Origin of the sequence: Streptomyces sp. (assembly GCF_031181555.1) — a bacterium.
Lineage (GTDB): Bacteria > Actinomycetota > Actinomycetes > Streptomycetales > Streptomycetaceae > Streptomyces > Streptomyces fimbriatus.
In genome coordinates this window covers 1-51836 of record NZ_JAPSKQ010000027.1, presented here as the reverse complement: position 1 = coordinate 51836, position 51836 = coordinate 1, and the positions used below count along the sequence as shown (strand labels likewise).

At 73.6% G+C, this 51836-nt stretch carries 49 protein-coding genes and 1 riboswitch; of the genes, 21 read left to right on the top strand and 28 right to left on the bottom strand.

Annotated features, from left to right (window positions below; genetic code table 11):
• Positions 1-446, bottom strand: a 446-nt coding sequence (locus tag RIM90_RS08710) for a 16S rRNA (cytosine(1402)-N(4))-methyltransferase (RefSeq protein ID WP_309060013.1), incomplete at its 3' end; no start/stop codon positions are given.
• 421 nt (positions 447-867) lie between these two features.
• Between RIM90_RS08710 and RIM90_RS08705 the strand changes: the two genes are divergently transcribed.
• From RIM90_RS08705 to RIM90_RS08690, 4 genes are all read left to right on the top strand, one after another.
• Positions 868-1416, top strand: coding sequence for a carbonic anhydrase (locus RIM90_RS08705; RefSeq protein ID WP_309060012.1), 549 nt, complete (start codon positions 868-870; stop codon positions 1414-1416).
• Between the two features lie 260 nt (positions 1417-1676).
• On the top strand, positions 1677-2714 hold the full coding sequence (locus tag RIM90_RS08700; protein ID WP_309060011.1) for a MoxR family ATPase: 1038 nt from the start codon (positions 1677-1679) through the stop codon (positions 2712-2714).
• A complete protein-coding gene (locus RIM90_RS08695) occupies positions 2714-4075 on the top strand; it encodes a DUF58 domain-containing protein (RefSeq protein ID WP_309060010.1) in 1362 nt (453 codons plus the stop codon). Before RIM90_RS08700 ends, RIM90_RS08695 begins: the two co-directional genes overlap by 1 nt.
• A 47-nt stretch (positions 4076-4122) precedes the next feature.
• Positions 4123-6477, top strand: coding sequence for a transglutaminaseTgpA domain-containing protein (locus tag RIM90_RS08690; RefSeq protein WP_309060016.1), 2355 nt, complete (start codon positions 4123-4125; stop codon positions 6475-6477).
• A gap of 216 nt (positions 6478-6693) precedes the next feature.
• On the opposite strand, the gene RIM90_RS08685 is transcribed toward RIM90_RS08690, so the two are convergent.
• From RIM90_RS08685 to RIM90_RS08675, 3 genes are all read right to left on the bottom strand, one after another.
• Entirely contained in the window at positions 6694-7098 is a 405-nt protein-coding gene (locus tag RIM90_RS08685) for a DUF3040 domain-containing protein (protein WP_309060009.1), read from the bottom strand.
• Positions 7099-7388: 290 nt separating this feature from the next.
• Entirely contained in the window at positions 7389-8225 is an 837-nt protein-coding gene (locus RIM90_RS08680; RefSeq protein ID WP_309060008.1) for a methyltransferase, read from the bottom strand.
• A gap of 175 nt (positions 8226-8400) precedes the next feature.
• Complete coding sequence (locus tag RIM90_RS08675) at positions 8401-8988, bottom strand: SAV_6107 family HEPN domain-containing protein (RefSeq protein ID WP_309060007.1); 588 nt, start codon at positions 8986-8988, stop codon at positions 8401-8403.
• Between the two features lie 191 nt (positions 8989-9179).
• Here RIM90_RS08675 and RIM90_RS08670 point away from each other — a divergent pair, with 191 nt between their 5' ends.
• The 4 genes from RIM90_RS08670 (at position 9180) to RIM90_RS08655 (ending at position 14627) form a co-directional block, all read left to right on the top strand.
• Positions 9180-9944 (top strand): ATP-binding cassette domain-containing protein, encoded by a 765-nt coding sequence (locus RIM90_RS08670; RefSeq protein ID WP_309060006.1) that lies wholly within the window; start codon positions 9180-9182, stop codon positions 9942-9944.
• Positions 9916-12000 carry a YhgE/Pip domain-containing protein gene (locus RIM90_RS08665; RefSeq protein ID WP_309060005.1) on the top strand — a complete coding sequence of 695 codons (2085 nt, stop codon included), beginning with the start codon at positions 9916-9918 and terminating at the stop codon, positions 11998-12000. The genes RIM90_RS08670 and RIM90_RS08665 overlap by 29 nt, the downstream gene beginning before the upstream one ends.
• A gap of 35 nt (positions 12001-12035) precedes the next feature.
• Positions 12036-12665: a TetR/AcrR family transcriptional regulator gene (locus RIM90_RS08660; RefSeq protein WP_309060004.1), complete on the top strand. Its 630-nt coding sequence runs from the start codon at positions 12036-12038 to the stop codon at positions 12663-12665.
• A gap of 447 nt (positions 12666-13112) precedes the next feature.
• Entirely contained in the window at positions 13113-14627 is a 1515-nt protein-coding gene (locus RIM90_RS08655) for an NAD(P)/FAD-dependent oxidoreductase (RefSeq protein ID WP_309060003.1), read from the top strand.
• Between the two features lie 15 nt (positions 14628-14642).
• Here the strand turns inward: RIM90_RS08655 and RIM90_RS08650 are convergent, their stop codons facing one another.
• The 5 genes from RIM90_RS08650 to RIM90_RS08630 all read right to left on the bottom strand — a co-directional run bounded on the left by RIM90_RS08650 (position 14643) and on the right by RIM90_RS08630 (position 19447).
• Positions 14643-15587 (bottom strand): hypothetical protein, encoded by a 945-nt coding sequence (locus RIM90_RS08650; RefSeq protein ID WP_309060002.1) that lies wholly within the window; start codon positions 15585-15587, stop codon positions 14643-14645.
• A 56-nt stretch (positions 15588-15643) separates the two neighbouring features.
• A complete protein-coding gene (gene metF, locus RIM90_RS08645; RefSeq protein WP_309060001.1) occupies positions 15644-16567 on the bottom strand; it encodes a methylenetetrahydrofolate reductase [NAD(P)H] in 924 nt (307 codons plus the stop codon).
• 106 nt (positions 16568-16673) lie between these two features.
• Positions 16674-17348 carry a thiamine phosphate synthase gene (gene thiE / locus RIM90_RS08640; RefSeq protein WP_309060000.1) on the bottom strand — a complete coding sequence of 225 codons (675 nt, stop codon included), beginning with the start codon at positions 17346-17348 and terminating at the stop codon, positions 16674-16676.
• A 334-nt stretch (positions 17349-17682) separates the two neighbouring features.
• On the bottom strand, positions 17683-18048 hold the full coding sequence (locus tag RIM90_RS08635; protein WP_184817187.1) for a helix-turn-helix domain-containing protein: 366 nt from the start codon (positions 18046-18048) through the stop codon (positions 17683-17685).
• Between the two features lie 157 nt (positions 18049-18205).
• Positions 18206-19447 carry an FAD-dependent oxidoreductase gene (locus tag RIM90_RS08630; protein ID WP_309059999.1) on the bottom strand — a complete coding sequence of 414 codons (1242 nt, stop codon included), beginning with the start codon at positions 19445-19447 and terminating at the stop codon, positions 18206-18208.
• A gap of 162 nt (positions 19448-19609) precedes the next feature.
• A riboswitch (TPP riboswitch) is annotated at positions 19610-19721 on the top strand.
• Between RIM90_RS08630 and thiO the strand changes: the two genes are divergently transcribed.
• From thiO to RIM90_RS08605, 5 genes are all read left to right on the top strand, one after another.
• Positions 19719-20894: a glycine oxidase ThiO gene (thiO, locus tag RIM90_RS08625; RefSeq protein WP_309059998.1), complete on the top strand. Its 1176-nt coding sequence runs from the start codon at positions 19719-19721 to the stop codon at positions 20892-20894. Its footprint overlaps the riboswitch before it by 3 nt.
• Complete coding sequence (gene thiS, locus RIM90_RS08620) at positions 20891-21091, top strand: sulfur carrier protein ThiS (RefSeq protein ID WP_309059997.1); 201 nt, start codon at positions 20891-20893, stop codon at positions 21089-21091. The genes thiO and thiS overlap by 4 nt, the downstream gene beginning before the upstream one ends.
• A gap of 2 nt (positions 21092-21093) precedes the next feature.
• A complete protein-coding gene (locus RIM90_RS08615; protein WP_309059996.1) occupies positions 21094-21888 on the top strand; it encodes a thiazole synthase in 795 nt (264 codons plus the stop codon).
• Between the two features lie 225 nt (positions 21889-22113).
• Positions 22114-24063 (top strand): Stk1 family PASTA domain-containing Ser/Thr kinase, encoded by a 1950-nt coding sequence (pknB, locus tag RIM90_RS08610; RefSeq protein ID WP_309059995.1) that lies wholly within the window; start codon positions 22114-22116, stop codon positions 24061-24063.
• 82 nt (positions 24064-24145) lie between these two features.
• Positions 24146-25024: a deoxyribonuclease IV gene (locus RIM90_RS08605; RefSeq protein WP_309059994.1), complete on the top strand. Its 879-nt coding sequence runs from the start codon at positions 24146-24148 to the stop codon at positions 25022-25024.
• 32 nt (positions 25025-25056) lie between these two features.
• On the opposite strand, the gene RIM90_RS08600 is transcribed toward RIM90_RS08605, so the two are convergent.
• A complete protein-coding gene (locus RIM90_RS08600; protein ID WP_309059993.1) occupies positions 25057-25704 on the bottom strand; it encodes a sulfite oxidase-like oxidoreductase in 648 nt (215 codons plus the stop codon).
• Between the two features lie 182 nt (positions 25705-25886).
• On the opposite strand from RIM90_RS08600, the gene bfr reads away from it, so the two are divergent.
• Complete coding sequence (bfr, locus tag RIM90_RS08595; RefSeq protein WP_309059992.1) at positions 25887-26405, top strand: bacterioferritin; 519 nt, start codon at positions 25887-25889, stop codon at positions 26403-26405.
• Between the two features lie 35 nt (positions 26406-26440).
• Here the strand turns inward: bfr and RIM90_RS08590 are convergent, their stop codons facing one another.
• From RIM90_RS08590 to RIM90_RS08580, 3 genes are all read right to left on the bottom strand, one after another.
• Positions 26441-26695 carry a (2Fe-2S)-binding protein gene (locus RIM90_RS08590; protein WP_309059991.1) on the bottom strand — a complete coding sequence of 85 codons (255 nt, stop codon included), beginning with the start codon at positions 26693-26695 and terminating at the stop codon, positions 26441-26443.
• 150 nt (positions 26696-26845) lie between these two features.
• Positions 26846-28201, bottom strand: coding sequence for a class II 3-deoxy-7-phosphoheptulonate synthase (locus RIM90_RS08585; RefSeq protein WP_309059990.1), 1356 nt, complete (start codon positions 28199-28201; stop codon positions 26846-26848).
• Positions 28198-29295, bottom strand: a complete 1098-nt coding sequence (locus RIM90_RS08580; protein ID WP_309059989.1) for a DUF2867 domain-containing protein — start codon at positions 29293-29295, stop codon at positions 28198-28200. The genes RIM90_RS08585 and RIM90_RS08580 overlap by 4 nt, the downstream gene beginning before the upstream one ends.
• A gap of 55 nt (positions 29296-29350) precedes the next feature.
• Here RIM90_RS08580 and RIM90_RS08575 point away from each other — a divergent pair, with 55 nt between their 5' ends.
• The 3 genes from RIM90_RS08575 (at position 29351) to RIM90_RS08570 (ending at position 31999) form a co-directional block, all read left to right on the top strand.
• Complete coding sequence (locus RIM90_RS08575; RefSeq protein ID WP_309059988.1) at positions 29351-29956, top strand: TetR/AcrR family transcriptional regulator; 606 nt, start codon at positions 29351-29353, stop codon at positions 29954-29956.
• A gap of 9 nt (positions 29957-29965) precedes the next feature.
• Entirely contained in the window at positions 29966-30022 is a 57-nt protein-coding gene (locus RIM90_RS31535) for a trp operon leader peptide (RefSeq protein WP_351712869.1), read from the top strand.
• Between the two features lie 120 nt (positions 30023-30142).
• Positions 30143-31999, top strand: coding sequence for an anthranilate synthase family protein (locus RIM90_RS08570; protein ID WP_309059987.1), 1857 nt, complete (start codon positions 30143-30145; stop codon positions 31997-31999).
• Positions 32000-32122: 123 nt separating this feature from the next.
• Here RIM90_RS08570 and RIM90_RS08565 read toward each other — a convergent pair whose 3' ends face one another.
• The 4 genes from RIM90_RS08565 to RIM90_RS08550 all read right to left on the bottom strand — a co-directional run bounded on the left by RIM90_RS08565 (position 32123) and on the right by RIM90_RS08550 (position 36061).
• The gene (locus RIM90_RS08565) at positions 32123-33118 is read right to left on the bottom strand and encodes a 2-hydroxyacid dehydrogenase (protein ID WP_309059986.1); all 996 of its coding nucleotides are present in this window, start codon (positions 33116-33118) and stop codon (positions 32123-32125) included.
• A 144-nt stretch (positions 33119-33262) separates the two neighbouring features.
• The gene (locus tag RIM90_RS08560; RefSeq protein ID WP_309059985.1) at positions 33263-33964 is read right to left on the bottom strand and encodes a response regulator transcription factor; all 702 of its coding nucleotides are present in this window, start codon (positions 33962-33964) and stop codon (positions 33263-33265) included.
• A complete protein-coding gene (gene macS / locus RIM90_RS08555) occupies positions 33961-35217 on the bottom strand; it encodes a MacS family sensor histidine kinase (RefSeq protein WP_309059984.1) in 1257 nt (418 codons plus the stop codon). Before macS ends, RIM90_RS08560 begins: the two co-directional genes overlap by 4 nt.
• A gap of 28 nt (positions 35218-35245) precedes the next feature.
• Positions 35246-36061 carry a lysophospholipid acyltransferase family protein gene (locus RIM90_RS08550; protein ID WP_309059983.1) on the bottom strand — a complete coding sequence of 272 codons (816 nt, stop codon included), beginning with the start codon at positions 36059-36061 and terminating at the stop codon, positions 35246-35248.
• Between the two features lie 200 nt (positions 36062-36261).
• Between RIM90_RS08550 and RIM90_RS08545 the strand changes: the two genes are divergently transcribed.
• Together RIM90_RS08545 and RIM90_RS08540 are read left to right on the top strand one after the other, a co-directional pair.
• A complete protein-coding gene (locus tag RIM90_RS08545; RefSeq protein ID WP_309059982.1) occupies positions 36262-37059 on the top strand; it encodes an alpha/beta fold hydrolase in 798 nt (265 codons plus the stop codon).
• A complete protein-coding gene (locus tag RIM90_RS08540; RefSeq protein WP_309059981.1) occupies positions 37052-37645 on the top strand; it encodes a hypothetical protein in 594 nt (197 codons plus the stop codon). The genes RIM90_RS08545 and RIM90_RS08540 overlap by 8 nt, the downstream gene beginning before the upstream one ends.
• Positions 37646-37697: 52 nt before the next feature.
• On the opposite strand, the gene RIM90_RS08535 is transcribed toward RIM90_RS08540, so the two are convergent.
• The 7 genes from RIM90_RS08535 to RIM90_RS08505 all read right to left on the bottom strand — a co-directional run bounded on the left by RIM90_RS08535 (position 37698) and on the right by RIM90_RS08505 (position 43541).
• A complete protein-coding gene (locus RIM90_RS08535; RefSeq protein WP_309060015.1) occupies positions 37698-38372 on the bottom strand; it encodes an ankyrin repeat domain-containing protein in 675 nt (224 codons plus the stop codon).
• A gap of 5 nt (positions 38373-38377) precedes the next feature.
• On the bottom strand, positions 38378-39151 hold the full coding sequence (locus tag RIM90_RS08530; RefSeq protein ID WP_309059980.1) for an endonuclease/exonuclease/phosphatase family protein: 774 nt from the start codon (positions 39149-39151) through the stop codon (positions 38378-38380).
• A 133-nt stretch (positions 39152-39284) separates the two neighbouring features.
• Positions 39285-40238 (bottom strand): ROK family glucokinase, encoded by a 954-nt coding sequence (locus RIM90_RS08525; RefSeq protein WP_309059979.1) that lies wholly within the window; start codon positions 40236-40238, stop codon positions 39285-39287.
• A 124-nt stretch (positions 40239-40362) separates the two neighbouring features.
• Entirely contained in the window at positions 40363-40908 is a 546-nt protein-coding gene (locus RIM90_RS08520; RefSeq protein ID WP_309059978.1) for a DUF5304 domain-containing protein, read from the bottom strand.
• Between the two features lie 57 nt (positions 40909-40965).
• Entirely contained in the window at positions 40966-42135 is a 1170-nt protein-coding gene (locus tag RIM90_RS08515) for an ArsA-related P-loop ATPase (RefSeq protein WP_309059977.1), read from the bottom strand.
• A gap of 42 nt (positions 42136-42177) precedes the next feature.
• Complete coding sequence (locus tag RIM90_RS08510; protein ID WP_309059976.1) at positions 42178-42621, bottom strand: SRPBCC family protein; 444 nt, start codon at positions 42619-42621, stop codon at positions 42178-42180.
• Between the two features lie 122 nt (positions 42622-42743).
• Entirely contained in the window at positions 42744-43541 is a 798-nt protein-coding gene (locus tag RIM90_RS08505) for a metallophosphoesterase (protein ID WP_309059975.1), read from the bottom strand.
• 294 nt (positions 43542-43835) lie between these two features.
• On the opposite strand from RIM90_RS08505, the gene RIM90_RS08500 reads away from it, so the two are divergent.
• Positions 43836-45632, top strand: a complete 1797-nt coding sequence (locus RIM90_RS08500) for an AMP-dependent synthetase/ligase (protein WP_309059974.1) — start codon at positions 43836-43838, stop codon at positions 45630-45632.
• Positions 45633-45699: 67 nt separating this feature from the next.
• On the opposite strand, the gene RIM90_RS08495 is transcribed toward RIM90_RS08500, so the two are convergent.
• The gene (locus tag RIM90_RS08495; protein WP_309059973.1) at positions 45700-46842 is read right to left on the bottom strand and encodes a glycosyltransferase family 4 protein; all 1143 of its coding nucleotides are present in this window, start codon (positions 46840-46842) and stop codon (positions 45700-45702) included.
• Between the two features lie 121 nt (positions 46843-46963).
• Here RIM90_RS08495 and RIM90_RS08490 point away from each other — a divergent pair, with 121 nt between their 5' ends.
• Positions 46964-48199, top strand: a complete 1236-nt coding sequence (locus RIM90_RS08490) for a glycosyltransferase family 87 protein (protein WP_309059972.1) — start codon at positions 46964-46966, stop codon at positions 48197-48199.
• A gap of 118 nt (positions 48200-48317) precedes the next feature.
• Here RIM90_RS08490 and RIM90_RS08485 read toward each other — a convergent pair whose 3' ends face one another.
• The 3 genes from RIM90_RS08485 to RIM90_RS08475 all read right to left on the bottom strand — a co-directional run bounded on the left by RIM90_RS08485 (position 48318) and on the right by RIM90_RS08475 (position 51822).
• Positions 48318-49508, bottom strand: a complete 1191-nt coding sequence (locus RIM90_RS08485) for a hypothetical protein (protein WP_309059971.1) — start codon at positions 49506-49508, stop codon at positions 48318-48320.
• Between the two features lie 33 nt (positions 49509-49541).
• Entirely contained in the window at positions 49542-50558 is a 1017-nt protein-coding gene (locus RIM90_RS08480; protein WP_309059970.1) for an NlpC/P60 family protein, read from the bottom strand.
• Positions 50559-50781: 223 nt separating this feature from the next.
• Positions 50782-51822: an NlpC/P60 family protein gene (locus tag RIM90_RS08475; protein WP_309060014.1), complete on the bottom strand. Its 1041-nt coding sequence runs from the start codon at positions 51820-51822 to the stop codon at positions 50782-50784.
• Positions 51823-51836: the final 14 nt, after the last annotated feature.

Here is a 51836-nt window from a genome sequence, read left to right as displayed (position 1 = left end):
CCGGGCGGGTAGGTGTTGAGGACCTCGGCGGCGCTGACGCCGGTCGTCTGGTCCATGCGCATGTCGAGCGGGGCGTCCTGGGCGTAGGCGAAGCCGCGGTCGGCCTCGTCGAGCTGCATGGAGGACACCCCGAGGTCGAACAGGACGCCCTGGACGCGCGGGATGCCGAGCCGGGCGAGGACGTCGGGGAGCTCGTCGTAGACGGCGTGCACCGGGGTGGCCCGCTCGCCGAAGGGGGCGAGCCGCTCACCGGCCAGGCGCAGGGCCTCCTTGTCGCGGTCCAGGGCGACGAGCCGCGCCTCGGGGAACCGCCGCAGCAGGGCCTCGCTGTGTCCGCCGAGGCCGAGGGTGCAGTCGACGACCACCGCTCCCGGCCGCTCCAGGGCGGGTGCCAACAGGTCCAGGCACCGCTGGAGCATCACCGGGACGTGTCGACTGTGACTCAAGGGGCCCTCTCAGGTCCGGCGCGGCCGTGACGCACCGCCGGGTTCCCGCCCTCCCCCGGTGAAGGGGCGGTCGGCCGGCGCCGGAAGCGTCAGCCGGCCGGGAACGGGAGGAGGCCGAGCCGTACGTACGCGCCGCGTACGCGGGGAGACCTCCGGGTTCTCGCCGGGATCTCCGGAAAAACAGTGCAGCGGATGGTCTCGCCTCCCGCTTCGCGTCACTTTAGTCCACGGTGTCGCCCGGTCAATCAACCGGCCTGCGCGTCGCGGCCCGCCCTGCGGGTCAAGGCGCGCACCGGGTGAAATCACCCGTAGGAGGAGGCCCACACCACTCTTGTGGGTTACCTCACACCCAGGGTCGATGACGTCCTTTGTCCCCTCTCACAGCGGGCCCGATCCCCGGGTGACCAGTACCGTCATGAGTATGACGACTTCTGCATCGGTTCCCGCAGCCTCCGGAAGCACCACCGTCGGCCACGGCACGGTCACCGACCGCCTGGTCGAGGCCAACCAGCAATACGCCTCCGCGTTCACCGATCCCGGGATGGACGCCCGGCCGGTGCTGCGCGTCGCCGTGGTGGCCTGCATGGACGCCCGGCTCGACCTGCACGCCGCGCTCGGCCTCCAACTGGGCGACTGTCACACCATCCGCAACGCGGGCGGGGTGGTCACCGACGACGTGATCCGCTCGCTGACCATCAGCCAGCGGGCGCTCGGCACCCGCAGCGTGGTCCTCATCCACCACACCGGCTGCGGTCTGGAGTCGCTCACCGAGGAGTTCCGGCACGATCTGGAGATGGAGGTCGGCCAGCGTCCCGCCTGGGCCGTGGAGGCCTTCCGGGACGTCGACCAGGACGTACGCCAGTCGATGCAGCGCGTGCGCACCTCGCCGTTCCTGCTGCACACCGACGACGTGCGCGGCTTCGTCTTCGACGTGAAGACCGGCCTGCTGCGCGAGATCGACCCCGCCTGATCCGGCCGCCCACCCCGATGATCGCCCGGACTCCGGGTTCCGCGGAGGCCGCAGGAACCGGCATGTCACCGCCAGTTGTCCACAGGCGAGTGACACGAATCGGTAACGGCGGCAAGAATGCGGGAGTGGTGTCACGCGGAACTTTTCCCGCGTGGTGTCCGTGATTCGGGGTGGGCCGGGCCGCACAGCAAGGCGTCGGTCCGGAACATTTGGGGCCCCCGCTCCTTTCCGGGGCGTGGGGAAAGGCCGAGGAGGGCCGGGTGACGACCTATGACGATCGAGCGAGCCTCACTGATCTGACCGCCGTGGTCGAGCGCGTGCGGGGTTCGGTGGAAGGCGTGATCGAGGGCAAGCCCGAGGTCGTACGGCTCTCGCTGACCGTGCTGCTCGCCGAGGGGCATCTGCTCATCGAGGATGTCCCGGGAGTCGGCAAGACGATGCTGGCCAAGACACTGGCGCGGTCCATCGACTGCTCGGTGCGGCGGATCCAGTTCACGCCGGACCTGCTGCCCTCGGACATCACCGGTGTGTCCATCTGGGACCAGCAGCGCCGCGACTTCGAGTTCAAGCCGGGCGCCATCTTCGCGCAGGTGGTGATCGGCGACGAGATCAACCGCGCGTCGCCGAAGACGCAGTCCGCGCTCCTGGAGTCGATGGAGGAGCGCCAGGTCACCATCGACGGCAAGACCTACGAGCTGCCCAGCCCCTTCATGGTGGTGGCGACGCAGAACCCGGTCGAGATGGAGGGCACCTACCCGCTGCCGGAGGCCCAGCGCGACCGTTTCATGGCCCGCGTCTCGGTCGGCTATCCGAGCCCGGAGGCCGAGCTGCAGATGCTGGACGTGCACGGCGGTGTCTCCCCGCTGGAGGACCTCCAGCCGGTGGCGCACGCGCACGAGATCGTGAAGCTCATCGAGGCGGTGCGCGGCGTCCACGTGGCGGAGCCGGTGCGCCGGTACGCGGTGGAGCTGGTCGCCGCCACCCGCACGCACCCCGACCTCAGACTCGGTGCCTCCCCGCGCGCGACGCTGCATCTGCTGCGCGCGGCGAAGGCGTCCGCGGCCCTGAGCGGCCGGGAGTACGCGCTGCCGGACGACGTGCAGTCGCTCGCCGTGGCCGTGCTCGCCCACCGGCTGCTGCCCACCGCGCAGGCCCAGCTCAACCGCCGTACCGCGGAGCAGGTGGTCCAGGAGATCCTGCAGCGCACCCCGGTGCCCGCGGCGGCCCCGCAGCAGAGCGGCTTCGGCCTGGGCCGCGGCGGCCCGGGCTACGGCCAGCAGCCGCCCCGGAGGCTGTGATGACCGACGCGGGTGCCGTCCACGCGGAGGGCGACCGGGGCGGCAGGAGCGGTCTCAGGACGGCCCTGGCCGGACTGACCACCCGCGGCCGTTCCTTCCTGGCCGCCGGCGTGGCCGCCGCGATCTGCGCGTACGTGCTGGGGCAGAGCGATCTGCTGCGGGTCGGGCTGCTGCTGGCGGTGCTGCCGCTGGTGTGCGCGGCCGTGCTGTACCGCACCCGCTACCGGGTCGCCGGCAGCCGTCGCCTCTCCCCCGCGCGGGTGCCGGCCGGCTCCGAGGCGCGGGTGCATCTGCGGATGGACAACGTCTCGCGGCTGCCCACGGGCCTGCTGATGCTCCAGGACCGGGTGCCGTACGTGCTCGGTCCGCGTCCGCGGTTCGTGCTGGACCGGGTGGAGGCGGGCGGTCGCCGCGAGGTGTCCTACCGGGTCCGCTCCGACCTTCGCGGCCGCTATCCGCTGGGCCCGTTGCAGCTGCGCCTGTCCGACCCGTTCGGGATGTGCGAGCTGACCCGGTCCTTCTCCACGTACGACACGCTGACGGTGACACCGCGCGTGGAGCCGCTGCCGCCGGTGCGGCTGGGCGGGGAGGCGAAGGGGTACGGCGACGGGCGGCAGCGTTCGCTGGCGCTGGCCGGCGAGGACGACGTGATCCCGCGCGGATACCGCTACGGCGACGACCTGCGCCGCGTGCACTGGCGCTCCACCGCGCGCTACGGCGAGCTGATGGTGCGCCGCGAGGAGCAGCCGCAGCGCGCGCGGTGCACGGTGCTGCTGGACACCCGCGCCGTCGCCTACGAGGGGGCGGGCCCGGACTCGGCGTTCGAATGGGCGGTGTCGGGCGCGGCCTCCGTGCTGGTGCACATGCTGGAGCGCGGGTTCTCGGTGCGGCTGCTGACCGACACCGGCACCTCGGTGCCCGGTGAGGGGCCCGACGGGTTCGCGGGGATGAACCAGGAGTCGGCGGACGCGGCCGGGCTGATGATGGACACCCTCGCCGTGGTGGACCACTCCGACGAGGCGGGCCTGTCCCGCGCCTACGACGTGCTGCGCGGCGGGAACGAAGGGCTGCTGGTGGCCTTCCTCGGCGACCTCGACGAGGAGCAGGCCGCGGTCCTCGCCCGGATGCGGCAGCGCAGCGGGGGCGCCCTCGCCTTCCTGCTGGACAGCGGAACCTGGCTGCGGGAACCGGCCGGCGTGCCCGGTCCGTTGGACAGGGGCGGGGAGCGGCTGCGGATGCTGCGCGAGGCGGGCTGGACGGCCCTGGCGGTGCCGCGGGGCGCCTCGCTGGACGAGCTGTGGCGGCAGGCGGACCGGGAGCGCTCGGGCCTGGCCGCGGCGAGCGGTGGGGAGGGACCGTGATCAGCGGGCGGGCAAGGCTGGCGCTGGCCGCATGGGCGGCCACGCTGATGGCGGCGTGCGCACTGCTGCCGCTGGTCGATCCGCCCACGTGGATCCTCCAGGCGGCGCTCCTGCTGGCGGTGCAGTCGGGCGTGGGCGCGGCGGCCCGCCGGGTGCCGCTGGGGCGTGCGCTGACGGTGGCGGCGCAGGCGCTCGTCACCCTGGTGCTGCTGACTCTGGTGTTCGCGCGTGAGCACGCCTTCGCCGGGCTGATACCCGGCCCGGACGCCTTCCGGTTCTTCGCCGAACTGCTGGAGCAGGGCGGGAACGACGTCAGCCGGTACGCGATCCCGGCGCCGCTGTCCGACGGCATCCGGCTGATGCTGATCGGCGGTGTCCTGGTGATCGGGCTGCTGGTGGACACCCTCGCGGTGACCTTCCGCAGCGCGGCCCCGGCCGGTCTTCCGCTGCTCGCCCTGTACTCCGTGGCCGCGGGACTGTCCGACGGCGGCATCGACTGGCTGTGGTTCCTGCTGGCGGCGGCCGGTTATCTGATGCTGCTGCTCACCGAGGGGCGTGACCGGCTCTCCCAGTGGGGGCGGGTCTTCGCCGGGGCGGCGCGCGGCCCGGGCGGGGAGCCGGCCGGGCCCGTCGCACCGGTGCGCACCGGCCGGCGGATCGGTGCGGTCGCGCTGGGCATCGCCCTGGTGGTGCCGCTCGGCCTGCCCGCGATGAACGGCGGGCTGCTGGACGCCACCGGCACGGGCGTCGGCTCGGGCACCGGCGGGGGCGGCACCATCTCGGCGGTGAACCCGCTGGTGTCGCTGCGTGACTCGCTGAACGTGGAGGAGGACCGCCAGGTCATGTCGGTCCGCTCCGAGATGGCGGACGTCTCGGACCTGTATCTGCGGATCGTGTCCCTGGACGACTTCGACGGCACCACGTGGAAGCCGTCCAAGCGCTCCATCACCACCGTGCCCGACGGCGGGTTCCCGACTCCGGTGGGGCTCGGCCCCGACGTCGGGCGCACGGAGATCGGCACGACGATCTCGACCGCCGACTGGTACGGCCAGGACTGGCTGCCGATGCCGTACCCGCCGAGCGGGGTGAGCGTCAGGGGCGACTGGCGCTACGAACCGGTCGGCATGACGCTGGTCGGCGACCACGGCCAGAACACGCGCGGTCTGACGTACGAGGTGCGCAGCCTCGACGTGCAGCCCACGCCGGAACAGCTGGCCGACGCCCCGGAGCCGGTGCCCGCCCTGGAGCGCGAGTACACCGAGCTGCCCGAGTCGCTGCCGGCCGTGGTGTCCCGGACCGCTCGTGAGGTCACCGCGGGTGCGGACAACGCCTACGACCAGGCGGTCAGGCTCCAGGAGTACTTCACGCTGAACGGCGGCTTCGAGTACGACACCGAGGTGGACGTCGGCAGCGGTTCGCAGGCGATCGCCCGTTTCCTGCGGGACAAGCAGGGCTTCTGCGTGCACTTCTCCTTCGCGATGGCGTCGATGGCCCGCTCCCTGGGCATACCGGCACGGGTCGCGGTGGGCTTCGCGCCCGGCACCCCGCAGGCGGACGGCACGATCGCGGTCGGGCTGCGGGACGCGCACGCCTGGCCGGAACTGTACTTCGAGGGTGTGGGCTGGACCCGCTTCGAGCCGACCCCGACCCGCGGTTCGGTGCCGTCCTACACCGTGCCGGAGGCCGCGGACAGCACGCTGCCCGACCCGGCCCTGCCGTCCCGGGCCACGTCCCCGGAACCGTCCGCCGCTCCCTCGGAGAGCGAGAGCTGCTCGGCGGAGCGCAGGAGGCTGGGGGCGTGCGAGAGCGAGTCGCCGCAGGTGGCGCTGCCCACGGGGGACGACGGGCCGAAGTGGACCGCGCTGCTGGGGTGGGTGCTGGCCGGGCTCGTCGTCCTGGTGCTGCCGCTGGCGCCGATGCTGTGGCGGATGAGGACCCGGGCGGTGCGCCTGGGTGCGCACGGCCGCTCGGAGGCGGACGCGGCGCCGTACGTCCTGGCCGTCTGGGACGAGCTGAGCGACACGGCGTGGGACCACGGCATCTCGCCGGACGAGTCGCTGACCCCGCGCAAGGCGGCCGCCCGGATCGTGCGGCTCGGGCAGCTCGACCAGGCCGCGGCGGCCTCGGTGCACCGGGTGGCCGACGCGGTCGAGCAGGTCCTGTACGCGCCGCGACCGCGGCCGACGGCCGGTCTGACGGACGACGTGCACCGGGTGATCGCCGCTCTGCGGTCCGCGTCCGGCCGGGGCACGCGCCTGCGCGCGCTGTTCGCCCCGCGCTCCGCCGTGCGAGTGGTGTGGGCGGTGTCGGCCCGGTGGTCCGGCGTCCGGGAGCGGGTCCTCGCGATGCGGCCGGCGTGGCGGAAGCCGACGTGGCGCAGGCCGTCGCGGCAGCAGGGCTGAGCCCGGCCGGCGGGCAAGGGGACACGACAGGAGACACGGCAGGAGAAGGAGAACAGGGGCGGGACGGCTTCGGCCGGCCCGCCCCTGTCGCGTCCGCGTTGTGATCGCCTCCGCGCCCACGTCCTCGTCAGGACATGCGCCAGGGGGTGACCACGCCGGTGGTCACCCCCTGAGCCATGTCTTCAGCTGTCTCCTGCGGAGCGGCGCGGAGAGCTGCTAGTGGCCGCCCTGTTCGTCGCGGCGGCGCTGCCAGCGCTCCTCTATGCGGTCCATCATGGAGCGCCGCTGTCTGCCCTGACGGCCGGCCCGGGGGGCACCTGGGGCACCGGCGACGGCCTGCTCGCCCGGTTTGGGCGCCTTGCGCCAGCCGGTCACCGCGAGGACCGCGCATCCCAGCATCACGAGGAATCCCACGACGCTGAGCCAGACCTGCTGGGCGACCATACCGGCCATGAGGAGCGCAATACCCACGAGGAAGCCCGCGACCGCCTGGTAGACCCGCCGCCGGGTGTACGTACGCAGCCCGCTTCCCTCAAGCGCCGACGCGAACTTGGGATCTTCGGCGTACAGCGCTCGCTCCATTTGCTCGAGCATGCGCTGCTCGTGCTCCGAGAGCGGCACGGAGTCCTCCTCATCGTGCAGTCGCCGGGGCGACCCGGGGGGTCTCTTCAGGATAGGCAGGGAATCGCCCCCGTGAAACCCGCCCCTCTGCGCCAATTGGCCAACCGGAACCCGCCATGGACGTCCCGGCCCGCTGAGGCATCTCTTTCCCCGGCGGCCGACCCGTCATGCCGATCGGTCTCCCTCGATCATACGGCGCCAAGCCGCCATTCGGGGGGCCTGTGGCGCACTCCATGTGCGGCCCGGGCGCCGGACGCGCCGCTGATCAGCGGCGCGTCACCCGTGACCGCTCAGGCCCCGGACGCCTCAGAGGGCCCCGGTGCCTCACCGAGCACATGAAGCTGCGTGGCCACGGAGTGGAAGGCGGCGAGTTCGGCCGCCGCGGCCTCCAGCTTCAGCAGTGCGTCCAGGGCTCCGGGCTCGGTGTCCACGAGCACGCCGGGAACGAGGTCGGCGAAGACCCGCACGCCGTGCACGGCGCCGACCCCGAGTCCCGCGCCCTCGACGAGTCCGGTGAGCTGGTCGGCGGTGAAGCGGCGCGGCACGGGGTCACCCGTGCCCCATCGGCCGTTCGGGTCGTCGAGCGCCTGCCTGGCCTCCTTGAAGTGACCGGCGAGGGCGCGGGCGAGCACGGCGCCGCCGAGACCGGCGGCCAGCAGGCTGAGGACACCTTCGGGGCGCAGGGCGGCCACCGCGTTGCGGACGCCCTCGGCCGGGTCGTCCACGTACTCCAGGACGCCGTGGCACAGCACGACGTCGTAGCCGCCGCGCTCGGCCACGTCGAAGAGGCCGTGCACATCGCCCTGGACTCCCCGGACCCGGTCGGCGGCGCCGGCCTCGGCCGCGCGGCGCTCCAGGGCGAACAGCGCGTTGGGGCTGGGGTCGACGACGGTGACCCGGTGGCCGAGGAGGGCCAGGGGCACCGCGAAGTTGCCGCTGCCGCCGCCGGTGTCGAGGACGTCCAGCGCCTGCCGTCCCGTCGCCTTGGACCGGCGCTCCAGGGCGTCCTGGAGGACCTCCCAGACCACGGCGGTACGGAGAGCGGCGCGGGGGCGGGAGGGGTCGGAGCGCAGCGACGTCGTGTGCGGGTGGTGGTGGGAGACGGGCGGGCGCATCGGGTCCGACACGGCAGTTGACTCCTCGGCGCGGCACCGCCTCATTCTCGGCGGAGCGATCGGGCTCCCTCCCCGGCCCGGAACTCCGGGCCGGGGAAGGGTTCAGGCTCCCTCCACCCTATTGCCTGCGGTGCGGTGCCCGGTCACCTGCCCGCGCCGTCGCGGGGGCTCCGCCGCGGCCGGGCGGTCAGCCCGCGTCCGGGATGTCCCGGACCGGGCCGGCGTCCGCGCCCCCGTCCGGGTCGCGGCCCTCCGGCCGGTCCGCGTCCCCGCGCGGCTGCGGGAGAACCGGCTGGAGGACGAGCATGCGCTCCACCAGGCGCAGGAACATGGACACGTCCCGTATCAGGTCGTCGGCGTCCCGTCCGCTCGCCGCGCCCCGGATGCCCGCCTCGGCCCGGGCGCGGCGAGGGGCCCCGGAGGCGAACAGCGCGCTCCACTCGGTGAGCTCGGGCGCGATCTCGGGGAGCACTTCCCAGGCGCTCCTGATCCTGGCCCGGGCCCGGGGCGAGGTCTCGGGCCGGCCGCGCGCGGCGAGCACGGCGGCGGCGGTGCGCAGGGCGGCGAGGTGGGCCGTCGCGTAGCGCTCGTTGGGTGTGTCGAGGACGGTGGCCTCGTCGAGTCCGGCACGGGCCTGGGCGAGCAGGTCGAGGGCGGCGGGCGGGGCCGCGGCGCGGCGCAGCACGGGGTGGACGTCGCTCGCCGGGCCGTTCAGTGAGGGGGCAGGGCCGGTTGCGCGGCGCCGACGGGCGGCGGCTGCGGACGAGTTGGCCATGACGAACCTCCTGTCGTCTTCGTGACGGCACGCACGGTTACGAGGTGCCGTATGTGCTCATCGTGCGGTATGGCACTGACAATCCGTTCTGACCTGGGGCTTTGCCTCGAGCGAGCGTTCGGGCTAGTTTTTGCACTGACCAGTCAGTTCAAAAAGTCCCGCAGGGGCTCGGGAAGGAAATTGGGGGACGCATGGGGGGCGTGGCGCACGATCCGCCCGGACTCGCCGTCTCGGCCCGCGGCTTCGGGCTCGAAGGGCCGCGGGGCTGGGCGTTCCGCGGGGTCGACATCGACGCGGAGCCCGGCTCGCTGATCGCCGTCGAGGGGCCGTCCGGGTCGGGCCGCACCTGCCTGCTGCTCGCGCTCACCGGGCGGATGAGGCCCACGGAGGGCCTGGCCTCCGTGGGCGGGCTCGAACTGCCCAGGCGCATGGCCGCCGTGCGCCGGATCAGCGCGCTCGCGCACGTCACCGGCGTGACCGATCTCGACCCGGCCCTGACCGTCGGCGAGCACCTGCGCGAACGGGCGCTGCTGCAGCACCGCTTCGGCGGCTCCCTGCGCGGGCTGCTGCGTCCGCGCAGGGAGCGCGCGAGCGAGCGGGAGCGGCACGTCGACACCGCGCTGGCCGCCGCCGGACTGGACCTCGCGGCGCTGCCCAAGGGCGCGCGGACCGCCGTACGGGATCTGGAGCGGGTGGAGGCGCTGTGGCTGTCGCTCGCGCTGGCCCTGCTCGGGCGCCCCCGGCTGCTCGGGGTGGACGACGCCGACCTGAAGCTCTCGTCCGCCGAACGGGACGAGGTCTGGGCCCGGCTGAGGTCGATCGCCGACACCGGCACGACGGTGGTGGCGGTGTGCAGCGGGGCCCCCCGGGACGCGGTGGCCGTCGGCACAGGAATCACCGGGGACGACGAGGGGAAGGAGGCGGCCGATGCGCTCGCCGGGACTGGCCGCGCTTGAGCTGCGGCGCTTCGGCCGCGGCAAGCTGCCGCGCGCGGCCCTGGTCGCCCTGCTGGTGCTGCCCCTGCTGTACGGCGCCCTGTACCTGTGGTCGTTCTGGGACCCCTACAGCCGCCTCGACCGGGTCCCCGTGGCGCTCGTGAACGACGACAAGGGGGCGACCGCCGACGGGAAGCGGATCGCCGCGGGCGACGACATCGCCGAGGGGCTGCGCGACAGCGACACCTTCGACTGGCGGGAGGTGAGCGCGGCCGAGGCCCGGCGGGGCGTCGAGGACGGCACCTACTACCTGTCGCTGACCATGCCCGCCGACTTCAGCCGCCGCATCGCCTCCGGCTCGGGCGACTCCCCCGAGGCCGGCGCCCTGGAGGTGCGGACGAACGACGCCAACAACTACCTCGTCGGACAGATCTCCCGGACGGTCTTCGGCGAGGTGCGCCGGGCCGCGTCCACGAAGACCTCGCGCTCCTTCCTGGACCGGATCTTCGTCTCGTTCTCGGACATCCACGGCGAGACCGTGGAGGCGGCGAAGGGGGCCGACAAGCTCAAGGGCGGCATCGGGAAGGCGGAGAGGGGCTCCAAGGACCTCGCCGACCACCTGAAGGACGCCGAGACCGGCAGCGGCAAGCTGGCCGGCGGCCTGAAGAAGCTCCACAAGGGCGCGGGCGGCCTCGAGGACGGGTCCAGGAAGGTCGCGGACGGGACGAAGACCCTCGCCGACCAGGTGAACGCGCTGGACGCGCGCGTGGGCCCCTTCCTGCGGGACAACGACAAGAGCATCGGCGAGACGGCCCGCTTCGTCGCCGACTCGGCCGGTGAGCTCCGCGACGGCCTCGACGACCTGGTGGAACGCGCTCCGGCCGCGGCGAAGGACGCCCGCGCGGCGTCCGACACCATGGACGAGGTCCACCGGACCCGCTGCGAGGAACCCGTCCTGCCCGACGCCGCCTGCGCCGACCTGGAGAAGGCGAGGGACGCGGCGGCGAAGGCGGCGACCGCGGCCGGTGACGCCGACACCCTGGTCGCCGACCGCAGGACCGACCTGAAGGAGCTCGACGGGCACCTCTCCACCCTGGAGAAGCGGGCCCGCACGCTCGCCGACCGCGCGCCGCACCTCTCCGAGGACCTCGACGACGCCGTCACCCGGATCAACAAGCTGAACGACGGGGCCGGCAAGGTCGCCGACGGGATGAAGAAGCTCCACAAGGAGCTCGGCACGGCCAAGACCGGCGCCGTCGACCTGGACAAGGGCATCGGCGGGATCAGGACCGGCGCGGAGGACCTCAACGGCGGCATCTACAAGCTCGTCGACGGCTCCACCAAGCTCGCCGGCGGCCTGCACGACGGCGCCGAGCGGATCCCCGACTACGACAAGCAGGACCGCGACCGGCGCACCGAGATGATGGCCGACCCGGTCCGGCTCGTCACCCACGACCTGCACAAGGCGCCCAACTACGGCACCGGCTTCGCCCCGTACTTCATCCCGCTGTCGCTGTGGGTGGGCGCGATGGTGGCGTACATGCTCATCGCGCCGATGAACCGGCGCGCCCTCGCCGCCGGCGCCTCGGCCTGGCGGATCGCGCTGGCGGGCTGGCTGCCGGTGGTGGCGATCGGAATCCTGCAGACGGTGGCCCTGATGGCGGTGCTGCACTGGGCGATCGGGCTGCAGATGGCCCGCGCGGCGGGGACGGTGGGCTTCCTGTTCCTGGTGACGGCGTGCTTCGCCGCGATCGTGCAGTGGCTGAACGCGCGCTTCGGGGCGGCCGGCCGGATCCTCGTCCTCGCGCTGCTGATGCTCCAGCTGACGTCGGCGGGCGGCACGTACCCCGTGCAGACCAGTCCCGGCTTCTTCAACGCGCTGCACCCGTTCCTGCCGATGAGCCACGTGGTCGAGGCGCTCCGGCGGCTCGTCACGGGCGGCGGTCTCGGACCGGTGTGGCAGGCGTGCGCCGTGTTGACGGCCTTCACCGCGGGTGCCCTCGCGCTGACCGCGCTGTCGGCCCGCCGCCGGCAGGTGTGGACCCTGGACCGGCTGCACCCGGAACTGAGCCTGTGAACGGGCGGACCGGCGTTCCTGTGACAATCGGGGTCATGGAACGCAGCAGCACCACGTCGGGCGGCAGCGCCCGCCGCGAGGCCACCCGGCAGAAGCTCTACGAGGCGGCCGTCACCCTCATCGCCGAGCAGGGCTTCTCCGCCACCACCGTGGACGAGATCGCCGAGCGGGCAGGGGTCGCGAAGGGCACGGTCTACTACAACTTCGCGAGCAAGTCGGTCCTCTTCGAGGAGTTGCTGCGGCACGGCGTCGGCCTCCTGACCGCCTCCCTGCGGGAGGCGGCCGAGAAGACGGCCGGGGAGGGCGGCGGCAAGGTCGACGCCCTGGACGCGATGATCCGCGCGGGCCTGGTCTTCATCGACCGCTACCCGGCCTTCACCCAGCTGTACGTGGCCGAGCTGTGGCGCACCAACCGGGCCTGGCAGTCCACGCTGATGGTGGTGCGGCAGCAGGCCGTGGCGGTGGTCGAGGGCGTGCTGCGCGAGGGTGTGGCCGACGGCGAGTTCAGCGAGGAGATCGACGTCCCGCTGACGGCGGCGGCGCTGGTCGGCATGGTGCTGGTGGCCGCGCTGGACTGGAAGTCCTTCCAGCCCGAGCGCTCCCTGGACGACGTGCACGCGGCCCTGTCCCGGCTGCTGCAGGGACGGGTCAGCGGCCGCCGCTGAGGCCCGGTGACGGCGGGCCCGGCGCACGTGAAGGCGCCGGCCCCCGGTGGCCGCGTCCCCCGCGGGCCACCGTCGGACCGGCGCCTTCCGTGCTCCCCCGTGCGTTCCCCCGTGCATCCCCCGCAGGACCCCCGTTCGCGGTCGTCCCCCCGGGTTCCCCCGTGCCTCGCTCCCGCCGGCGGCGCCGACGGAAGGAGCGGATCGCGGGCCGCTCCGTTCCGGCGCCCCGTGCCGCCGGTTCCGGAGCCGCGCCCCTCTCCGTGGTCTCCACTCTCCCGTCCCCGCAGGCCGGGCCCCATCCGCGCGCGTACTCATCTCGGCGACTAGGTACGGGTACTCACGCCTGCGCACGCGCCCCCACGACGCCGCGCCGGCGGCTGGTCACCCGCGCGGGGGCGCCGGTACTCGGGCGCCGGTCCGTCAGTGGCGGCGGATAAAGTCCCTGGCATGGCACGGATTGCGGTGATCGGCGCCGGGATGGGCGCGATGGCGGCCGCTGCCCGGCTGGCCGTCGCGGGCCACCGGGTGGCGGTGTACGAGCGGACGGAGACGTACGGCGGCGCCCTGCGCCGTGTGGAGCGGGACGGGTTCTCCTTCGACACCGGCCCCGGCCTGCTCCCCCTGCCCGCGGTGTACCGCGACCTCTTCGTCAAGACCGGCCGGGAGCCGCTGGAGGAGTGCGTCGACCTGGTCCAGGTCGACCCGTCGTCGCGGCACGTGTTCGCGGACGGCACCCGGGTGTCGCTGCCGAACGCCTCGCGCGCGGGTGTCGTCGCGGCCCTGGAGGAGGCGCTCGGGCCGGGTGCCGGCCGCCGGTGGGGCGACTTCCTGGTGCGGGCCCGCGAGGCCTGGGACCGGTCGCGCAGGCCGCTGCTGGAGGAGCCGCTGTGGCCGAACTGGCGGGTGCTGGCCGAGCGCGAGCCCTACCCGGCGGTCCCCCACAAGCGGCTGCTGCGCACCCGCCGGGCCGGCACACTCGCCGAGGTCGGCGCCTGGGAGCTGCGGGACCCCCGGCTGGCCGCCCTCCTGGAGAGCCACGCGCTCGCGTACGGCCTGGACCCGCGCGACACCCCGGCGAGCGCGGCCGTGCTGCCGTACATGGAGCACGCCTTCGGCATGTGGTACGTGCGCGGCGGCGGCCTGCGGGAACTGGCGCGCGCGGTGTACGAGCGGTGCGTGGCCCGCCGGGTCGAGTTCCGTTTCGGCGCCGGGGTCGCCCGGGTCCTGGAGAAGGACGGCCGGGCGGCGGGGGTGGAACTCCTCGACGGCACGGTGTGCGAGGCGGACCACGTGGTCGCGGGGGTGGACCCGAGCCGGCTGGAGCTCATGACCGGGCACCCGCTGTACGGCGACGACGACGTGCGCCCCGACCGCACGGAGCGCCGGCGGCCCGGGCGGTTCACGGTGCTGCTGGCGCTGCGCGGGCCGCGCGAGCCCGGTGCGGCGCACCGCACGGTCGTGCACGCCCCCGACCGCACGGCCGAGCTGGACTTCCTCACCGGCCGCGCCGGCGCCCCGGTACGGCCCACGGTGACGGTGCTGCGGCCGGACGACCCCGCCCTCAGGCCCGACGCGGAGCACGAGTCCGTGGTCCTGTCCGCCACCGTGCCGCACGGCGCACCGTGGGGCGAGGGCGGGACCGGCGAACGGTTCGCGGATCTGCTCGTCGAGGCCGCCGAAGCCGCTGTCCCCGGTCTGCGGGAGCGCGTCCTGTGGCGGGAGGTGCGCACGCCCGACGACTCCGGGGAGGAGACGGGTGCCGCGCGGGGAGGGATACCCGCTCCCGCTCTCGCCGCCGGCCGGGGCCGCTTCCTCCGTCCGGCCAACACCACCCCGCTCCCGGGGCTGTACCGCGTCGGCGGCTGGTCCCACCCCGGAGGCGGTCTCCCGCACGCCGGCATGTCGGGCGCGCTGGTCGCCGGGCTGATCGTGGAGGGGCCGGGGTTCCAGGGGTCCCGGTGACCTCCCGGCCGGGCGTCAGAAGCGGTACTGCTCGTCGTACCCGTTGTTCCCGTTCCCGGGCGTCTGCTCGTTGCCCTGGTACGGGTACGGCTGCTCCGGGGGGAGTTCACCGCCGTACGGGTCGTCGGTGCTGCGCTGCTGCGGGACCCACAGGCCGCCGGGCGGGGTCTCGCCGCCGTAGGTGCCGGCGTACTGGTCCTGGCCATAGGCCTGGCCGTACTGCTGCGGGACGGCGTAGCCGGTGTCGTACGCGGCTCCGTCGTGGGTCTGGGTGCCGATGTACGGGTCGGAGTAGGCGGCGTACTGCTGCTGGCCGGTGGTGTCGTAGGCCTGCTGCTGGCCGTAGCCGGAGTAGTCGTAGGCGTAGCCCTGGTCGGTGCCCTGGGCGGCCGCCGCGTACGGGTCCGGGGACGGGGCGGAGTACCCGGTGTCGCCGTAGACGCCGTAGGAGCCGGTGTCGTCGGGCATGGGCTGCGGCTCGTAGACGGCGGTGGTCTCGGCGGCCGTCGGCCGGTCGGGGCGCGCGGGGGTGAACACGTCGTCGCGGTCGTAGTCGTCGTCGTCCGTGCCGAGGCCGGCCCGGTCACCGCGGTGGTCGGCGCTTTCGTCGCCGTAACCGCCGCCGGACGCCTCCAGGCCGGAGACCTCCAGGGTCGGTTCCCGGCGCCCGCGGTCACCGCGGCGGCCCTTGGCGGCGGCCAGCACCGGGGCGTTGACCGCCCAGCCGGCCTCGAAGCCGCGGCGGAAGGACAGCGTGACGTAGGTCTGGCCGACCGCGAAGGCGGCGGCGCCCAGCCCGATGACGACGACGGACGGGATCAGCACACCGACCACGACACCGAGGAACCCGACGAAGGCGAGCAGCCGCCAGCGCAGCCGCGCCTTGTACTGCAGCAGCACCTCGCCGAGCAGCCACAGCGCGACGATGCCGAACGCGATGTAGAGGACCGTCCAGCCCATGTACGCCCCTCTCCCAGTGGCCGCTACGCAGCGTCTCGTACGCCGGTGCGACCGGTCTAGGCCTGCGCTGGGTGGTGCAGGCCCAGGTTCTCGTAGATTTCCAGCGTCGCCGTGGAGTTGTTGAGCGTGATGAAGTGCAGTCCGGGCACTCCCTCGGCCAGCAGCCGAGCGCAGAACTCCGTGGCGAACTCGATGCCAATGGAGCGTACCGCCGCCGGATCGTCCTTCGCTGTGAGGATCCGCTCTTTCAGGGCGTCCGGGAACGAGGCGTTACTGAGCTTTGGCAACCGTTCCAGCATCTTCACGCTGGTCACCGGCATCACCTCGGGGATCACCGGAGTTTCGCAGCCGGCCGCGTCGACCCGGTCGCGCAGGCGCAGATAGGACTCGGGCTGGAAGAACATCTGGGTGATCGCGTAGTCGGCGCCGGCCCGGCACTTGTCGACGAAGTGCGCGACGTCCGTGTCCCAGTCCACCGAACGCGGGTGCATCTCCGGGAAGGCGGCGACGCCGACGCAGAAGTCGCCCGACTCCTTGATGAGCCTGACGAGTTCGGCGGCGTAGGTCAGGCCCCGCGGGTGCGGCACCCAGTCGCCCATCGGGTCGCCGGGCGGGTCGCCGCGCACGGCGAGCATGTTGCGGATCCCGGCGTCGGCGTACTGGCCGATGATGTTGCGCAGTTCGGCGACGGAGTGGTTGACGGCGGTGAGGTGGGCGACCGGGGTGAGGGTGGTGTCGGCGACGATCTGCTCGGTCTCCTTGACCGTGCCGGCGCGTGTGGACCCTCCGGCCCCGTAGGTCACGGAGACGAAGTCGGGGGCCACCGCCTCGACCCTGCGCAGCGCGCTCCACAGGTTCCGCTCGCCCTTGGGCGTCTTCGGCGCCGAGAACTCGAAGGAGTACGTCGTCTTTCCGGCTGCCAGGATCTCGCGCACGGTGCGTGCGCGGTCCGTCCTGGTGGATGCGGTTCCGAGGGCCATACCGGCAGGTTAGCCAGGGTGCGACGGTCCCCCAACCGAAAGCGAGAGATTCGTCCGATTTGCCGATTTGTTGTCCACGCCTTGGACAAACCCGGGACGCGCGGGGTCATCCGGCGTCCGGAGCGGCCCCCCGCAGCCGCCGGGCGAACTCGGCCGCCGCCGCACCCGGGTCGTCGGCCTCGGTGAGGGCCCGTACGACGACGATCCGGCGGGCGCCGGCCTCCAGGACCTCGTCGAGGTTGCCGAGGTCGATGCCGCCGATGGCGAACCAGGGGCGCTCGGTGCCGAGGGCGGCGGTGTGGCGGACCAGGCCGAGGCCGGGGGCGTGGCGGCCGGGCTTGGTGGGAGTGGGCCAGCAGGGGCCGGTGCAGAAGTAGTCCACGCCGGGCTGGACGGCGGCCGCTTCGGCCTCGGACTCGGCGTGCGTGGAGCGGCCGATCAGGATGTCGTCGCCGAGGACGGCGCGGGCCGCGGGGACGGGCAGGTCGCCCTGGCCCAGGTGGAGGACGTCGGCGCCGGCGGCGTGGGCGACGTCCGCGCGGTCGTTGACCGCGAGCAGCTTGCCGTGCCGGGCGCAGGCCTCGGCGAGGACCTCCAGGTGCTCCAGTTCCTCGGCGGCCTCCATGCCCTTGTCCCGCAGCTGCACGATGTCGACCCCGCCGGCCAGGACGGCGTCCAGGAACTCGGGGAGGTCCCCCTGCCGCTTGCGGGCGTCGGTGCAGAGGTAGACCCGGGCGTCGGCGAGCCGGGCCCGGGCGGTGGTGGCTGCGGTGTCGGGCATGCGGGTGTCCCCCAGCTGTCGGTGGCGTCGTGGCGGCCGGGCCCGGCGGCCCGGACGGGTCTTCGACGAGCCGCCCCGGCCGGCCCGGGCCGTGGCGTACGCGCCGCAGGGGGGACCCTATGCCGGTGCTGCGGGAGACCGCGAGGCGCCCCGTGTCCCGGCAGCGCCCGGTGTGCGGCGGCCGGGGCCCGCACGGAGGACACGCCCGCGCCCCGGTCGCGGCCGGGTGGGCCGCGGCCCCGGGGGCGGGCGGTCGGTGTGGTCCGAGCCCGGCGTCACGGTCCACGGGCGCCGGGCGGTTGTCCGGGTCGCGCCCCGGACGGTCAGGTGGGGATCAGACCGCGAGCGCCTGGGCGCGGCGCTTCACCTCCGTGCCGCGGTTCTCGCTCAGCGCCTGCACGGGCGTGCCCGGCAGCGTGGGGTCGGGAGTGAACAGCCACTCCAGCATCTCTTCGACCGTGAAGCCGTCGTCCCGCAGGAGCGTCAGGGTGCCGGTCAGGCCCTTGACGACCTTGTCCCCGTCGATGAAGGCGGCGGGGACGTGCAGCGCGCGGTTCTCACCCCGGCGCACGGCGATGAGCTGGCCCTCCTTGACCAGCTGCCGGACGCGCGTCACCTCGACACCGAGCTTTTCGGCGATGTCGGGGAGAGTGAGCCAGGCGGGGACGAGAGCATCGATCTTTGCGTCAATCTCGGTCACGGAACAAGCCTGCCATCTGCCACTGACAGTCGGAAGCCAGCCCCACCCACCTGGGCGGACGCGTCCGCCGGGCACGCCGGACCGGGGACGCCCCGCGGGGTCCCCGCGACCCGCCGGACGGTGTCCCGCCGGACCCCGCAGCCGCCCGGCCGCGCCGTCACGCGGCCGCCGACTTCAGCGGCCGCGCCGGGTCCGCCAGCAGCTCCGGGTCCATCGCCGCCCCCGCCTCGATCAGCCGGCGCCCCTGGGCCAGGTCCCGGGGCCGCCCCACCGCCAGCAGCGCGACCAGGCGCGACTCCCTCAGCCAGCACACGGTCCACGCCGGTCCTGCGGGGTCCCCGCGCCACACGGTCCGGTCGGCGTCCACGTGGTGTCCCGCGTACTGGACGAAACGCCCGAACTGCTCGGACCAGAAGTACGGCACCGGGTCGTACACGGCCGGCGTCCGGCCGGTGGCCGCGCCGAGGATGTTCACCGCGACCGCGCGCGGTCCCTGGAGGGCGTTGTCCCAGTGGTGGACCAGCAGGCGTTCGCCGTACCGCCCCGAGGGGAAGGACGCGCAGTCGCCGACCGCGTAGACGTCCGGCACGGAGGTCATCAGGTGGCGGTCGGCGACGACCTCGCCGTGCGCCCCGAGCGTGACCCCGGAGCCGGCCAGCCAGGCCGTGGCGGGCCGGGCCCCGATGCCGACGACCACGGCTCCCGCGGACAGCCGCGTCCCGTCGTCGAGGACCACGGCACCGGGCTCGACGCGCTCCACGCGCGCGTGCGTGCGCAGGTCGACGCCGGCGTCGGCGTACCAGGCGGTCATCGGGGCGGCCACCTCGGCGGGCAGCGTCTCGGCGAGCGGCCGTTCGGCGGCCTCCACGACGGTGACCGCGCAGCCCGCCTCGCGCGCCGCCGTGGCGAACTCCGCGCCGATCCAGCCGGCGCCGACCACCACGACGTCGTGCTGCCGCGCGAGCACCGGCCGCAGCCGTTCGGCGTCGTCCAGGGTGCGCAGCAGGTGCACACCGGCGACGCCCTCCGCGCCCGGCAGCCGGACCGGTTCCGCGCCGGTGGCGACCACCAGGACGTCGTAGGGGACGGGCCCGGCCTCCGTGTCCAGTTCGTGGTCCCGGGAGCGCAGGCCGAGCACCTCGCAGCCGAGCCGCAGTTCGACGCCGAGCGACTCGAAGTCGACGTCGAAGGCAGAGCTCTCGGCCGTGCCGAGCAGCACCGCCTTGGACAAGGGGGGCCGGTCGTAGGGCTGGTGGGGCTCCGCGCCGATCAGGGTGACGGTGCCGGTGAAGCCCTGCTCCCGCAGGGCGACCGCGGTCTGCACGCCGGCCATGCCCGCACCCGCCACCACCACCCGCCGCGGCTCGGACGGTCCCGGTTCCTGCGTCTGCTCGCTCACCCGAACACCATAGACACCTGACAAGATGTCAGCCGGTCCCGGTCCGTCGTGGGATGCTCCCCGACGCCCGTCCCCCTGCCCGGCCGCGGCTCCCCTGCGGGCGCGTGCCTCCCCGGGGGCTCCCTTACGGGTGTGCCGCCCCGCGGGCTAGGGTGGCCGGCGTAAAGCACTCGCGGGAGCCCGGACGCACCGGGCTGAGAGGGAGGCTGGCGGCCTCCGACCGTACGAACCTGATCCGGGTCATGCCGGCGAAGGGAGGGGCTGGACGCCCATGTCGCCCACGCGCACCTCAGACGTCCTCGTCGTCGGGGGCGGAATCATCGGTCTGGTCACGGCCTGGCGGGCCGCGCAGCGCGGTCTCGCCACGGCCCTGGTGGACCCCGAGCCGGGCGGCGGCGCCGCCCAGGTGGCCGCCGGGATGCTGGCCGCCGTCACGGAACTGCACTACGGCGAGCAGACCCTGCTCGGTCTGAACCTCGCCTCCGCGCGCCGCTACCCGGACTTCGCGGCCGAGCTGACCGAGCTCACCGGGCACGACCTCGGCTACCGCCGGTGCGGCACCCTCGCGGTGGCGCTGGACGCCGACGACCGCGCCCATCTGCGGGAACTGCACGCGCTGCAGCAGCAGTCGGGGCTGGACTCGCAGTGGCTGACCGGGCGGGAGTGCCGGCGCCTGGAGCCGATGCTCGCGCCGGGTGTGCGCGGCGGCCTGCGGGTCGACGGCGACCACCAGATCGATCCGCGACGGCTGGCGGCGGCGCTGGTGACCGCGTGCGAGCGGGCCGGTGTGGTCGTGCACCGCGCGTGGGCCGAGCGGCTCACCGTCGTACGGGACCGGGCGACGGGCGTCGTCACCGCCGACGGCACCGAGCTGGGCGCCGGGCAGGTGGTGCTCGCCGCGGGCAGCCTCAGCGGGCGGCTCGCGGGGGTGCCCGGGGACGTGCTGCCGCCCGTGCGTCCCGTGAAGGGGCAGGTGGTGCGGCTGACGATGCCGGGGCACCCGGCGCACTCGACGCCGTTCCTGAGCCGGACCGTGCGGGCCGTGGTGCGCGGCAGCCATGTCTACCTGGTGCCGCGCGAGAGCGGTGAGCTCGTCGTCGGGGCGACCAGCGAGGAGATGGGCTGGGACACGACCGTCACCGCGGGCGGGGTGTACGAGCTGCTGCGCGACGCCCACGAGCTGGTCCCCGGGATCACCGAGCTGCCGCTCACCGAGACCCGGGCCGGGCTGCGCCCCGGCTCCCCCGACAACGCGCCGCTGCTCGGCCCGACCGCGCTGGAGGGGCTGGTGCTGGCCACCGGCCACTACCGCAACGGCGTCCTGCTCACGCCGGTCACCGGCGACGCCCTGGCGCACGTCCTGACCACCGGGGAGCTTCCGGAGGAGGCCCGCCCCTTCACCCCCCGGCGCTTCGCCGCCGCCGCACTGACGGAGCAGCCCGCATGAACATCTCGGTCAACGGGGAGCTCCGGGAGGTCGAGCCCGGCACGGTTCTCGACGTCGTCGTGCGGTCGCTCACCGCGGCGCCCTCGGGAGTGGCCGCCGCCCTGAACGAAACCGTCGTCCCGCGCGCGCAGTGGCCCGCCACCGCCCTCTCGGAGGGTGACCGCGTGGAAGTCCTCACCGCTGTCCAAGGAGGCTGATCATGGCCGACGATCCGTTCGTCCTCGGCGGTACGTCCTTCACGTCCCGCCTGATCATGGGCACCGGCGGGGCGCCGAGCCTGGACGTGCTGGAGCGGGCGCTGGTGGCGTCCGGGACGGAGCTGACGACCGTGGCGATGCGGCGGGTGGACCCGTCGGTGCACGGGTCCGTCCTGTCGGTGCTGGAGAAGCTCGGGATCCGGGTGCTGCCGAACACGGCGGGCTGCTTCACCGCCGGGGAGGCCGTGCTCACCGCGCGTCTCGCGCGGGAGGCGCTCGGCACCGAGATGGTCAAGCTGGAGGTCATCGCCGACGAGCGCACGCTGCTGCCGGACCCGGTCGAGCTGCTGGAGGCGGCGGAGACGCTGGTCGACGACGGGTTCACGGTGCTGCCGTACACGAACGACGATCCGGTGCTGGCGCGGAAGCTGGAGGACGTCGGCTGTGCGGCGATCATGCCGCTGGGGTCGCCGATCGGGTCCGGGCTCGGGATCCGGAACCCGCACAACTTCCAGCTGATCGTGGAGCACGCGCGCGTGCCGGTGATCCTGGACGCGGGGGCGGGCACGGCGTCGGACGCGGCGCTGGCGATGGAGCTGGGGTGTGCCGGGGTGATGCTGGCGTCGGCGGTGACGCGGGCGCAGGAGCCGGTGATGATGGCCGGCGCCATGCGTCACGCGGTGGAGGCGGGGCGGCTGGCCCGGCTGGCGGGGCGGATCCCGCGGAGGCATTTCGCCGAGGCGTCGTCCCCCGCGGAGGGCCTGGCCGTGCTGGACCCGGAGCGGCCCGCGTTCTGACCGGCCTGGAACGGCTGGGCCCCGGCCCCTCGGCGGTGGTGGGGTCCAGGGTGACCGGCGGACGGTGAGGCCGGGGTGGGGGCGTGCGGTGCCGGCCAGGGGGCCGGCGGGTGGTGGGTGTGTGGTGGTCGGGGGCGTGCGTTGCGTCACAGGTCGGCTGCAGTCGCGCTCCGAACGGGGCCGAAGCGGTCGGGGCTGTCGGCGGCGGCTCGTAAACTCGCCTGCGTGGACACGACCCTTCAGGACCCTCTGGTCGGGCAAATGCTCGACGGCCGGTATCGCGTCGAGGCGCGGATCGCGGTCGGCGGGATGGCCACGGTCTACCGGGCCGTGGACACCCGTCTCGACCGCGTCCTCGCGCTCAAGGTGATGCACCCCTCCCTCGCGGCCGACGGCTCGTTCGTCGAGCGGTTCATCCGCGAGGCGAAGTCGGTGGCCCGGCTGGCCCACCCGAACGTGGTGCAGGTCTTCGACCAGGGCACCGACGGGGCGTACGTCTACCTGGCGATGGAGTACATCGCCGGCTGCACCCTGCGGGACGTGCTGCGCGAGCGCGGCGCGCTGCAGCCGCGGGCCTCGCTGGACATCCTGGAGCCGGTGCTGGCCGCGCTCGGTGCCGCGCACCGGGCCGGGTTCGTGCACCGGGACATGAAGCCCGAGAACGTGCTGATCGGGGACGACGGCCGGGTCAAGGTCGCCGACTTCGGGCTGGTCCGGGCCGTGGACACGGTGACGAACACCACCGGGACCGTGCTGGGCACGGTCGCCTACCTCGCGCCGGAGCAGATCGAGAGCGGCACCGCCGACCCCCGCGTGGACGTCTACGCCTGCGGCATCCTGCTGTACGAGATGCTGACCGGCGAGAAGCCGCACGACGGCGACTCCCCCGCGACCGTGCTCTACAAGCATCTGCACGAGGACGTGCCGCCGCCGTCGGCCGCCGTGCCCCGGATGGCGTACGAGCTGGACGAGCTGGTCGCGTCGGCGACCGCGCGCACCCCGGACGTCCGCCCGCACGACGCGGTGGCACTGCTCGCGCAGGTCCGCGAGGCACGCGGCAGGCTCGGTGAGGAGCAGCTGGACGCGGTGCCGCCGCAGGCGCTGACGGCGGAGCACGACAACGCCGAGGACCGTACGAGCGTCATCCCGCGCGCGCTGACGATGCCCCGCCCGCTGCCGGTCGACGAGGACGGGGAGGACGTCCCGGCCGGCACCGACGGCGCGGACTCCCTCCACCGCACCAGCCGGTTCCGGTCCCCGCCGCCGCTGCCGCCCCGGCGCCGCGCGGCGCTGCGGCGCGGTCCGATGGCGATCGTCGTGGCCGTGCTGCTGGTCCTCGGGGTGGGCACGGGCGTGTGGTACATCAACTCCGGCCAGTTCACCAAGGTGCCGCCGCTGCTGTCGAAGACCGAGCAGGAGGCCCGGGACCGGCTGGCGGACGCCGGGCTGGACGTCGGCCGGGTCGAGGAGGCGTACAGCGACACCGTGAAGCGGGGCACGGTGATCAGCACGGACCCGGCGGCCGGCGCCCGCATCCGCGGCAACGACCCGGTGTCGCTCACCATCTCCAAGGGCCCGCAGACCGTGCGGGTGCCCGACGTGGACGGCTACCGGCTGGACAAGGCGCGCTCCGTGCTGAAGGACGAGGGCCTGGAGCCGGGCATGGTCACCCGGGCGTTCAGCGAGGACGTGCCCAGGGGCTTCGTGATCTCCACCGAGCCGGGGAAGGGCACCAAGGTCCGCGCGGACTCGGCGGTGGCGCTCACCGTGAGCAAGGGCCGCCCGGTGGACGTTCCCGACGTGACCGGTGACGACCTCCGGGACGCCCGCGCCGAGCTGGAGGAGGCCGGCCTCGAGGTGGAGATCGCCGCCGAACGGGTCCACTCCGAGCACGACGCCGGCCAGGTGGCCCGGCAGACCCCCCAGCCGGGCCGTCAGGCCGCCGGGGGCGACACCGTGACGCTGACGCTGTCCAAGGGCCCGGAGATGATCGAGGTCCCGGACGTGGTCGGCGACAGCGTGGACGAGGCCAAGGAGAAGCTGGAGGCGGCCGGGTTCCGGGTGGACGAGGACCGCGGTCTGCTCGGTCTGTTCGGCGACACCGTCAAGGGCCAGTCCGTGGACGGCGGGGACACCGCGCCCAAGGGCTCGACGATCACCATCGAGATCCGCTGACGGAACGGCCGACGGGACGGCGGAACGGAGGACGGACCGGGGGCCCGGCCGGGAACCCGGGGGATCATGACACCCTTGACGGGTGAAGAACCACCTGTCCGGCCCCGCCCGCAACCCCGTCGGCAGCCACGTCCCCGTGGCCGGAGGCCTGCACTCCGTCGGCCTGTCCTACGCCCGTGACCTGCGCGCCGAGGCCGTGCAGGTCTTCGTCGCCAACCCGCGCGGCTGGGCCACACCGGTCGGCAGTCCGAAGCAGGACGAGGCGTTCCGCGCGGCCTGCGCCGCCGAGTCGGTCCCGGCGTACGTGCACGCCCCGTACCTGATCAACTTCGGGTCCCACACCGAGGCGACCGTCGAACGGTCCGTCGAGTCGCTGCGGCACTCCCTGCGGCGCGGCCGGGAGATCGGTGCGCTGGGCGTGGTGGTGCACACCGGCAGCGCGACCGGCGGGCGGGAGCGGCCGGTGGCGCTGCGGCAGGTGCGGGAGCGCATGCTGCCGCTGCTCGACGAGCTCACCCATGACGACGACCCGTTCCTGCTGCTGGAGTCGACGGCGGGCCAGGGGGCCTCGCTGTGCTCGCGGACCTGGGACTTCGGACCGTACTTCGAGGCGCTGGACGCCCATCCGAAGCTGGGCGTCTGCCTGGACACCTGCCACGTCTTCGCGGCGGGCCACGACCTGACCGGGCCCAGCGGGATGCGCCAGACGCTGGACCTGCTGGTGGACACGGTCGGGGAGGGACGGCTGAAGCTGATCCACGCCAATGACTCCATGGACGTGGTCGGGGCGCACAAGGACCGGCACGCGAACATCGGCGCCGGCCACATAGGCGAGGAGCCGTTCCGGGCGCTGATGACGCATCCCGCGACCGAGGGCGTACCGCTGATCATCGAGACCCCGGGCGGCAAGGAGGGGCACGCGGCGGACGTGGAGCGGCTGAAGAAGCTCCGGGACGCCTGACACGCCGGGACGGCCCGGGCGGCGGCGGGAGGTCAGAGTTCGGGGCCGTCCCCCGGCTCCTCCTGGTAGGAGTAGCGCTGCTCCTTCCAGGGGTCGCCGACGTTGTGGTAGCCGCGCTCCTCCCAGAAGCCCCGGCGGTCGGCGGTCATGTACTCGACGCCGCGGACCCACTTGGGGCCCTTCCAGGCGTACAGGTGGGGGACGATCAGGCGCAGCGGAAAGCCGTGCTCGGCGGTCAGCAGCTCGCCGTCCTTGTGGGTGGCGAACAGGGTGCGCTCGGAGGTGAAGTCGGCCAGCCGGAGGTTGGAGCTGAACCCGTACTCCGCCCACACCATCACATGGGTGACGTCGGGCGCGGGCGGGGCGATGTCCAGGATGGTGCGGGCCGGGACCCCGCCCCATTCGGCGCCGACCATGCTGAACTTCGTGACGCAGTGCAGATCGGCCACCACGGTGACGTACGGCAGGGCCGTGAACTCCTCGTGGCTCCAGCCGTGCTTCTCACCGTCGGCGGTGGCGCCGAAGACCCGGAACTCCCAGCGTTCGGGCCGGAACCGGGGGACCGGCCCGTAGTGCGTGACCGGCCAGCCGCGTTGCAGTCGCTGTCCCGGCGGGAGCTCGAACCGCGCCGCTCCTGCTGCTGCGCGCTCCCCCGATTCGCGTTCCGCCGGCTGACCCATGTCTCCATCCTGACAGACCCGGGGCAATGCCTCCGAACGGGCCCCGACAGATGTGGACAATCAGGAATGAATCAGACTAAGCATGGACTTACTTACTAAGTGAAGACTTACTGGACGATCTTCCCCGCCGGTGCAATCATGCGGCGCAACCTGCCAGTTCCCGCGCGGAAGGAACCCACGCGATGCAGAGCGACCCCGAGGTCATCGAATTCCTGAACGAGCAGTTGACCGCCGAGCTCACAGCGATCAACCAGTACTTCCTGCACTCGAAGCTGCAGGACCACAAGGGCTGGACGAAACTCGCCCAGTACACGCGCGCCGAGTCCTTCGACGAGATGCGGCACGCCGAGGTGCTCACCGACCGCATCCTGCTGCTCGACGGCCTGCCGAACTACCAGCGGCTGTTCCACGTCCGGGTCGGGCAGACGGTGACCGAGATGTTCCAGGCCGACCGGGAGATCGAGCTCGAGGCGATCGACCGCCTGCGCCGCGGGGTGGACGTCATGCGCACCAAGGGCGACATCACGTCGGCCAACATCTTCGAGGCGATCCTGGCCGACGAGGAGCACCACATCGACTACCTGGACACCCAGCTGGAGCTGATCGAGAAGCTGGGCGAGGCGCTGTACCTGTCGACGGTCATCGAGCAGTCCCAGCCCGACGCGTCGGGTCCGGGAACGGGCGGGTTCTCGACCCACTAGGGCACCGGGCGGCGCCCGGCGGCCCCGGGCCGCTCCTACGCGGCTTCGGGCAGTTTCGCCGTGAGCGGCGGCTCCCCCTCGTCGATCAGCCGGCGGCGGGGACAGTCACCGCGGCCGAGCAGTGCCTGGATGCGCCGTACGCAGCCGCCGCAGTCGGTGCCGGCCTTGCAGGCGGAGGCGATCTGCCGGGGCGTGCACGCACCGGCCTCCGCGTGCCTCCTCACCTGTTCCTCGGTCACACCGAAGCAGCTGCAGACGAACACGCGGTTCACCTCCCGAGCGGGGTTCATGGTCGCGCCGTACCGACTGACCGGGGACCCGACTGATCGGTGAGGCAAACCTAACCTTACCTGTGGCTCGGGGGGCGAAAATGTGGGGTGGGGCGCGGATCCCTGTGATCCGCGCCCCACCCCTGCCGGTGCCGCCACCGGCACAGCCGGTTACTGGTCCCGGTACATCTCGGCGACGAGGAACGCCAGGTCCAGCGACTGGCTGCGGTTGAGCCGCGGGTCGCAGGCCGTCTCGTAGCGCTGGTGCAGGTCGTCGACGAAGATCTCGTCGCCGCCGCCCACGCACTCGGTGACGTCGTCGCCGGTGAGCTCCACGTGGATGCCGCCCGGGTGGGTGCCGAGCTCCTTGTGGACCTCGAAGAAGCCCTTCACCTCGTCGAGCACGTCGTCGAAGCGGCGGGTCTTGTGACCGGAGGCCGCCTCGAAGGTGTTGCCGTGCATCGGGTCGGTCACCCAGGCGACGGTGGCGCCGGACGCGGTGACCTTCTCGACCAGCTCGGGGAGCTTGTCGCGGATCTTGTCCGCGCCCATGCGCACGATGAAGGTCAGCCGGCCGGGCTCGCGCTCGGGGTCGAGGCGGTCGATGTACTGCAGCGCCTCCTCGGCCGTCGTCGTCGGGCCGAGCTTGATGCCGATCGGGTTGCGGATCCTCGAGGCGAACTCGATGTGCGCGTGGTCCAGCTGGCGGGTGCGCTCACCGATCCACACCATGTGCGCGGAGACGTCGTACAGCTGACCGGTGCGCGAGTCCACGCGGGTGAGCGCCGACTCGTAGTCGAGCAGCAGCGCCTCGTGCGAGGAGAAGAACTCGACGGTCTTGAACTCCTCCGGGTCGGCCCCGCAGGCGTGCATGAAGTTCAGCGCGTTGTCGATCTCCCGGGCGAGCTGCTCGTAGCGCTGGCCGGACGGGGACGACCTCACGAAGTCCTGGTTCCAGGCGTGCACCTGGCGCAGGTCGGCGTAGCCGCCGGTGGTGAAGGCGCGCACCAGGTTCAGCGTGGAGGCCGAGGCGTGGTACATCCGCTTCAGCCGCTGGGGGTCCGGGACGCGGGCCTCTTCGGTGAAGTCGAAGCCGTTGACGGAGTCGCCCCGGTAGGTGGGCAGCGTCACGCCGTCGCGGGTCTCGGTGGGCTTGGAGCGCGGCTTGGAGTACTGGCCGGCGATCCGGCCCACCTTCACCACGGGCACGGACGCGGCGTACGTCAGCACGGCGCCCATCTGCAGCAGGGTCTTGAGTTTGGCCCGGATGTGCTCGGCGGACACCCCGTCGAAGGACTCGGCGCAGTCGCCGCCCTGGAGCAGGAACGCCTCTCCTCGGGCGACGGCAGCCATACGCGCGCGCAGTTGGTCGCATTCGCCGGCAAAGACGAGCGGGGGATACGTTTCCAGCTCGGCGATCACATCACGCAGAGCCTCGGCATCCGGGTACTCGGGCTGCTGCGCCGCGGGCAGGTTTCGCCACGTCGCCTGAGCGGCGACGCTTCGGGAATCAGCGTTCACGGTCACGTGCCCAACAGTACGCGTTCGGTCGGGGCGCCCATCCCGCCGCTCAATCTGTGAGACGTACGTGCCCCACCGACCGGGCGAGGCGCGCCACCATCCCCGCGGCGGCGGGGAGCAAGCAGCGCCCGCTGAAGCGGCGCCTTGAGCTTCGGGCCATCCCCGCGTCGGCGGGGAGCACCGCGGGTCAACGACGCGGAACGGCATCGGGTCACGCTCGTGCCACGCATCGCCGCACCGGGCTCCGCGAGGGCGAGGCGGCGGTGGGCACGGCGGAGCAGCAGGCGGGCGGCGACGGGGTGGGCGCGGCGCACCAGCGCCCGGTGGAGGCGTCCCCACCGGTCGTGCAGCCGGACCTTGGAGCTCATCGTCACCCGCCGGGCCCGCGCGTCCACCAGGATCGACACCCGGTAGCTCAGGTGCGCGCCGTCCTCGCCGTACAGGCCCTCGCCTCCGGCGTACTCGGTGACGGACAGGTCGCCGGGGAGGACCTTCCAGCCCCGGGGGTCGGTCGGCATGCCGGGACGCCACTCCACGGCGAAGGCGTCCTGGTGATCGGCGACGGGCAGTGCCGCGTGCAGCAGGGCGGCCCCCTCGGGCACGTCGATCGCGGCCGGACGGTCCCGGGCGAGCCGCTGGAGCAGGCGGACGTACCGGCTGCGGCGGGTGCGGCGGACCGGGGTGCCGGTGACGGCGGACTCGGCGTTGTCGAACAACTCCTCCACGACCGTGCCGTGCACCGCGCGGACGGCGCACCGCCAGGCCAGGCGCTCGGTGCCGCGCATGTCCTGCTCCAGCACGTGGCGCAGCAGGCAGCGGCCGGGCCCGAGCGGTTCGACGGACAGTTCGTGGAAGCCGTTTCCGGGCGGGTCGAAGGCGAAGCGGATCCGGCGCCCGGGCTCGTACTCCGCGACCGAGTGGCGCACCGGTCCGTGCCCCCCGGCGGAGCCGACGGCGAGCGGCCGGTCGAGCAGCAGCGGGGCCCAGGCGGGGCTCGGGAAGAGCGGGTCGTCGGCCGCGGAGATCCGGTCCAGGAGGGCACCGACCCGGTCGGCCGGTGCGGGGAGGGCGCGGGCGTGGACGTTGCGTACCGTGCTCATCGGAACACCTCCATACGGTGGCGTATGGTCATCCACCGTACGGTACCGTACGGTCATGGTGCAACGCCCTGAGAAGGACACCGGAGGCAAGAAGACCGGCCGGCCCCGGCTCAGCGCCCGGGACTGGGCGGACGCCGCGCTCGCCGCGATGCGTGAGGGCGGGCTCGCCGCCGTGGCGGTGGAACCCCTGGCCGCCCGGCTCGGCACCACCAAGGGCAGCTTCTACTGGCACTTCGCGAACCGTGACGCGCTCGTCGAAGCGGCCCTCGAACGCTGGGCGGAGACCGAGACCGAGGCGGCCATCGCCCGGCTGGAGGCGGAGACGGAGCCCGACCCCGGGCTGCGGCTGCGGCGGCTGCTGGCCGAGGCGGTCCGGTCGGCCGCCGAGGACCCGCTGGAGGTGGCACTGCTGGCCACCGCGGACGATCCGCGGGTCGCCACCGTGCTCGACCGGGTGACGCGGCGCCGGATCGCCTACGTGGCACGCCAGTTCGCCGAGGCCGGCTTCCCCGAGCCCGAGGCGCGGCGGCGCGGGCTGCTCGCCTACAGCGTGTACCTCGGCCACGCCCAGCTCGGCCACGCCGTCCCGGCCGCGCTGCCCGAGGGCGCGGAACTGACCGGTTATCTGGACCGCGCCCTCGATCTGCTGCTGATGCGCTAGGGTCGGGGCATGTTCGCGCACTCGACCCGCACCTGGTGGTGGACCGCTTCTCCGGCGGCCCACTGACTGCGCGTACGCACAGACTTCGCGAAGGCCGCCCGAGGGGCGGCCTTCGGCGTTTCCCGGGGCCGTTCCTCTCCGCTCATCCGTGACGCATCATCCGTGACGAAAAGAGGAACGCCCACCATGGACCTGGTACAGCTCCTTCACGACGACCGCCCCTTCGCCCTGCTGCGCCGCCGCACGCCGGGCCGCGACCACGACACGGTCGAGCTGCTGACCGGCCCGGTCACCACCCGCGAGCGCCTGGCCGAGCTGCCCGACGCGTGCCTGGCCCTCGTCCCGTTCCGGCAGATCCGCGAGCGCGGCTTCGACGTCCGCGACGACGGCACCCCGCTGCTGGTGCTGACGCCGCAGGAGCGGTACGAGATTCCCCTCGCGGACGCCCTGTCCCGGCTGCCGTCGCACGCCGTGCGGGTGGAGGGCGGCGGTTTCGACGTGCCCGACGAGGAGTACGGCGAGATCGTCGGCCGCGTGCTGCGGGAGGAGATCGGGCGGGGCGAGGGAGCCAACTTCGTGATCCGGCGGACCTACGAGGGCGCGATCCCCGGGTTCGGGCGGGCCGACGCCCTCGCTCTCTTCCGGCGGCTCCTCGAGGGCGAGCGGGGCGCGTACTGGACGTTCGTGGTGCACACCGGGGACCGCACGCTGGTCGGGGCCAGTCCCGAGGTGCACGTGCGGATGTCCGGCGGCACCGTCGTCATGAACCCGATCAGCGGAACCTACCGCTATCCCGCCGAGGGGCCGACCCCCGGGCACCTGCTGGACTTCCTCGCCAACGGCAAGGAGATCGAGGAGCTGTCGATGGTCGTCGACGAGGAGCTCAAGATGATGTGCACCGTCGGCGACATGGGCGGGGTCGTGATCGGCCCCCGGCTGAAGGAGATGGCGCACCTCGCGCACACCGAGTACGAACTGCGCGGCCGGTCCTCGCTGGACGTGCGGGAGGTGCTGAAGGAGACCATGTTCGCCGCCACCGTCACCGGGTCGCCGGTGCAGAACGCCTGCCGGGTGATCGAACGGCACGAGACCGGTGGGCGCGGCTACTACGCGGGCGCGCTGGCCCTGATCGACCGGGACGCGGGAGGCGCCCAGACCCTGGACTCCCCCATCCTCATCCGCACCGCCGACATCGACGCGGACGGCCGGCTGCGGGTGCCGGTCGGCGCCACGCTGGTGCGCGGCTCCGACCCGGCGGGCGAGGTCGCCGAGACCCACGCCAAGGCGGCCGGGGTGCTGGCGGCACTGGGCGTGCGCCCGGGACGGCCGCGCACGGAGTCCGCACGGCCGGGGCTGGCCGAGGACCCCCGGGTGCGGGCGGCGCTGGACGGACGCCGGGCCTCGCTGGCGCCGTTCTGGCTGCGGATGCAGGAGGTCCCGGACGCCCTCGAGGGCCACGCCCTGGTGGTCGACGGGGAGGACACCTTCACCGCGATGCTGGCGCACGTGCTGCGCGCCGGCGGGTTCGAGGTGACCGTCCGGCGGTACGACGCTCCGGGGTTGCGGGAGGCGGTGCTCGGCCACGAGGGGCCGCTGGTGCTCGGGCCCGGACCGGGTGACCCGTCCGACACGGCCGACCCGAAGATGCGGTTCCTGCGCGCGCTGACCGCCGAGGTCGTCGCGGAGAACCGGCACGGCGTCCTCGGCGTCTGCCTCGGCCACGAGCTGATCGCGGCCGAGCTGGGGCTGGAGATCGTGCGGAAGGAGGTGCCGTACCAGGGGGCGCAGACGGAGATCGACCTGTTCGGGCGGCGGGAGACCGTCGGCTTCTACAACAGCTTCGTGGCGCACTGCGACGACGAGGCGGCGGCCGAACTGGCCGCGCACGGCGTCGAGGTGAGCCGGGCGGCGAACGGCGAGGTGCACGCGCTGCGGGGCGCAGGGTTCGCGTCGCTGCAATTCCATCCCGAGTCCGTGTTGACGCTGAACGGTCAGGCGATCGTCGCGGCGTTGATGGCCGAACCACTGATCCGACAGCCGTGACCACTCCCGGGGCGCCGTCGTTGTCATGACGGATTGCTCCCCGGTCCCGCGGGGACGGCCCTTGTACTCCGGCCGAGCCGGGCCCACCCAGTGCTTGCTCCCCGCACACGCGGGGACGGTTCGTCAGCTCCGCGGCACGAGCACGTTCCCGGACCGCCGGCCGGCGGTGTAGTCGAGGACGTTGCGCACCGTGGTCTCGACGATCTGCCCGACCGCGTCCGCGGTGTAGTACGCCTGGTGGGAGGTGACCAGGACGTTCGGGAAGGTGACGAGGCGGGCCAGGGTGTCGTCGTCGACGGCCTCCAGGGACTTGTCGAGGAAGAACAGGCCCGCCTCCGCCTCGTACACGTCCAGGCCGACGCCCGTGAAGCGGCCCTCGCGCAGCTCCGCGACGAGGGCCGCGGTGTCGACGAGGCCGCCCCGGCTGGAGTTCACCAGGATCGCGTCGTCCCGCATCGTCTTCAGGGCGGCGGCGTCGATGAGGTGCTGGGTCTCGGGCGTCAGCGGGACGTGCAGGGTGACCAGGTCGGACTCGGCGAGCAGCCGCTCCTTGGGGACGTAGGTCATGCCGAGGTCCAGGCAGGCGGGGTTCTCGGCGACGTCCCAGCCGAGCAGCCGCATGCCGAAGCCGTGGGCGATCCGGGCGAACGCCTCGCCGATCTTGCCGGTGCCGAGGACACCGGCGGTGCGGCCGTGCATGTCGCGGCCCATCAGCCCGTCGAGCCGGAAGTCGAAGTCGCGGGTGCGCGTGGAGGCGCGCACGACACGGCGGTTGACCGCCATGGCGAGGGTCCAGGCGAACTCGGCGACCGAGTACGGCGAGTAGGACGACACGCGGGCGACCGTCAGGCCGAGCCGCTCGGCGACCTCGAGGTCGACGTTGTTGAAGCCGGTGGAGCGCTGGGCGACCATCCGGGTGCCGCCGGCCGCGAGGTCCGCCAGGACATCGGCACCGAGGTCGCAGTTGACGCTGGTGGAGATCACCTCGTGGCCGGCGGCGATGGGGGCGGTGTCCGCGTTGAGGAAGACGTCCAGTCCGCGCACCTCGTGGTGGCCCTCGAAGGCCCGCTCGATCAGGGGCCTCTCGTCTGACTGCACGCCGAACGCCAGGATCTCCACGGGTTCCCTCCGGGGTCGTGCCGGGGTCGTTGCCGTATGCGCGAATGACCGTATGCGCGAATATACGGCCCGCGGGGGCGGACGCGCCGGGGCCGCACGGGGCCGGGAACGGGGGTCTTTCCGGCCCCGGCCCGGGGCGCGGTGCTAGGCGTCGTCGAGGCCGCGCTCTATGGCGTAGCGGACGAGTTCGACGCGGTTGTGCAGCTGGAGCTTGCCGAGGGTGTTCTGCACGTGGTTCTGCACCGTGCGGTGCGAGATGACGAGCCGTTCGGCGATCTGCTTGTAGCTCAGGCCCTTGGCGACCAGGCGCAGCACCTCGGTCTCGCGCTCGGTCAGCCGGGGCGCCTTGGATCCGGTGTCGCCGGGGGCGGGGCCGGCCGGTTCGGAGGCGAGGCGGCGGTACTCGCCGAGGACCAGTCCGGCCAGTCCCGGGGTGAACACCGGGTCGCCCACGGCGGTGCGGCGCACCGCGTCCTGGAGCTCCTCGGTGGAGGCCGACTTGAGCAGGTAGCCGGTCGCGCCCGACTTCACCGCCTCCAGCACGTCGGCGTGCTCACCGCTCGCCGACAGCACCAGGACGCGCAGGGCGGGGTTCGCGGCGACGACCTCCTTGCAGACCTGGACGCCGGGCTTGCCCGGCAGGTTGAGGTCGAGGACGAGCACGTCCGGGGCGGCGGCCCTGGCACGGCGCACGGCCTGGTCGCCGTCTCCGGCGGTGGCGACCACCTCGAAACCGGACTCGGACAGGTCGCGGGCGACGGCGTCGCGCCACATGGGGTGGTCGTCGACCACCATCACCCTGACCGGGCCCCGGCCGGCCTCTCGCTCGGCTGCGGTGTCCGTCATCGCTGCTCCGCCCTCCCCCTCGGGTCGTCCGTGTCCTTCGCGTGCCGGGAGTCGTCCTTGGGCACCTTCAACTCGACCTCCGTGCCCTGTCCCGGCACCGAGACCAGCTCGGCGCTGCCGCCGAGGTCGCGCAGCCGGCCCCGGATGGACAGGGCCACGCCGAGCCGGCCCTCGCCCTCGGCCTGGGCGAGCCGGCCCTCGGGGATGCCGGGTCCGTCGTCGCGGACGGTGACGATCACCTCGTCCGGTTCGTCCTCGACCAGGATCCACGCGCGTGCCTGCTCCCCGGCGTGCTTGCGGACGTTGTCCAGGGCGGCGCCGACGGCCGCGGCCACCTCCCGCGCGGCGGCCGGTGCCAGCCGCACCGGCGCCCCGGGCTCGGCGAGGCTGACCCGGGCACCCGCGTAGGGGGCGAGCAGCGCGCGCAGATCGACCGGACCGTCGTCCCCGTCGGGTTCCCCGGCCTCCTCGACGGCCCGTACGACGGCGCCCTCGGCGGCGTCCCGGGACGCGCGGGAGACCGGCACGAGCCCGCCGGAGACCAGCGTGCGCAGGGCGACCTCCTGCTCCCCGGCCAGCCGGCCCAGCTCGGCCGCCTCGCCGCCGATGACCGCGCCGCGCCGCTGCACCATGGCGAGCACCTGGAGCACGCTGTCGTGGATGTCCCGCGCGAGCCGCTCCCGCTCCCTGGTCGCGGCCTCGATCTCCAGGGCGCGGGCGAGGGTGCGTTCGGAGGCGCGGGCGACCTCCACGACGTAGCCGATGGCGATGGCGGCGACCCAGACGAGGATCACGTTGTGCACGGTGTCGCGGGCGGGGCTGCCGCGTTCGACCAGGTTGGCCACGGCGACGAGGGTGGAGGCGAGGGCCGCCCAGCGCCAGCCGCCCTTGATGGCGAACGCCAGCACCGAGCCGGCGGTCCAGATGGACGGCAGGGTCGGGCCGCCCGCCTGGACGCGTTCGTGCGCGTCGGCGACGGGGGTGAGCAGGATGCCGGCGAGCGCGATGGTCAGGTCGGCGGTGAGGAAGCCCTTGGTGCAGGCGGCGGCGTTCGCGACCTTGGGCAGGGTGGCCAGGGTCCACACGACGAGGAGGGCGAAGTAGGCGACGGCGAGCCAGGGGCGGGTGAACTCCTCGTGGGCGGAGGCGAACAGACCGACCGCGTACACCACGGTGAGCACCCGGTAGCCGGCGAGCGCGCGCCACAGCGGCAGCTCGACCGACATCCTCATGACCTGCTCGCGCCCCGGCATGTCCCCCCACTTCCGTCCCGGACCCCGTCTAGGGGTCGGAGCGTCGCCTCTCGTCCCGCTCGGCCCGCTCCTTGTCGGCCTGCTCCATGGCGGCCCTCAGCTTCTCGGCGTGTTCCTTCTCCGCGCGCGCGAGTGCGGCCTTCGCCGCCTTCTCGGCCTCCTTCTCGGCCTTGGCCGCCTCCGCCAGCCGGCGCTTCATGGCGGTGGCGTACATGTCGACGTACTCCTGGCCGGAGAGCTTCATGATCTCGTACATGACCTCGTCGGTCACCGCGCGGAGGACGAAGCGGTCGTGCTCCATGCCCTGGTAGCGGCGGAAGTCCAGCGGCTTCCCGATCCGGATGCCCGGCCGCATCAGCTTCGGCACGACCTTCCCGGGCGGCTGGATCTTCTCCGTGTCGATCATGGCGACCGGGATGACGGGCGCGCCGGTGGCCAGCGCCACGCGCGCGAGGCCGCCGGGCTTGCCGCGGTAGAGGCGGCCGTCGGGCGAGCGCGTGCCCTCGGGGTAGATGCCGAACAGCTCACCGCGCTCGAGCACTTCGATGCCGCTCTTGATGGCCGCCTCACCCGCGCCGCGCGCGCCGGAGCGGTCCACCGGGAGCTGGCCCACGCCCTTGAAGAAGGCGGCCGTCAGACGGCCCTTCACCCCCGGCGTGGTGAAGTACTCGGCCTTGGCGATGAAGGTGACCTTGCGGTCCAGCACGGCCGGCAGGAAGAAGGAGTCGGAGAACGACAGGTGATTGCTGGCCAGGATGGCCGGGCCCTCGGCGGGGACGTTCTCCAGGCCCTCCACCCAGGGCCTGAAGGCGAGCTTCAGCGGCCCTCCGATGGTGACCTTCATCGCGCCGTACAACAACCGAGTGCCTCCTGTGTGTGTAGGTCAGACCATATCCCGGAGCACCGTCGAAGGCCCCGACGGCCCTGGCCGGTGTCAGTGCGGTCGCGTACGGTGAAGGTCCTGCAATCCGTGTGCCGCCCCTGTCCCGGCCGTCCTGACGTGCCGGACCCTTCCTACGAGTCCTCACGAACAGGAGGCCGAAGGTGCCGCTCCTGACCGGAGCCGAGCCGTTCCGACACGAGGGCGGGGAGGCCGCCGTCCTCCTCTGCCACGGCTTCACCGGTTCACCGCAGCCGCTGCGCCCCTGGGCGGAGCACCTCGCCGGACACGGCCTGACCGTCTCGCTGCCGTTGCTGCCCGGGCACGGCACGCGCTGGGAGGACCTCCGGGTCACCGGGTGGCAGGACTGGTACGCGGAGGTGGACCGTGAGCTGCGGCTGCTGCGGGACCGCTGCCCGCGGGTGTTCGTGGCCGGTCTGTCGATGGGCGGCGCGCTCGCCCTGCGGCTGGCCGCACGGCACGGCGACGCGGTGAGCGGAGTCATGGTCGTCAACCCGGCGAACAGGGTGCACGGCGTGGCCGCGCACGCCCTTCCGGTGCTCCGTCACCTCGTCCCGGCGACGAGGGGGATCGCGGGCGACATCGCGAAGCCGTCCCGGACGGAGCTGGGGTACGACCGGGTGCCGCTGCACGCGGCGCACTCCCTGCGGACGTTCCTGCGTCTCCTCGACGGCGAGCTGCCCCGGGTCACCCAGCCGCTGCTGCTGTTGCGCAGCCCGCAGGACCATGTGGTGCCGCCCGCGGACTCGGCCCGCATCCTCGGCCGGGTCTCGTCGGTGGACGTGACGGAGGTCCTGCTGGAACAGAGCTATCACGTGGCGACGTTGGACTACGACGCGGAGCGGATCTTCCAGGAGAGCACCGCGTTCATCGGACGGCTCGCACCCGGCACCGTCAAGGAGCCCGGTCTCGGCAAGGAAGGGACGACCGCAGGTGGCTGAGCACGACTCGGACCGCGAGGACCGCGAGGACCGTGAGGGTCGCGCGCCGGAGGAGAAGGGTGTCCCCTTCGACGAGGACGCCGCGTGGGCGGCGATCGTCGCCGGGTACGGCGAGGAGCCGCCGGACCCGCCGGGGGCCAAGCCGTTCAAGTCGGTCGAGGACCTGGCGCTGCTGGAGTCCGGGACCAATGACGAGGAGGTGGGGGCCGAGGCGCCGCGCAAGGCCGAGGAGAAACCGGCCAAGCCGCTGGGCGGCTCCGTCTCCTTCGCGCCCGGGGTCGGTCCGCGCGACTACAGCGTGCCCGAGCCGTCGGAGGACGACTTCGACGAGAGCGACGAGGGCCACTTCGTCCCGCCGGAGCCGCCGCCGCTGCCGGAGGCCGACGTCACCGCCAAGTTCGCCTGGCTCGGGGTGCTGGGCGGTCCGCTGCTGCTTCTGCTGGCGGTCCTGCTCGGCTGGGAGATGACCTGGTGGCTGACCACGCTGAGCATCGGCGGCTTCCTCGGCGGCTTCGCCACGCTGGTGATGCGCATGCGCACGGACGACGAGGACGACGAGGACCCGGGCCGGGGCGCGGTGGTCTAGGGCCTGTCCGGGGCGCAGCCGCTCGGTGTCCTGGCGGGGCCCCCTTCGCCCGTCAGGACGCGGAGCTCTGCGGGGCGGGCGGGGGCGGCGGCGCGTGCGGGCGTTCGATCCTGGACCAGCCGTCGGGGCTCACCCGGTAGTGCTCCCCGTCGTCGGCGTCCATCCGCGAGTGGGCGTGCACCTTCACGTACCCGTCCTCGAGGCGGTAGGTGAAGCCGCCCATCATGCCGACCACCGGGAAGAAGATCCTCACGGCCGGGCCCTCCGTCAGGGGTTCCAACGGCGGCAGCAGGTGCTCGATCTCCTCGAAGCAGCGGCCGGTCCGCTCCCGCAGCAGCGCGTGGAAGTGGCGCTCCAGCGCCTTTGGAGGGGAGGGGAGCCGCCGCACCACGACCGGTTCCAGGAGCTCCAGCAGATGCGTGTGCCCCCGCTCCCGGGCGACGTCCACGGCGCGGCGTCCGTCCCGGGCGCGCCGGCTGCGCCAGGCGCCGTGCGCGAGCAGCCGGGAGACGACGGCGAAGTCCGCGCCGTGCCAGGCCGCCTGGTGCAGCGGGGCGAAGCCGCTGCGGTTCCCGGGCCGGGGGAGGTTGACCCACCCCGGGTTCCTCCCCAACTCCTCGAACAGGCCGTCCCAGTCGGCGTCCCGGGCCAGGTCCGCGAACCGGTCCCGCTTCTCCCGGTACCACTCGCCGAAGCGCTCGCGGTCGGTGAGGCCGTCCCACTCCATGCTGATCACGCGCACGCTCCGGCCGGTCCTGCCGGGACCCTGAGGGCGGCCAGGACCGGGAGGTGGTCCGTGGCCGCCCTCAGGTCGGCCCCGGTCACCCCGGGCTGGTCGTGCGGCACCCCGCAGCCCAGGACCTCGATGCCCTTCGTGGCGAAGAGCGCGTCGATGCGCCGGGGCGGGGCGGTGCGGGTCCAGGTGTGCTCGCCGCCCCAGGGGGCCGCGGCCCGGCAGTCCGTCAGTCCCTCGGCCAGCCGCCGGAAGGTACGGCCGTCCGGCGGCTCGTTCAGATCGCCCCCCGCGACCGCGTGCTCCACGCCCATCCCGGCGAGCCGGTCCAGCAGCATGCCGCCCTGCTCGTACCGCTCGTCCTTCTGCAGCGACAGATGGCAGCTCAGCACGCCGAGCCGGGCACCGCCGAACCGTACGACGGCGGTGGCGAAGCCGCGCCGGTGCAGTCCCGGGGTGAGCGGCAGCAGCACGTCCTCGGTGCGCTCCACGGTCGCCCGCAGGGAGCACAGGAGCGCCGGGCCCGCGGCCGTGGCACCTCCGGAGAGGATCACCAGCCCGGAGCCGGCGGCCAGCCGGGCCAGTTTCTTGCGCCAGCGGAAGAGGCGCGGCGCCTCCTGGAGCAGGACCAGGTCGGGGGCGCATGCGGTGATCACCCGGGCGAGGGCGCCGGTGTCGTCGCGCATCGAACGGATGTTGTAGCTCAGGACGCGGATCACGGCCGAACCGTCCGGCTCGGTGCGGGAGTCCGGCAGCAGCGGGGTCGTCGCCATGTGGATCAAGATACGCCGGGTTCTCCCGGTGCGTCCGGCGCGTGCCACCCGTGCCCGTGCCCCGGGCGGGAGAACGGCGGCGCCCGCCGTCCCCGGGGGGCCAGGCGGGCGCTGCCGTGCACGTGGAGGGAGGTCACATCACCGGGTCGGGCTCCCGGGCCAGGTCGGCCGCGCCCACCAGGCCGGCCTTGTTGCCGAGCTGGGCGGCGAGGACGTCGGCGACGGGGCGCCAGTTGCCGCCCACCAGCCAGCGCTTGTAGGACTTGCGGATCGGGCCGAGGACCAGCTCGCCCTCGTCGGAGAGGCCGCCGCCGACGATGAACGCGGAGGGGTCGAACAGGGAGGCCAGGTCGGCGAGGCCGGCGCCGACCCAGCGGGCCAGCTCGCGGTAGGAGTCGACGGCCACCGGGCAGCCCTGCCGGGCGGCCATGGAGATGTGCTTGCCCTCGATGCCGTCGGGGGTGCCGTCGCCGAGGCCGAGCAGCACCTCGGCGTTCTCGGGGGTGGCGTTGGCGCGCTGCTTGGCGTACCGGACGAGGGCGCGGCCGGAGGCGTACTGCTCCCAGCAGCCCTGCGAGCCGCAGCCGCACAGCAGGCCGTCCGGGACCATCCGGATGTGCCCGAACTCGGCGGCCACGCCGAAGTGACCGCGGCGCAGCTTGTTGCCGATGATGATGCCGCCGCCCAGGCCGGTGCCGAGCGTGATGCAGATGACGTTGCGGTGGCCCTTGCCGCCGCCGAACTTGTACTCGCCCCAGGCCGCGGCGTTGGCGTCGTTCTCCACGACGACCGGCAGACCCGTGCGGGCCTCGACCTCCGCCTTCAGCGGCTCGTTGCGCCAGTCGATGTTGGGCGCGAAGTACACCGTCGAGCGCTGGCGGTTGACGTATCCGGCCGCACCGATGCCCACGCCGACGATGTCGTGCCCGGCACGCGCGCCCTCCACCGCGGAGGCGATGGCGTCCACGATGCCCTCGGGCGTGCCCGGGGTCGGCACCTTGTGGGTCGAGAGGATGTTGCCTTCCTCGTCGACCACGCCGGCCGCGATCTTCGTGCCGCCGATGTCGACGCCGATGGTGAGTCCCATGAATCCCTCAGTTTCGGTCGAGCCCCGCTACCGCCAACGGTACCCGAGGCCCTGCCGCCGGGTTTCCGGCGTCCGTACGGTGAGCGGGCCCGGCAAGGCCGTGGGACACCCGCCGGTGCGGCCGTCAGTCCAGGTCGATGCGCTCGCCGGGGCCGCCTTCGTCGCCCCGGTCACGGCGTCCGTCCGGGTCGCGGGGATCGGTGTCGCGGGGGTCGGTGTCGCGGGCCGTCCAGCGGCGCTCCTGGTCCTGGACCGCGGAGCGGTAGGCGGCGAGGAGTTCGTTGCCGGCGGCGGCGAGGTGCTCGAAGACGTCCGGGTTGCGCTCGATGACGGGTTCCACGGCGGCCTTGGCCTGCTGCACGGCCTGCCGCACCATCTGCTGCGCGGTGGGCCCGGCGACCGCGCCGAACAGCGGGGACCGCAGGCCGGAGAGCTTGTCGGCGACCGCGTCGACGAGCTTCTTCAGCTCCTCGGCGGCGGAACCGGGGGGCGGTCCGTACCGGGCGCGGCGGCGGGCCTTCTCCGCCTCCAGGTCCTCGGCGACGGCGGTCGCCCAGGCGTCGGCGTCGGCCGTCCGTACGTCGTCGGCGGCCCGCGCGCCGTCCGCGGCCCGCACCTCGTCGACGGCCTCGTCCCCTGCGTCGTCGGGCGGGGGGAGCTGTTCGCTCATGACGGACTCCTGACTACGGGTGGCCCCTTCGACGTTACCCGAACGCCCGTACCGGCTTCAGCGGGTGCGCGGCCACAGCCGCGGATCCGGCCGGAACCGGATGCGCAGCTCGCCCTCGCGCAGGGCGGCGCCGACGACGGTGCAGCGGCGCAGCGCGGAGGGCAGCGGGACGGTCCGGCGGAACGGTCCGGCGGTGACGAGGAGTTCGTCGCCGCGCCGGATCAGGTCCAGTTCCTCGCGCCGGGCGCCGGGCAGCGGGATGTGCCAGACCAGCACGCCGTCGTCGGCCCGGGAGTCGGTGACGGACCACTCGACGGTGGCGGGTCCCGCGTTGACGCCGGGCACGGCGAGCGCGGCGAGGTCGTCGGCGCCGCGCGGGTCGCGCCCGAGGTGGGCGACGGGGTGGACGTCGTACGTCTCCCGCCACTCCTCCAGGGTCTTGCGCTGCTGGGCGACCGGGCCGGCGAGCCAGCTGTCCTCGACGCCCTCCGGCAGCACGCGGGTGGCGACCAGCGCGTCGGCGCGCAGTCCGCGCAGGGCCAGCCCGAGGGCCGCGGTGCGGACGGCGTCGGCGCCGGCGGGTCCCGGCTCCGCGACCAGGCGTACGGCGGTGCCGCGGTCGGCGAGCACGGCCTCGGCGGCGGCCAGCTGGAGGTCCAGCCGGGCGGCGGTCTCGTACAGCCACTCGGCGGGCAGCGGGACGCCGGCGAGGCGGCCGAGCACGGGGCGCAGGGCACGGGCGGCCTGCCGCTCGGGCGGGAGCAGGCGGCGCAGGCAGCGGCGGAGCTCCTCGGGGAGGGCGAGCAGGGCGAGGGCCCGCGGGGCGGGCGGCAGATCGACGACGAGGAGGTCGTACGCCCCCGGCAGGGCCGCGTCCCGCAGGGCGCGCAGCAGGGCGAGCTCCTCGGCGCCGGGCAGCGGGGTGAGCTCCTCGGGGTCGAGCCGGGAGGCGCCGAGCAGGTCCAGCGCGGAGGAGGCGCGGTCCTGCAGGGCGGCCAGGTCGGCGCGGAAGCCCGCGTCGGCGTCGAGCCGCCGCGCGGTGAGCCCGGGGGCGGCCTCGACCGGCTCGGACCCGACGGGCACCCCCAGCACCGCGCCCAGCGTGTCCGTCCGGTCGGTGCCCAGGAGGAGGGTGCGGGTGCCCCCACGGGCGGCGGCGTGCGCGGTGGCGGCCGCGACGGTGGTACGTCCGCTGCCGCCGGGGCCCGTGATCAGGAGGGTACGCATGAGGGTGACGGTACCGGTGGGGCGGGCGAGGACCGCCGAGGGCTACTTCGCTCCCGACTCCACGCGCTTCTTCAGTCCCGCCAGGGCCCGGTCGATGATGACCTTCTCGGCCTTGCGCTTGATCATGCCGAGCATCGGGATCTTGACGTCGACGGTCAGCCGGTAGGTGACCTCGGTCGTGTTCGGGCCGGCCGGCTCGAGGAGGTAGGAGCCGTCCAGGGAGCGGAGCATCTGGGACTTCACCAGGGTCCAGGAGACCTCGTGCTCGCCGTTCCAGGTGTAGGCGAGGGTCTGGTCGTCCTTGATCGCGCCGGCGTCCATGACGAGGCGCACCTGCTCGGCGCGGCCCTGCCCGTCGGTCTTGACGACCTCCGCCTCCTTCACCTCACCGGTCCAGTCCGGGTAGCGGGCGAAGTCGGCGATCACCCCCATGACATCGGCCGGTGCGGCCTCGATCGTGATGCTCGAGCTGGTGTGTTCCGCCATCGCCGTGGCTCCTCCGGATGCGCGCCGGTCGTCGGATCGCCGTGCGCGAGTACAGCGCACGCCTGTGCAGCGGAAGGCTACCGCGCGCCGGACCGGCGCAACTCACCCCACCTGGGACATCCTCACCATTCGAGCGCCCAGGGCCGCCCGCTGCCCGCGAAGTGCCCCACGTTCACGCACTCGGTGGCGCCGATCCGCATCCGCCGCACCAGCGGCTGGTGCACGTGTCCGAACAGCGCGTAGCGGGGCCGGGTGCGGCGGATGGCGTCCAGCAGCGCCCGGCTGCCGCGTTCGAAGCGGCGCGCGACGGTGTCGTAGACCAGCTCCGGGACCTCCGGCGGGATGTGGGTGCACAGCACGTCGACCTCGCCCACGGCCTCGATCTTCGCCGCGTACTCCTCGTCGGAGATCTCGTACGGGGTGCGCATGGGGGTGCGCAGTCCGCCGCCGACGAAGCCGAAGGTCCAGCCGCCGATCTCCACCCGTTCCCCGTCGAGGACGGTCGTGCCGGGCAGGGCGTACTCCTTCCACAAGGGCGGCATGTCGACGTTCCCGTAGGTGGCGTACGTCGGGGTGGGGAAGGCGGCGAACAGCTCGGCGTACTGCTTGCGCACCGCCTTCTCGATCGCCGCGGCCCGGTCCTCGTCGAGCCCCGCCCACAGCCGGGCGCCGAACGCGCGCGCCTCCTCGAAGCGCCGGGCGGTGCGCAGTTCCACGATGCGGTCGGCGTTCTCGGTGCCGAACAGGTCGGGGAAGATGCCGCGCGAGTGGTCGGCGTAGTCGAGGAAGAGCACCAGGTCGCCCAGGCAGATCAGGGCGTCGGCGCCCTCTCCGGCGCGGGCCAGGTCACGGGCGTTGCCGTGCACGTCGCTGACCACGTGGACGCGCGTGCGGTGGTTGCCGCCTGGTACGGATGCCATGGCGATCAAGGGTAAGCGCGTGCGGCGGCCCGGACAACGGTGGCCGGACCTGCGGTTACTGGCTCGTCGGTGAAGGGGTGGACTACTGTGCGCAAAGAAACACGCATCTGTGTGACGCAGCGAACATCTCGCCGGGACCCCCTGTCGTAGAAGCCATACCGGCGGGTAACGTCCGGGCAGTCCAGTCGTGCTCAGGATTTCAACATGTGAATTCGCGAGCACCCGCCCAGCCTTGGACCGCACCGTCGCATCGCACAACGTCGTGGCGTCGGTGCCCTAAGAGGAGCAGCAGTCTTGCGCGAGTTCAGCCTTCCGGCTTTGTACGAGGTCCCTGCGGACGGCAATCTGACCGACATCGTCCGCAGAAACGCCGCGCAGCACCCCGACGTCGCCGTCATCGCCCGCAAGGTCGGCGGTGCCTGGCAGGACGTGACGGCCACCACCTTCCTCGCGGAGGTCCGGGCGGCCGCCAAAGGGCTGATCGCCTCCGGGGTCCGGCCGGGCGACCGGGTCGGCCTGATGTCCCGCACCCGCTACGAGTGGACGCTGCTGGACTTCGCGATCTGGAGCGCTGGCGCGGTCACCGTGCCGGTGTACGAGACCAGTTCGCCGGAGCAGGTGGCGTGGATCCTGGGGGACTCCGGTGCCACCGCCTGCCTCGTGGAGCTCGACGCGCACGCGGCGACCGTGGAGTCGGTGCGCGACCGGCTGCCCGCACTGAAGAACGTGTGGCAGATCGACGCCGGTGGCGTGGAGGAACTGGGCCGCCTCGGCCGGGACGTCACCGACGGGACGGTCGAGGAGCGCAGCTCGATCGCGAAGGCCGACGACCCCGCGACGATCGTCTACACCTCCGGTACGACCGGCCGCCCCAAGGGCTGTGTACTCACCCACCGCAGCTTCTTCGCCGAGTGCGGCAACATCGTGGAACGGCTGCGTCCGCTGTTCCGCACCGGCGAGTGCTCCGTGCTGCTCTTCCTGCCGCTCGCGCACGTCTTCGGACGGCTGGTGCAGATCGCGCCCATGATGGCGCCGATCAAGCTGGGCTGCGTGCCGGACATCAAGAACCTCACCGACGAGCTGGCCGCGTTCCGCCCGACGCTGATCCTGGGTGTGCCGCGGGTGTTCGAGAAGGTCTACAACTCGGCGCGCGCCAAGGCGCAGGCCGACGGCAAGGGCAGGATCTTCGACAAGGCGGCGGCCACGGCGATCGCCTACAGCCAGGCGCTGGACACCCCGTCGGGCCCGTCGCTGGGCCTGAGGATCAAGCACAAGGTGTTCGACAAGCTCGTCTTCGGCAAGCTGCGCGCGGTGCTGGGCGGGCGCGGCGAGTACGCCATCTCGGGCGGCGCCCCGCTGGGCGAGCGCCTGGGCCACTTCTTCCGCGGCATCGGCTTCAGCGTCCTGGAGGGCTACGGCCTGACCGAGTCCTGTGCGGCCACCGCGTTCAACCCGTGGGACCGGCAGAAGATCGGTACGGTCGGCCAGCCGCTGCCCGGTTCGGTGGTCCGCATAGCGGACGACGGCGAGGTGCTGCTGCACGGCGAGCACCTGTTCAAGGAGTACTGGAACAACCCGGGCGCGACGGCCGAGGCGCTGGCCGACGGCTGGTTCCACACCGGGGACATCGGCACCCTGGACGAGGACGGCTATCTGCGGATCACCGGCCGCAAGAAGGAGATCCTGGTCACGGCGGGCGGCAAGAACGTCGCCCCGGCGGTGATGGAGGACCGGATCCGCGCGCACGCGCTGGTCGCGGAGTGCATGGTGGTGGGCGACGGGCGGCCGTTCGTGGGCGCGCTGATCACCATCGACGAGGAGTTCCTGGGCCGTTGGTGCGCCGAGCACGGCAAGCCGGCGGGTTCCACCGCGGCCTCCCTGAGCGAGGACCCGGACCTCCTCGCGGCGATCCAGGCGGCGGTCGACGACGGCAACGCGGCGGTGTCGAAGGCGGAGTCGGTCCGCAGGTTCCGCATCCTCCCCGCCCAGTTCACGGAGGAGTCGGGGCATCTGACCCCGTCCCTGAAGCTGAAGCGGAACGTGGTGGCGAAGGACTACGCCCACGAGATCGAGGCGATCTACGCCAAGTAGGACCGCCCGACAGCGACCCGCACGGCGCGGGCCCCGACCGGGGGTCCGCGCCGCTTTGCCGGATGCGTCAGAGCAGCGTCTTCAGCTTTTCCGCCAGCAGGTCCCAGCGCCACTTCTCCTCGACCCACCGGCGGCCCCGCTCACCCATCCTGCGGCGCAGCTCCGGATCGCCGAGGAGGGTGACGACGCGGTCGGCGGTCTGCTCGGCGGAGCCGCCGGGGACGACCCAGCCGGTCTCGCCGTCGAGCACCGCGTCGGGGGCGCCGCCGGAGTCGCCGGCGACGACGGGCAGCCCGGTCGCGGAGGCCTCCAGGTAGACGATCCCGAGCCCCTCGACGTCCAGGCCGCCGCGCCGGGTCCGGCAGGGCATCGCGAAGACGTCCCCGGCGCCGTAGTGGGCGGGCAGTTCCTCCCAGGGGACGGAGCCGGTGAAGCGGACGGAGCCGGCGACCCCGGTCCGCCGCGCGAGCGCGCGCAGGTCCTTCTCGTACGGGCCGCCGCCGACGATCAGCAGCACGGCGTCCGGCTCGGCCGCCAGGATCGCGGGCATGGCCCTGATCAGCGTGTCCTGCCCCTTGCGCGGCACCAGCCGCGAGACGCACACGACCACCGGACGGTCGGCCAGCCCGAGCCGCGCCCGGACCTCGTCGCCGCCCGAGCCGGGGTGGAAGGTCTTCTCGTCGACCCCGGGCGGCAGCTGCACCATCCGGGAGGCCGCCTCGGGGGTCAGCGCGGTGGCGATCCGCGAGCGCGTGTACTCGCCGAGGTAGGTGATCGTGTCCGTGGACCGGCCGATCCGGCGCAGTAGTTGCCGCGCGGCGGGCAGCTGGGCCCATCCGGCCTCGTGGCCGTGGGTGGTGGCCACGATCCGCTCGGCGCCGGCCCGGCGCAGTGCCGGTGCCATCAGCCCGAGCGGCGCCGCCGCCCCGAACCACACCGAGGTGCACCCGTGCTCGCGCAGCAGCCCGACGGCCCGCCGGGTGGTCTGCGGGGTCGGCAGCAGCATCGTCGTACGGTCGCGGACGACGGTGAAGGGCTGCTCGGCGTCGAAGGCGGCCGTCGCCCGGGCGCCCTCCGGGGTGTGCTTCCAGGTGGAGGCGTAGACGACGAGGCGCTCGGGGTCGAGCCGCAGCGCCATGTTGTGCAGGAACGCCTGGATACCGCCGGGCCGGGGCGGGAAGTCGTTGGTCACGATCAGGGTCTTGTGCATCGCCGCAGACCCTATCGAACGCCGTTCCGCGGCCGGTCACGGCGGCGCTCTGTGGCCCGTGCACCGGTGTCCGGGACATCATGGCACCTCGAGGACCGCACACCGGACGGGCAGGGATCGCATGAGGACGACGGCCGCACGAGGGTCCCGCGCGGGGCTGCTGCTCCTGTGGGGGCTGACGCGGACCGCCCTGCTGCTGTGCGTCCTGAAGGTGATCGTCTTTCCCGGTCCGGACGTCACCAGCGACGTGTCGGTGATCTACCGGGGCTGGTACGAGGTCCTGCGCACCGGAACGTTCCCGCTGGACGACGTCACCTGGCAGTACCCGCCCGCCGCGGCCCTGGCGATCCTCTCCCCCGGTCTGCTGCCCTTCCTGGAGTACGCCACCGCGTTCTTCGTCCTGGCGCTCCTCGCCGACCTGGCCGTCCTGGCCCTCCTGGTGCACGCCGGCCGGCGTCCCGGCCGGTCGCCGCGCGGTGCCTGGGTGTGGGTGGCGGGCCTGCCGCTGCTCGGTCCGACGGTGTACGCCCGCTACGACGTGATGGTGACCGCGGTGGCCGTCGCCGCGCTGCTGGCCGGCGCCCGGCACCCCCGGCTGATGGGGGCGCTCGCGGGCTTCGGGGCGCTGCTGAAGGTGTGGCCGGCGCTGCTGCTCCTCGGGGTCCGCCGACGCACTGCCTGGGCGTCGGCCGCCGTGACCGGCATCGGCGTCGCGGCCCTGTTCGCCGTGCTCGTGCCCGGTGCGTTCGCCTTCCTGACCTTCCAGCGCGACCGGGGCACGGAGGTCGAGTCCCTGGGCGCGCTCGTCTTCCACGTCGCCCGGCACCACGGCTGGGACGGCGAGGTGCTGCTCAACTACGGTTCGGTGGAGTTCCTCGGCCCGTACGTGACCTGGGTGAGCACGGGCGCGCTGTTCCTGACCGGGGCGGCCTTCGGCTGGCTGGTGCTGTGGCGGCTGCTGGCCACCCGCTTCGAGGCGCACACCGTCGCCGACGCGGCGTTCGTGGCGGTGCTGATGTTCACCACCACCAGCCGGGTGATCAGCCCGCAGTACATGGTGTGGCTGGTCGGGATCGCCGCGGTCTGCCTCTGCTTCCGCGAGAGCCGGATGCGGCTGCCGGTCGCCCTGGTGCTGGCCGCCTCCCTCGTGACGGTGCTGGAGTTCCCGCTGTGGTTCGCCCACGTCGTGGCCAGCGACCCGCTCGGGGTCTCTCTCCTGGTCGTCCGCAACGGCCTGCTGGTCGCCGCGACCCTGCTCGCGGCCCGCGCCCTGTGGCACGCGACCGTCCCCCGCCGGCGCCCGGTCCCCACGATCCCCCGGCCGGCCCGCGCCGCCGGAACCCCGGTCTCCTCCTGAGCCCGGGCCCCGGAAGGGCACCGGCGCCACCGCACCGCCGTGGGCGGAGCGCGCGTGGCCGTGGAAGGCCTCCGCGGAGCCGGGTCGCCGCGCCGGGTGCCCGCCCCGCCGGGCCGGGTCAGCCGAGCCGGTCCTGTACGTAGTCCCGCCACCGCGCCGTGAACTCCTCCGGGGTGGTGTCCAGCACCCGGTCCATGGCGTCCTCGACCGCGCCCTCCCGCTGCCGGTGCGCGCCCACGGCCCGGTAGAACGCGCCCAGGCGTTCCTCGCCCCAGCGGTCGGCGATGAGGCGGCAGGCCATCCAGCCGCTCTCGTAGGCCCGGGCCAGCCGGTCGGCGTCACCGGAGAAACCGAAGTCCTCGTCGTCCGGCAGTGCCGCGGGCACCTCCCCCTGGCTCACCGCGTGGGCGAGTTCCGGCGCGGTCTCGGCCGGGGTGCGCCCGCCGCCGCGGTGGCCGACCCAGTCGGCGAAGCCCTCGGACAGCCACAGCGGGGTCGCGGCGGAGGTGTGGGCGCGGGTGGCGACGTGGGTGGCCTCGTGGGTGAGCACGACCTGCCGGCCCGAGTCGCCGAGCAGCCCGAAGGCGTCCGGGTTGACGATGATCCGGTCCGCGGGCGCCCGTGCCCCCGTACCGGTCTCGCCGGTGGTGACCGCCGCGATCCCCCGGTAGGAGGAGGCGGGGGACCCCAGCAGGCCCGCCATGCCCTCCAGGGACTCCGGCACCAGGACGACGACGCGCCGGGGCCAGTCGGGGCCCCACGCGTCCGACACCGCGGGCACCGCGCGGTCGGCCAGCTCGGCGTAGTCGCGCAGCTCCGCGTCGGACTGACCGACGCCGAGCACCAGGCCCCGTTCGCCCCGGACCGCCCGGACCGGGCCCTGGTCCCACAGTTGCCGGCCGGACTTCCCCGCGGGCCGGTCGGAGTCGACGGACCACCGGCCGTCCGCGTCACGGCTCAGGCGCAGGGTGCGGGCGGTGGTGACCGGGAACCGGTCGTGGCCCTCGACGCGGTAGCTCAGGTCGGCGGAGACGGTGGCGGTGTCACCGGTGCGGTCGAGGGCGGTCACGCGGTAGGACCAGTCCGCCAGCGGTACGGCGCGCAGGTTGCCGAACCCGGCCCGGGTGCCGGTGCGGGCGTATTCGGCGGCGTCGTGGTCGAGGACCGCCTCCGCCCGCCGGTCGAGGAGCGACTGCACCTCGGCGCGGACGCTGTCGGCGACCGGTCCCCCGCCGCACGCGACCAGGGAGACGAGCAGCAGACACAGCGCCACCACCGGCGCCCCCGGAACCCGCCCTCGACCAGCCATCTCCCCGAGGGTAAGGGTGCCGGGCCGCTTCGGTCAGACCCTGGTGACCGACGAGACCGGCATCATCCCGACCGGGTCGTAGCGCACGGGGGCGCCGGGGTAGGGCGCGTGGATCACCTGGCCGTTGCCCACGTACATCCCGACGTGGCTGGCGTCGGACCGGTAGAGCACCAGGTCGCCGGGGCGCGCCTCGGAGAGCGGGACCTGCCGGCCGGCGTACCGCTGGGCCTGCGAGGTGCGCGGCAGGGACACCCCGGCCTGCGCGTACGACCACTGCGTCAGGCCCGAGCAGTCGAACCCGCCGGGCCCGTTGGCGCCCCAGACGTAGGGCCTGCCGAGGGCGGAGCGGGCGGCGGCCACGGCGGCGGCCGCGCGTGCCGAGGCAGGTGCGGCCGCTCCCGGGCCGAGCAGGTGCGCACGGCCGGAGCGGGTGGCGCGGTCGTAGGCGGCGCGTTCGTCGGCCGGGAGGGAGTTGAGCAGCCGGCGGGCCTCGGCGAGTTTGCCCTCGACGGTCCTCTTGTGGGCGGCGACGGCCTTGCGGCTCTTCTCCAGCGCGCCCAGCGTGCGGGCCGCCTCCGCGCGGTCCTGGGCGAGGGAGCGCAGGGCGCCCCGCAGTTTCCTCAGCTCACCGGCCTGACGGACGGTGATCCGGTCCAGGACGGAGGCCTTGTCCAGATAGTCCTCCGGGTCGTCGGAGAGCAGCAGGGCGAGGGAGGGGTCGAGGCCGCCGGAGCGGTACTGGGCGCCGGCGAGCGAACCGAGCGACTCCCGCATGGCGTTGATCCGCTCCTGCTGCCGGGCGATCCCGTCCTGTGCGGTGCGGACCTGCCGGCGCAGGCCGTCGGCGCGCTCGTCGGCCGCGTTGTACGCCTCGGTGGCCTTCTCGGCCTCCTCGTAGAGGCGGTCCACCTCGGCCCGGGTGTCGTCGTACGGCGTGGCCGCGGCCGGTACCGCGCCCAGGGCGGCGGCCGTGACGGACAGCAGGCCGGCGGCGGCGACGGCGCCCCGGTCGGATCCGGAGGACGGTGCATGACGGCGATGGGACCCCACGGGAAGCCGCGCTCCTTCCGCTGGCGGACAGGGAAACGCGGCAGACAGTAGCCCCGGCGACGGCGGGCGGACCAATGCCTGCGGCGGCCACGTACGGCGACGCCCCGCCTTTCGACGCAGGTCACGGGCGGGGCGTGGGGCCGGTCGGCGCCGGTGCGATTCCCCCGTTCGGGGGCACGGCGGGCCGGTTCCGCGAAAGAGCGGGGCGGAAGAGCGGGAGAGGCTAGACGCGGACGCCGAACATGAACGGGCCGCCGATGGTGTTCATCGACTCGTAGCGCACGACGGTGCCGGTGCGCGGGGCGTGGATGATCTGGCCGTTGCCCGCGTACAGACCCACGTGGTGCAGGTCGTTGAAGAAGAAGACCAGGTCGCCGACCTTGAGCTGGCTCACCGAGTAGATCTTGGTGCCCGCGCCGGTCTGCGCCTCGGAGGTGCGCGGGATGCCGACGCCGGCCTGGGCGTACGCCCACTGGGTCAGGCCCGAGCAGTCATAGGAGGACGGGCCGGTGGCGCCGTAGACGTAGGGGCTGCCGAGCTTGCTCTGGGCGGCGGCGAAGGCGGCGGCGGCGCGGCCGGAACCGGCCGGGACCTTGGCGGAGAGGGCCTCGCGCTCGCTGGTGCGGGTGGCGCGGTTCTGCTCCTCGGCGAGCTGGGCCTTCTCCTCGGCGGTCAGGCTGTTGAGCAGCTTCTGCGCGGCGGCGAGCTTGCCCTGGACCTCCTTCTTCTTCTTGCCCAGTTCGGTGCGGGTGGAGGCGAGGTCCTCGAGCTTCTCGGACGCCTCGGAACGCTGCTGGGCGAGTTCGCGCTGCTTCTCCTGGATCTCCTTCAGCGCGTCGACCTGCTGGGTGCTCAACTGGTCGAGGGTGGACGCCTTGTCGAGGTAGTCGTCCGGGTCGGAGGAGAGGAAGAGCTGGACCGAGGGGTCGATGCCGCCGCTGCGGTACTGGGCGCTGGCCATCGAACCGAGGCCGTCGCGCAGCTCGTTGAGCTCCTGCTGGCCGCGGGCGACGTTGTCCTGGATGGTGGAGATCTCCTTCTGGAGCTTCTCCTGCTTCTCCTTGGCCCCGTTGTACTTCTCGGTGGCCTGCTCGGCCTGCTCATAGAGCTTGTCGACCTTGGCCTTGACCTCGTCCTTGCTCGGCTTCTCACTGGGAGCGGCGTTGGCGGCCTGCGAGCTCAGGGCGACGGCAGCTGCGGCAGCGGTGGTGAGCACGGTCACACGTGCGCGGCTCGGCTGCTTGGGACGACGGTGGGACGCCACGAAGGCGAGCTCCT

Bases quoted from the DNA above. Each gene is read 5' to 3' on its own strand.
- RIM90_RS08705 (WP_309060012.1), top strand. From the start codon at position 868: ATGACGACTTCTGCATCGGTTCCCGCAGCCTCCGGAAGCACCACCGTC.
- RIM90_RS08695 (WP_309060010.1), top strand. From the start codon at position 2,714: ATGACCGACGCGGGTGCCGTCCACGCGGAGGGCGACCGGGGCGGCAGG.
- RIM90_RS08690 (WP_309060016.1), top strand. From the start codon at position 4,123: ATGGCGGCGTGCGCACTGCTGCCGCTGGTCGATCCGCCCACGTGGATC.
- RIM90_RS08675 (WP_309060007.1), bottom strand. From the start codon at position 8,988: ATGGCCAACTCGTCCGCAGCCGCCGCCCGTCGGCGCCGCGCAACCGGC.
- RIM90_RS08670 (WP_309060006.1), top strand. From the start codon at position 9,180: ATGGGGGGCGTGGCGCACGATCCGCCCGGACTCGCCGTCTCGGCCCGC.
- RIM90_RS08665 (WP_309060005.1), top strand. From the start codon at position 9,916: ATGCGCTCGCCGGGACTGGCCGCGCTTGAGCTGCGGCGCTTCGGCCGC.
- RIM90_RS08660 (WP_309060004.1), top strand. From the start codon at position 12,036: ATGGAACGCAGCAGCACCACGTCGGGCGGCAGCGCCCGCCGCGAGGCC.
- RIM90_RS08655 (WP_309060003.1), top strand. From the start codon at position 13,113: ATGGCACGGATTGCGGTGATCGGCGCCGGGATGGGCGCGATGGCGGCC.
- RIM90_RS08650 (WP_309060002.1), bottom strand. From the start codon at position 15,587: ATGGGCTGGACGGTCCTCTACATCGCGTTCGGCATCGTCGCGCTGTGG.
- metF (WP_309060001.1), bottom strand. From the start codon at position 16,567: ATGGCCCTCGGAACCGCATCCACCAGGACGGACCGCGCACGCACCGTG.
- thiE (WP_309060000.1), bottom strand. From the start codon at position 17,348: ATGCCCGACACCGCAGCCACCACCGCCCGGGCCCGGCTCGCCGACGCC.
- thiO (WP_309059998.1), top strand. From the start codon at position 19,719: ATGTCGCCCACGCGCACCTCAGACGTCCTCGTCGTCGGGGGCGGAATC.
- thiS (WP_309059997.1), top strand. From the start codon at position 20,891: ATGAACATCTCGGTCAACGGGGAGCTCCGGGAGGTCGAGCCCGGCACG.
- RIM90_RS08615 (WP_309059996.1), top strand. From the start codon at position 21,094: ATGGCCGACGATCCGTTCGTCCTCGGCGGTACGTCCTTCACGTCCCGC.
- RIM90_RS08600 (WP_309059993.1), bottom strand. From the start codon at position 25,704: ATGGGTCAGCCGGCGGAACGCGAATCGGGGGAGCGCGCAGCAGCAGGA.
- bfr (WP_309059992.1), top strand. From the start codon at position 25,887: ATGCAGAGCGACCCCGAGGTCATCGAATTCCTGAACGAGCAGTTGACC.
- RIM90_RS08590 (WP_309059991.1), bottom strand. From the start codon at position 26,695: ATGAACCCCGCTCGGGAGGTGAACCGCGTGTTCGTCTGCAGCTGCTTC.
- RIM90_RS08580 (WP_309059989.1), bottom strand. From the start codon at position 29,295: ATGAGCACGGTACGCAACGTCCACGCCCGCGCCCTCCCCGCACCGGCC.
- RIM90_RS08575 (WP_309059988.1), top strand. From the start codon at position 29,351: ATGGTGCAACGCCCTGAGAAGGACACCGGAGGCAAGAAGACCGGCCGG.
- RIM90_RS08570 (WP_309059987.1), top strand. From the start codon at position 30,143: ATGGACCTGGTACAGCTCCTTCACGACGACCGCCCCTTCGCCCTGCTG.
- RIM90_RS08560 (WP_309059985.1), bottom strand. From the start codon at position 33,964: ATGACGGACACCGCAGCCGAGCGAGAGGCCGGCCGGGGCCCGGTCAGG.
- macS (WP_309059984.1), bottom strand. From the start codon at position 35,217: ATGCCGGGGCGCGAGCAGGTCATGAGGATGTCGGTCGAGCTGCCGCTG.
- RIM90_RS08550 (WP_309059983.1), bottom strand. From the start codon at position 36,061: ATGAAGGTCACCATCGGAGGGCCGCTGAAGCTCGCCTTCAGGCCCTGG.
- RIM90_RS08535 (WP_309060015.1), bottom strand. From the start codon at position 38,372: ATGGAGTGGGACGGCCTCACCGACCGCGAGCGCTTCGGCGAGTGGTAC.
- RIM90_RS08530 (WP_309059980.1), bottom strand. From the start codon at position 39,151: ATGGCGACGACCCCGCTGCTGCCGGACTCCCGCACCGAGCCGGACGGT.
- RIM90_RS08525 (WP_309059979.1), bottom strand. From the start codon at position 40,238: ATGGGACTCACCATCGGCGTCGACATCGGCGGCACGAAGATCGCGGCC.
- RIM90_RS08520 (WP_309059978.1), bottom strand. From the start codon at position 40,908: ATGAGCGAACAGCTCCCCCCGCCCGACGACGCAGGGGACGAGGCCGTC.
- RIM90_RS08515 (WP_309059977.1), bottom strand. From the start codon at position 42,135: ATGCGTACCCTCCTGATCACGGGCCCCGGCGGCAGCGGACGTACCACC.
- RIM90_RS08510 (WP_309059976.1), bottom strand. From the start codon at position 42,621: ATGGCGGAACACACCAGCTCGAGCATCACGATCGAGGCCGCACCGGCC.
- RIM90_RS08505 (WP_309059975.1), bottom strand. From the start codon at position 43,541: ATGGCATCCGTACCAGGCGGCAACCACCGCACGCGCGTCCACGTGGTC.
- RIM90_RS08495 (WP_309059973.1), bottom strand. From the start codon at position 46,842: ATGCACAAGACCCTGATCGTGACCAACGACTTCCCGCCCCGGCCCGGC.
- RIM90_RS08490 (WP_309059972.1), top strand. From the start codon at position 46,964: ATGAGGACGACGGCCGCACGAGGGTCCCGCGCGGGGCTGCTGCTCCTG.
- RIM90_RS08485 (WP_309059971.1), bottom strand. From the start codon at position 49,508: ATGGCTGGTCGAGGGCGGGTTCCGGGGGCGCCGGTGGTGGCGCTGTGT.